This window comes from Streptosporangium sp. NPDC023825, assembly GCF_040639575.1.
Classification (GTDB): domain Bacteria; phylum Actinomycetota; class Actinomycetes; order Streptosporangiales; family Streptosporangiaceae; genus Streptosporangium.
In genome coordinates, this window is record NZ_JBFAAE010000056.1 from 1 (window position 1) to 55274 (window position 55274).

The 55274-nt window shown below is 69.2% G+C and carries 55 protein-coding genes and 6 pseudogenes (1 of these 61 running past the window's edge); 38 read left to right on the forward strand and 23 right to left on the reverse strand.

From position 1 onward, the window contains the following. Nucleotides 1-256, forward strand: a pseudogene (locus AB0G15_RS33685) (hypothetical protein); the annotation flags it as partial. Here the strand turns inward: AB0G15_RS33685 and AB0G15_RS33690 are convergent. The 4 genes from AB0G15_RS33690 to AB0G15_RS33705 all read right to left on the reverse strand — a co-directional run bounded on the left by AB0G15_RS33690 (nt 246) and on the right by AB0G15_RS33705 (nt 4719). Further along, on the reverse strand, nt 246-1193 hold the full coding sequence (locus tag AB0G15_RS33690; protein WP_362847709.1) for a sugar kinase: 948 nt from the start codon (nt 1191-1193) through the stop codon (nt 246-248). The pseudogene AB0G15_RS33685 and the gene AB0G15_RS33690 sit on opposite strands and share 11 nt — an antisense overlap. Next, nucleotides 1186-1845, reverse strand: a complete 660-nt coding sequence (locus AB0G15_RS33695; RefSeq protein ID WP_362847711.1) for a bifunctional 4-hydroxy-2-oxoglutarate aldolase/2-dehydro-3-deoxy-phosphogluconate aldolase — start codon at nt 1843-1845, stop codon at nt 1186-1188. The genes AB0G15_RS33690 and AB0G15_RS33695 overlap by 8 nt, the downstream gene beginning before the upstream one ends. 47 nt (nt 1846-1892) lie before the next feature. Beyond that, entirely contained in the window at nt 1893-2873 is a 981-nt protein-coding gene (locus tag AB0G15_RS33700; RefSeq protein WP_362847714.1) for an acetylxylan esterase, read from the reverse strand. A 154-nt stretch (nt 2874-3027) separates the two neighbouring features. After that, nucleotides 3028-4719 (reverse strand): family 16 glycosylhydrolase, encoded by a 1692-nt coding sequence (locus AB0G15_RS33705; protein ID WP_362847716.1) that lies wholly within the window; start codon nt 4717-4719, stop codon nt 3028-3030. Between the two features lie 166 nt (nt 4720-4885). Here AB0G15_RS33705 and AB0G15_RS33710 point away from each other — a divergent pair, with 166 nt between their 5' ends. After that, complete coding sequence (locus AB0G15_RS33710) at nt 4886-5695, forward strand: IclR family transcriptional regulator (RefSeq protein WP_362847719.1); 810 nt, start codon at nt 4886-4888, stop codon at nt 5693-5695. Between the two features lie 58 nt (nt 5696-5753). Here the strand turns inward: AB0G15_RS33710 and AB0G15_RS33715 are convergent, their stop codons facing one another. From AB0G15_RS33715 to AB0G15_RS33730, 4 genes are read right to left on the reverse strand one after another with little or no spacing between them, the layout of a single operon-like run. After that, nucleotides 5754-6359 carry a DUF624 domain-containing protein gene (locus AB0G15_RS33715; protein WP_362847722.1) on the reverse strand — a complete coding sequence of 202 codons (606 nt, stop codon included), beginning with the start codon at nt 6357-6359 and terminating at the stop codon, nt 5754-5756. Next, nucleotides 6352-7083, reverse strand: coding sequence for an SDR family oxidoreductase (locus AB0G15_RS33720; protein WP_362690534.1), 732 nt, complete (start codon nt 7081-7083; stop codon nt 6352-6354). Before AB0G15_RS33720 ends, AB0G15_RS33715 begins: the two co-directional genes overlap by 8 nt. Next, nucleotides 7080-8210, reverse strand: a complete 1131-nt coding sequence (locus AB0G15_RS33725; RefSeq protein WP_362847725.1) for a mandelate racemase/muconate lactonizing enzyme family protein — start codon at nt 8208-8210, stop codon at nt 7080-7082. The genes AB0G15_RS33720 and AB0G15_RS33725 overlap by 4 nt, the downstream gene beginning before the upstream one ends. 1 nt (nt 8211) lies before the next feature. Continuing rightward, nucleotides 8212-9114: a dihydrodipicolinate synthase family protein gene (locus AB0G15_RS33730; RefSeq protein ID WP_362690528.1), complete on the reverse strand. Its 903-nt coding sequence runs from the start codon at nt 9112-9114 to the stop codon at nt 8212-8214. Between the two features lie 210 nt (nt 9115-9324). On the opposite strand from AB0G15_RS33730, the gene AB0G15_RS33735 reads away from it, so the two are divergent. The 8 genes from AB0G15_RS33735 to AB0G15_RS33770 all read left to right on the forward strand — a co-directional run bounded on the left by AB0G15_RS33735 (nt 9325) and on the right by AB0G15_RS33770 (nt 17380). Next, on the forward strand, nt 9325-10128 hold the full coding sequence (locus tag AB0G15_RS33735) for an IclR family transcriptional regulator (protein ID WP_362847728.1): 804 nt from the start codon (nt 9325-9327) through the stop codon (nt 10126-10128). 49 nt (nt 10129-10177) lie between these two features. After that, nucleotides 10178-11623, forward strand: a complete 1446-nt coding sequence (locus tag AB0G15_RS33740; protein WP_362847731.1) for an extracellular solute-binding protein — start codon at nt 10178-10180, stop codon at nt 11621-11623. Nucleotides 11624-11774: 151 nt separating this feature from the next. Then, entirely contained in the window at nt 11775-12629 is an 855-nt protein-coding gene (locus AB0G15_RS33745) for a sugar ABC transporter permease (RefSeq protein ID WP_362847734.1), read from the forward strand. Continuing rightward, the gene (locus tag AB0G15_RS33750; RefSeq protein ID WP_362847736.1) at nt 12626-13465 is read left to right on the forward strand and encodes a carbohydrate ABC transporter permease; all 840 of its coding nucleotides are present in this window, start codon (nt 12626-12628) and stop codon (nt 13463-13465) included. The genes AB0G15_RS33745 and AB0G15_RS33750 overlap by 4 nt, the downstream gene beginning before the upstream one ends. Further along, complete coding sequence (locus AB0G15_RS33755) at nt 13449-14330, forward strand: SMP-30/gluconolactonase/LRE family protein (RefSeq protein WP_362847739.1); 882 nt, start codon at nt 13449-13451, stop codon at nt 14328-14330. The genes AB0G15_RS33750 and AB0G15_RS33755 overlap by 17 nt, the downstream gene beginning before the upstream one ends. Nucleotides 14331-14396: 66 nt before the next feature. Then, nucleotides 14397-15533, forward strand: coding sequence for a mandelate racemase/muconate lactonizing enzyme family protein (locus AB0G15_RS33760; protein WP_362847742.1), 1137 nt, complete (start codon nt 14397-14399; stop codon nt 15531-15533). Between the two features lie 7 nt (nt 15534-15540). Continuing rightward, a complete protein-coding gene (locus AB0G15_RS33765; protein ID WP_362847745.1) occupies nt 15541-16302 on the forward strand; it encodes an NAD(P)-dependent oxidoreductase in 762 nt (253 codons plus the stop codon). Between the two features lie 514 nt (nt 16303-16816). Beyond that, nucleotides 16817-17380, forward strand: a complete 564-nt coding sequence (locus AB0G15_RS33770; RefSeq protein ID WP_362847861.1) for a site-specific integrase — start codon at nt 16817-16819, stop codon at nt 17378-17380. A gap of 104 nt (nt 17381-17484) precedes the next feature. Here AB0G15_RS33770 and AB0G15_RS33775 read toward each other — a convergent pair whose 3' ends face one another. The 4 genes from AB0G15_RS33775 to AB0G15_RS33790 form a co-directional block, all read right to left on the reverse strand. Further along, entirely contained in the window at nt 17485-18021 is a 537-nt protein-coding gene (locus AB0G15_RS33775; protein WP_362847748.1) for a type II toxin-antitoxin system PemK/MazF family toxin, read from the reverse strand. Between the two features lie 81 nt (nt 18022-18102). Beyond that, a complete protein-coding gene (locus AB0G15_RS33780; protein WP_362847751.1) occupies nt 18103-19284 on the reverse strand; it encodes an FAD-dependent oxidoreductase in 1182 nt (393 codons plus the stop codon). 85 nt (nt 19285-19369) lie between these two features. After that, nucleotides 19370-20314 (reverse strand): RNA polymerase sigma factor SigJ, encoded by a 945-nt coding sequence (sigJ, locus tag AB0G15_RS33785; RefSeq protein WP_362847754.1) that lies wholly within the window; start codon nt 20312-20314, stop codon nt 19370-19372. A gap of 50 nt (nt 20315-20364) precedes the next feature. Beyond that, nucleotides 20365-20745, reverse strand: a complete 381-nt coding sequence (locus tag AB0G15_RS33790; RefSeq protein WP_362847757.1) for a nuclear transport factor 2 family protein — start codon at nt 20743-20745, stop codon at nt 20365-20367. Between the two features lie 49 nt (nt 20746-20794). Here AB0G15_RS33790 and AB0G15_RS33795 point away from each other — a divergent pair, with 49 nt between their 5' ends. Together AB0G15_RS33795 and AB0G15_RS33800 are read left to right on the forward strand one after the other, a co-directional pair. Next, the gene (locus AB0G15_RS33795; protein ID WP_362847760.1) at nt 20795-21481 is read left to right on the forward strand and encodes a winged helix-turn-helix transcriptional regulator; all 687 of its coding nucleotides are present in this window, start codon (nt 20795-20797) and stop codon (nt 21479-21481) included. Then, on the forward strand, nt 21474-21830 hold the full coding sequence (locus AB0G15_RS33800; RefSeq protein WP_362847762.1) for a hypothetical protein: 357 nt from the start codon (nt 21474-21476) through the stop codon (nt 21828-21830). The genes AB0G15_RS33795 and AB0G15_RS33800 overlap by 8 nt, the downstream gene beginning before the upstream one ends. An 80-nt stretch (nt 21831-21910) precedes the next feature. Here AB0G15_RS33800 and AB0G15_RS33805 read toward each other — a convergent pair whose 3' ends face one another. After that, nucleotides 21911-22636: a hypothetical protein gene (locus tag AB0G15_RS33805; protein WP_362847765.1), complete on the reverse strand. Its 726-nt coding sequence runs from the start codon at nt 22634-22636 to the stop codon at nt 21911-21913. 493 nt (nt 22637-23129) lie between these two features. Here AB0G15_RS33805 and AB0G15_RS33810 point away from each other — a divergent pair, with 493 nt between their 5' ends. The 3 genes and pseudogenes from AB0G15_RS33810 to AB0G15_RS33820 form a co-directional block, all read left to right on the forward strand. Further along, nucleotides 23130-23744: a hypothetical protein gene (locus AB0G15_RS33810; RefSeq protein ID WP_362847768.1), complete on the forward strand. Its 615-nt coding sequence runs from the start codon at nt 23130-23132 to the stop codon at nt 23742-23744. Between the two features lie 85 nt (nt 23745-23829). Beyond that, a pseudogene (locus tag AB0G15_RS33815) lies at nt 23830-24807 on the forward strand (ISL3 family transposase); the annotation flags it as partial. 405 nt (nt 24808-25212) lie between these two features. Further along, nucleotides 25213-26136: pseudogene (locus tag AB0G15_RS33820) on the forward strand (IS701 family transposase); the annotation flags it as partial. Nucleotides 26137-26361: 225 nt separating this feature from the next. Here AB0G15_RS33820 and AB0G15_RS33825 read toward each other — a convergent pair. After that, entirely contained in the window at nt 26362-30033 is a 3672-nt protein-coding gene (locus AB0G15_RS33825; RefSeq protein WP_362847770.1) for a hypothetical protein, read from the reverse strand. Nucleotides 30034-30399: 366 nt separating this feature from the next. Between AB0G15_RS33825 and AB0G15_RS33830 the strand changes: the two genes are divergently transcribed. From AB0G15_RS33830 to AB0G15_RS33840, 3 genes are all read left to right on the forward strand, one after another. Beyond that, complete coding sequence (locus tag AB0G15_RS33830; protein ID WP_362847773.1) at nt 30400-30636, forward strand: hypothetical protein; 237 nt, start codon at nt 30400-30402, stop codon at nt 30634-30636. Nucleotides 30637-30797: 161 nt separating this feature from the next. After that, nucleotides 30798-31088 (forward strand): hypothetical protein, encoded by a 291-nt coding sequence (locus tag AB0G15_RS33835; protein ID WP_362847776.1) that lies wholly within the window; start codon nt 30798-30800, stop codon nt 31086-31088. Between the two features lie 716 nt (nt 31089-31804). Beyond that, nucleotides 31805-33367 carry an endonuclease/exonuclease/phosphatase family protein gene (locus AB0G15_RS33840; RefSeq protein WP_362847779.1) on the forward strand — a complete coding sequence of 521 codons (1563 nt, stop codon included), beginning with the start codon at nt 31805-31807 and terminating at the stop codon, nt 33365-33367. An 894-nt stretch (nt 33368-34261) separates the two neighbouring features. On the opposite strand, the gene AB0G15_RS33845 is transcribed toward AB0G15_RS33840, so the two are convergent. Further along, on the reverse strand, nt 34262-35044 hold the full coding sequence (locus AB0G15_RS33845) for a hypothetical protein (RefSeq protein ID WP_362847782.1): 783 nt from the start codon (nt 35042-35044) through the stop codon (nt 34262-34264). A gap of 289 nt (nt 35045-35333) precedes the next feature. Here AB0G15_RS33845 and AB0G15_RS33850 point away from each other — a divergent pair. Beyond that, nucleotides 35334-35861: pseudogene (locus AB0G15_RS33850) on the forward strand (transposase); the annotation flags it as partial. An 89-nt stretch (nt 35862-35950) separates the two neighbouring features. On the opposite strand, the gene AB0G15_RS33855 reads toward AB0G15_RS33850, so the two are convergent. Beyond that, a complete protein-coding gene (locus AB0G15_RS33855; RefSeq protein ID WP_362847785.1) occupies nt 35951-36433 on the reverse strand; it encodes an ATP-binding cassette domain-containing protein in 483 nt (160 codons plus the stop codon). Between AB0G15_RS33855 and AB0G15_RS33860 the strand changes: the two genes are divergently transcribed. Both AB0G15_RS33860 and AB0G15_RS33865 read left to right on the forward strand, forming a co-directional pair. Further along, a complete protein-coding gene (locus AB0G15_RS33860; RefSeq protein ID WP_362847787.1) occupies nt 36411-36854 on the forward strand; it encodes a CBS domain-containing protein in 444 nt (147 codons plus the stop codon). The genes AB0G15_RS33855 and AB0G15_RS33860 overlap by 23 nt on opposite strands. 16 nt (nt 36855-36870) lie before the next feature. Then, nucleotides 36871-38142 (forward strand): annotated as a pseudogene (locus AB0G15_RS33865) (ArsB/NhaD family transporter); the annotation flags it as partial. Nucleotides 38143-38206: 64 nt separating this feature from the next. On the opposite strand, the gene nhaA reads toward AB0G15_RS33865, so the two are convergent. After that, on the reverse strand, nt 38207-39547 hold the full coding sequence (gene nhaA, locus AB0G15_RS33870) for a Na+/H+ antiporter NhaA (RefSeq protein WP_362847789.1): 1341 nt from the start codon (nt 39545-39547) through the stop codon (nt 38207-38209). Between the two features lie 306 nt (nt 39548-39853). Here nhaA and AB0G15_RS33875 point away from each other — a divergent pair, with 306 nt between their 5' ends. Continuing rightward, nucleotides 39854-40348, forward strand: coding sequence for a MarR family transcriptional regulator (locus AB0G15_RS33875; protein WP_362847792.1), 495 nt, complete (start codon nt 39854-39856; stop codon nt 40346-40348). A 10-nt stretch (nt 40349-40358) separates the two neighbouring features. On the opposite strand, the gene AB0G15_RS33880 is transcribed toward AB0G15_RS33875, so the two are convergent. Next, a complete protein-coding gene (locus tag AB0G15_RS33880) occupies nt 40359-40799 on the reverse strand; it encodes an STAS domain-containing protein (RefSeq protein ID WP_362847795.1) in 441 nt (146 codons plus the stop codon). Nucleotides 40800-40927: 128 nt separating this feature from the next. Here AB0G15_RS33880 and AB0G15_RS33885 point away from each other — a divergent pair, with 128 nt between their 5' ends. Both AB0G15_RS33885 and AB0G15_RS33890 read left to right on the forward strand, forming a co-directional pair. After that, nucleotides 40928-41461 carry a hypothetical protein gene (locus AB0G15_RS33885; RefSeq protein WP_362847797.1) on the forward strand — a complete coding sequence of 178 codons (534 nt, stop codon included), beginning with the start codon at nt 40928-40930 and terminating at the stop codon, nt 41459-41461. Nucleotides 41462-41465: 4 nt separating this feature from the next. Beyond that, entirely contained in the window at nt 41466-42500 is a 1035-nt protein-coding gene (locus AB0G15_RS33890) for a PP2C family protein-serine/threonine phosphatase (RefSeq protein ID WP_362847800.1), read from the forward strand. Between the two features lie 155 nt (nt 42501-42655). On the opposite strand, the gene AB0G15_RS33895 is transcribed toward AB0G15_RS33890, so the two are convergent. Continuing rightward, entirely contained in the window at nt 42656-43519 is an 864-nt protein-coding gene (locus AB0G15_RS33895) for an alpha/beta hydrolase (protein WP_362847803.1), read from the reverse strand. A gap of 219 nt (nt 43520-43738) precedes the next feature. Between AB0G15_RS33895 and AB0G15_RS33900 the strand changes: the two genes are divergently transcribed. After that, nucleotides 43739-43984, forward strand: a complete 246-nt coding sequence (locus AB0G15_RS33900; RefSeq protein WP_362847806.1) for a Tn3 family transposase — start codon at nt 43739-43741, stop codon at nt 43982-43984. Beyond that, nucleotides 43981-44196 carry a hypothetical protein gene (locus AB0G15_RS33905; protein ID WP_362847809.1) on the forward strand — a complete coding sequence of 72 codons (216 nt, stop codon included), beginning with the start codon at nt 43981-43983 and terminating at the stop codon, nt 44194-44196. The genes AB0G15_RS33900 and AB0G15_RS33905 overlap by 4 nt, the downstream gene beginning before the upstream one ends. Before the next feature lie 128 nt (nt 44197-44324). Here AB0G15_RS33905 and AB0G15_RS33910 read toward each other — a convergent pair whose 3' ends face one another. Beyond that, nucleotides 44325-44783, reverse strand: coding sequence for a helix-turn-helix domain-containing protein (locus AB0G15_RS33910; RefSeq protein WP_362847812.1), 459 nt, complete (start codon nt 44781-44783; stop codon nt 44325-44327). Nucleotides 44784-45045: 262 nt separating this feature from the next. Here AB0G15_RS33910 and AB0G15_RS33915 point away from each other — a divergent pair, with 262 nt between their 5' ends. From AB0G15_RS33915 to AB0G15_RS33955, 9 genes are all read left to right on the forward strand, one after another. Next, nucleotides 45046-45519 carry a CocE/NonD family hydrolase C-terminal non-catalytic domain-containing protein gene (locus AB0G15_RS33915; protein ID WP_362847815.1) on the forward strand — a complete coding sequence of 158 codons (474 nt, stop codon included), beginning with the start codon at nt 45046-45048 and terminating at the stop codon, nt 45517-45519. Next, on the forward strand, nt 45516-46520 hold the full coding sequence (locus AB0G15_RS33920) for an NAD-dependent epimerase/dehydratase family protein (protein WP_362847817.1): 1005 nt from the start codon (nt 45516-45518) through the stop codon (nt 46518-46520). The genes AB0G15_RS33915 and AB0G15_RS33920 overlap by 4 nt, the downstream gene beginning before the upstream one ends. Nucleotides 46521-46538: 18 nt before the next feature. Beyond that, nucleotides 46539-47684, forward strand: a complete 1146-nt coding sequence (locus AB0G15_RS33925; protein ID WP_362847819.1) for an FAD-dependent monooxygenase — start codon at nt 46539-46541, stop codon at nt 47682-47684. 149 nt (nt 47685-47833) lie between these two features. Next, the gene (locus AB0G15_RS33930) at nt 47834-48103 is read left to right on the forward strand and encodes a DUF998 domain-containing protein (RefSeq protein WP_362847822.1); all 270 of its coding nucleotides are present in this window, start codon (nt 47834-47836) and stop codon (nt 48101-48103) included. 3 nt (nt 48104-48106) lie between these two features. After that, nucleotides 48107-48541: a hypothetical protein gene (locus AB0G15_RS33935; protein ID WP_362847824.1), complete on the forward strand. Its 435-nt coding sequence runs from the start codon at nt 48107-48109 to the stop codon at nt 48539-48541. A gap of 5 nt (nt 48542-48546) precedes the next feature. After that, entirely contained in the window at nt 48547-49467 is a 921-nt protein-coding gene (locus AB0G15_RS33940; RefSeq protein WP_362847826.1) for an ABC transporter ATP-binding protein, read from the forward strand. Continuing rightward, nucleotides 49460-50239 carry an ABC transporter permease gene (locus tag AB0G15_RS33945; protein ID WP_362847829.1) on the forward strand — a complete coding sequence of 260 codons (780 nt, stop codon included), beginning with the start codon at nt 49460-49462 and terminating at the stop codon, nt 50237-50239. The genes AB0G15_RS33940 and AB0G15_RS33945 overlap by 8 nt, the downstream gene beginning before the upstream one ends. A gap of 218 nt (nt 50240-50457) precedes the next feature. Beyond that, on the forward strand, nt 50458-50709 hold the full coding sequence (locus AB0G15_RS33950; RefSeq protein WP_362847832.1) for a nucleotide disphospho-sugar-binding domain-containing protein: 252 nt from the start codon (nt 50458-50460) through the stop codon (nt 50707-50709). Continuing rightward, nucleotides 50682-51185, forward strand: coding sequence for a hypothetical protein (locus AB0G15_RS33955; protein ID WP_362847835.1), 504 nt, complete (start codon nt 50682-50684; stop codon nt 51183-51185). Before AB0G15_RS33950 ends, AB0G15_RS33955 begins: the two co-directional genes overlap by 28 nt. 368 nt (nt 51186-51553) lie before the next feature. Here the strand turns inward: AB0G15_RS33955 and AB0G15_RS33960 are convergent, their stop codons facing one another. From AB0G15_RS33960 to AB0G15_RS33970, 3 genes and pseudogenes are all read right to left on the reverse strand, one after another. Beyond that, nucleotides 51554-52306: a TnsA-like heteromeric transposase endonuclease subunit gene (locus AB0G15_RS33960; RefSeq protein WP_362847837.1), complete on the reverse strand. Its 753-nt coding sequence runs from the start codon at nt 52304-52306 to the stop codon at nt 51554-51556. Between the two features lie 193 nt (nt 52307-52499). Further along, nucleotides 52500-52982 carry a hypothetical protein gene (locus AB0G15_RS33965; RefSeq protein ID WP_362847864.1) on the reverse strand — a complete coding sequence of 161 codons (483 nt, stop codon included), beginning with the start codon at nt 52980-52982 and terminating at the stop codon, nt 52500-52502. 171 nt (nt 52983-53153) lie between these two features. Further along, a pseudogene (locus AB0G15_RS33970) lies at nt 53154-53609 on the reverse strand (TniQ family protein); the annotation flags it as partial. 167 nt (nt 53610-53776) lie between these two features. On the opposite strand from AB0G15_RS33970, the gene AB0G15_RS33975 reads away from it, so the two are divergent. The 3 genes in view from AB0G15_RS33975 to AB0G15_RS33985 are tightly spaced (each overlapping or abutting the next) and all read left to right on the forward strand, a layout consistent with a single transcriptional unit that may run on beyond the window. After that, entirely contained in the window at nt 53777-54421 is a 645-nt protein-coding gene (locus tag AB0G15_RS33975) for a TetR/AcrR family transcriptional regulator (protein WP_362847839.1), read from the forward strand. After that, on the forward strand, nt 54418-54633 hold the full coding sequence (locus tag AB0G15_RS33980; RefSeq protein WP_362682552.1) for a ferredoxin: 216 nt from the start codon (nt 54418-54420) through the stop codon (nt 54631-54633). The genes AB0G15_RS33975 and AB0G15_RS33980 overlap by 4 nt, the downstream gene beginning before the upstream one ends. Then, on the forward strand, nt 54620-55274 hold the 5' portion of the coding sequence (locus AB0G15_RS33985) for a cytochrome P450 (protein WP_362847841.1). Its footprint extends 620 nt past the window's final position; the window shows 655 of its 1275 coding nt (coding positions 1-655); it begins with the start codon at nt 54620-54622; the stop codon falls past the right edge of the window. Before AB0G15_RS33980 ends, AB0G15_RS33985 begins: the two co-directional genes overlap by 14 nt.

Below are 55274 nucleotides of genomic sequence, written 5' to 3' on the forward strand. Positions count from 1 at the left end.
CTTCCACATGCATTTCACCCCGACCGGCTCCTCCTGGATCAACCAGGTCGAGCGCTGGTTCGGCTTCCTGACCGACCAGATGATCCGGCGCGGAGCGCACAAAAGCGTGCAAGCCCTGGAGAGCGACATCCGCACCTGGATCAACGACTGGAACGACAACCCACGCCCGTTCGTCTGGAAAAGACCGCCGAGGAGATCCTCGAATCCCTCGCCCGATATTGCCGACGAATTTCTGACGCATGACACTAGCGGGTGACGTTGTCATCGGCGTCCAGCAGGGTCAGTTCCCGGCGTCTGGGCAGGCCTTCCCAGTCGCCGGTCACCGACACAGCGAACGCTCCGCACCGCACGCCGTGCTCCAGGCGGCCCCCTAAGCCCTCGCCATCGAGGAAGGCCGAAAGGTAGCCCGCGACGAAGGCGTCTCCCGCGCCGACGGGGTCGATCTCCGTGACCCGCGGTGCCGCCCTGCGCTCCACGGTCCGGCCGTCCGCCGCCAGGGCGCCGTCGGAGCCGAGCTTGATGACGGCCTGGCGTGCTCCCGTCTCCAGCAACCGCCCGGCCAGGTGTTCGGCGGTCGCGCTCGTACCGGTGACCAGTTCGGCCTCCCGTTGCCCGGCGAACACGATGTCGGCCATCGAGGCCAGGCGTGACAGCACCGGTCGTGCCCGATCGGCGGGCCAGAGCAGGCTGCGGTAGTTGACGTCGAAACTGACCGTCACCCCCGCCTCGCGGGCGAGGAGTACACCGCGCTCCACCGCGGCGGCCGCCTGATCTCCGAGCGCGGCCGTGATACCCGTGAGATGGATGAGCCGCGCGGACCTGATCACCTCCACCGGCAGGTCCGCGGGCGACAGCGACGCCCCGGCGAGCCCCTGCCGGTAGTAGGCCACGCTCACCCGGTCAGCGGTGCGGCGATGCCGCAGCATCAGGCCCGTGGGCCGTTCGGCGTCCCTGACCGCGTACCCGACGTCGACCCCCTCACCTCGCAGGGTCGCCGTGATCATGTCGCCGGCGTCGTCGTCACCGAGGCGGCCGATCCAGCACGTCCGATGCCCCAGGCGGCTCATGCCCACGGCGACCGTGGCCTCGGCGCCGGCGAAGGAGATCTCCGCCGGACTGCCCGGCCTGGGCAGCCCCACCGCGGTGGAACGGACCACCGCCATGGCCTCGCCGAGGGTGACCAGCTCATGCATTCCGTACCCCGCGCTTCCAGCCCCGCAGCCCACGCAGGAGTTCGTCCGCACGCGAGGCGAGACCTGTCATGTCCCCGCTCTCGCAGGCGTCGCCGATGAGCGGGCTGCCCATCGCCACCGCGTACGCGCCCGCTCGCAGGTATTCCGGAGCGTCGTGCACGCTCACCCCGCCCGTCGGTACCAGCAGCACGTCCGGTAGGGGAGCCCGGACGGCCGTGATGTAGTCCGGACCGCCGACCGCGGCGACGGGGAAGACCTTCACCATCGTGGCCCCCGCGGAACGCGCCTGCAGGATCTCCGTCGGCGTCAGCGCGCCCGGCAAAACCGGCACACCCAGCAGCCGAGCCTCGTCGATGACCTCGGGCAGCACCGCCGGAGTGACGAGATAGCGCGCCCCGGCCTCCACCGCCGCCCGCGCCGAGGGTGCGTCCAGGACGGTGCCCGCGCCCAGGACCAGCCCATCGAGCCCGGATGCCGCCGCGGCGCGTATCGCCTCCAGCGCACCGGGCGTCGTCAGCGTCAGCTCCACCGCGTGGATACCCCTGTCGACCAGCGTCCTCAGGACGGCCGGAACGTTTCCGGCATCGCGCGTCCGGATGATGGCGATCACCGGACACGCGTCGAGGGTCTGTTCCAGCAACTCGTCTGTCACGCTTCGCTCCAGGACAATGGGGTACGGAAAACCGAATTCTCAAGCTCCTAGCGGTCTGCCAGGAGTTTGTTCAGGTAGCGCAGCTGCTCCTCCACCTGGAAGGGGCCGCCGCCCTCGTGGTTGTTCCACGGCCAGACGGTGATCTCCTTCGGCCCCCGCCAGTGGTTGTAGGCGCCGAACACCGTGGACGGCGGGCAGATGTCGTCCATCAATGCCACCGAGTACAGCGCGGGGACCTGGCCGCGGGCCGCGAAGTTGAGGCCGTCGAAGTAGGCCAGCGTGCGAAACACCTGCTCGGGTGCGGCGCGCTGGGAGGACAGGAAGCGGACGATCTCCTGGTAGGGGTCGCGCCCGGTGATCTCCACGGCCCTGCGGAAGTGGGTGAGGAACGGCACGTCGATCAGGGCGGCCCGCACGTCGGGCCGGAGCGCGGCGACGGCCTGGGCGATGCCGCCGCCCTGGCTGATGCCCGTCACCACGATCGCCTCGGCGTCGACCGCGGGGTGGCCGGCCGCCACGTCGACGGCGCGGGCGGCGTCGGTGAACACCCGCCGGTAGTAGTAGGTGTCGGGGTCCAGGATGCCCCGGGTCATCATCCCCGGAGCGTGCGGCGCGCCACCGGTGTGCGGGTCGGCGGTGGCGCCCGGCTGGTTCACGTGCGCCGCGCCCTGTCCGCGGGTGTCGACCACCAGCGTGGCGTAGCCGGCCGACGGCCAGGTCAGGTGGTCGTGGGCGAAGCCCCGGCCGCCGCTGTAGCCGATGTACTTCACCACGCACGGCAGCGGGCCCTGCGCGCCCCGCGGAACCAGGAACCAGGCACTCACCCGGTCACCACCCCAGCCGGCGAAGGAGGTGTCGTAGACCTCGACGGCGGTGAGGGGGATGTCGTAGGGCGTGAATGTGGGGGCCAGGTCGTGCTCGGCGGCCTCGGCCAGGGTCCTGGACCAGAAGGCGTCGAAGTCGGCAGGCTCCTCACGCTCGGGCAGATAGTCGCGGAGCTTCTCCAGGGGAAGGTCGAACAGAGGCACAGCGCACTCCAAACGGTAGAGGGTCCCGACATTCCACATCACTGGTTGGTGAAGGCGTCATCCGGGGCCCGCGGATGCGGTCCTGCGGCTCGGGATGACGGACGCGGAACGGGCCGCCCGCGCCGGTGCTCGGGTCAGGCGGCCCGTTCTGCGTCTATCGTCCGTTCCCCGTGCGCACGAGCTTCACGGTGTCGGCACGGATGCATCCCGCGCCGTCCCGCGCGAGCCCGACGGTGAACTCGTCCCCGGCCGACGCGTCGACCTCGCCGAGCGAGACCCACTCGGCTCCAGCGGCGCTGAAGTCGACCCGCCGCATCATCAGCTGCGCTCCGCCGCGGCTCAGCGTCACACGCGCCTGGGTGTTGCCGCCCTCGGCTCCGGTGCGGTACACGAACGCCTCGTAGCGGCCACCCGCCTTCGCCGTCACCTTCCAGCTCGCGGCGGCCCCCGGATCGCAGGAGTACCGCGAGGTCAGCGCTCCGAAGCCGGGCAGGGACGACGCCGCCCAGCCGGGGCCGCTCTCGGCGTAGCCGGCGGCGGTCGGACCGTCGTTGTCGGCGTAGTAGTCCTTCTCGTAGTAGCGGAAGTAGTCGAAGGCGGCGGTCGCGGGCAGCGCGGCCGGGTCGGGGTAGTCGTTGTAGGCGACCGCCGTCAGCCACACCTTCATCGAGTCGTGCACGAACGGGCCCGCCGGATAGGCCAGGTAGGCGCGCTGCCTGCCGTCGACGAAGAACCGGACCCCGGCCTCGTCGTACTCGTAGCCGAAGACATGCCAACCCTGGGACAGGTCGGTACCCACGTCGTACCAGCCGCTGGTCACCTGCCGTCGTGGCGGGCGGTGGTCGAAGACGTTGTGGATCACCCGGTTCGGATGGATCGAGTCGATCTCGAAGCCGTCGATCTCGGCCAGCTGGCACTTGTGCACGCCGTTGGCGCCGCCGCACATGGACCAGAAGGCGGGGTGCCATCCGGGACCCTTGTTGATCCAGACGCGGGTCTCGTAGTACCCGTAGCGCATGAGGTCCTTGGAGACCAGACCGCCACCGGTGAAGGGCTTGCCCCGATCCGTCTCCGCCTTCAGGTCGATGACGGCGGCGCCGTCGCTGCCCGGCACGTCGGGGTCGAAGCGCACGTTCGCGGCGCGCTGCGAGCTGTTGCCCCGGACGTCGGTGCGCGGGTCCCACGGGCCGTTCGCCCAGTCGATGGGCTTGGTGAACTCGTCGGCGAAGGCGAGCCGGTAGTCGCCGAGGCCGGGGCCGTCCGGCGGCGGCGGGTTGGCGGGTCCGCCCCGCCGCAGCCGGACGGCGTAGGTGCGCGTGTACTCGTCGAGGGGATCGACGGGTGTGAGGTCCGGTCCCGCTGTGAGCGTCACCGTGACGTCCTGCCCCGCCCTCGCGACCACCGGCCCGAGCGGGCGCCAGTACCCGCCGCCCTCGCGCTGGTTGACGACGTGCGTGCGCCCGCCCGGCGTGACGGTGTATTCGGCGTTGCCGGCACTGGTGTGGAACGGCGGGTACCAGACGTCGACCTGGTAGGCACCGGCCTTGGGGGCGGTCAGCGTCCAGGATGCGGTGTCGCCGGGCTTGTTGGTGTAGCGGGCCTGGCCGCCGGCGAACCCGGACAGGGCGCCGGGCAGCCACCCACCGGACTCCCGGTACTCCGGGTCGAAGACGGTCTTGACCAGGGTCCAGGGCTTACCGGTGTGTGTGCGGGCTCCTTCCACGGTCGCGACACCAGCCGTTGTACGGACTTCATCCGCGGTCGCGACGCCGGTGGTGACGGATAGCGCGCTCGCGATCACCAGTCCGGCACAGAGCATGAGAGATGGTCGTCGGAGGGTGGGCATCAGGGCTCCTCGCCTCATCTTTTAGATTCTAAAACTGTATAACAGATGGATAATCCAAATGACAGTGCTATCACCCATTGCCCACGATGCCCGGTTCTTCACCGTGAAGGAGCGATGTCATCTACGATGTGGATGACACTTCTACAATCCGGGACAGGTGAAGATCATGGCGGCCCGTGTGTCGGCTCGTGAATCCGCAGGAGGTACGCAGAGCGTCGAGCGTGCGCTCTCCCTGCTGTCGGCCTTCAGCGAGGAACGCCCCGAGCGCCGTATCTCCGAGCTGGTAGCCGCCACAGGGCTCGGGCAGTCGACGGTGTCGCGCCTGGTCGGCGCACTCGTCACTCTGGGATACCTCTCGCACGACGAGCGCAGCGGCCTCTACTCCGTCGGACCACAGGTGATCACACTGGCGGGCATCGGGCTCAACCAGTCGCCGGTGCACCAGCAGTCGCGTCAGCAGGCCCAGAATCTCGCCGGCGCGCTGGGCCTGGGCGCCAACGTGGCCGAGCGCCACGGCGCGAGCATGTTCTACCTGTGCAACTTCGAGGGTCCCAGCGCTCCGCGTCCCTCCACGCTGATCGGCCGCGAAGGACCGCTGCACGCCACGGCCATGGGCAAGGCACTGATCAGCGAGCTGTCCCCGGCCGAGGTCGGCGAGTTGCTCGGCACCACATACGCCCGCTACACGCCGCACACGATCACCGAGCTGGGGGACCTGATGGCGGCACTGAAGGAGGTCCGCCAGCGCGGTTACGCCACCGAGGTCGAGGAGCTGGCCTTCGGACGCGCCTGCCTCGCCGCGCCGCTCCGTGACAGGACCGGCCGCATCGTCGCCGCGCTGTCGGTCTCCGGCCCGCTGTCCACCATGAACCTCGCCCGGCGCCAGAACGAGCTGGCGATGACGGTCATCGAGTACGCCGACCAGATCTCATCGAGCCTCGGTTACCACGCGACGGCGACGGCTCTGCCCGGCTGACCTGCGCGTTGATCCCCGCGGCCGTGACGACAGCAGAGCACGGCGGACGGCCGGCACGTCAGTTCTCCGCAAGCGGCGGCAGGCCGCGGCGGGCGGCGAGGGTGGCCAGCAGAACGGGCAGCGACGGGACGAGGAGCGGCAGCGCGGCAGGAGTCGTGAACCAGGCACCGACCACGAGAACGGCGACGAGCAGGGCCACTCCCAGCGTCGCGACCGGATGCCTCCATGCGACCTCCATCGTGGCTCGCCAGGCCTGGGTCGGGCTCAGGTCCATGTGTGCCAGAACGGCGGGCAGCTGCATCAACGTGGCGAGATAGAGGAACAGTACGACGGCGAGGCCGTACACCACCGGCGTGCCGCGAGCGGCCAGCAGGTAGAAGACGAGCACCCACACGGTCAGCAACGGCACGCCGAGCGCCGGTTGCGACGAGACCAGGTTCGCCCGCCACGCCGACCAGAAGTCGCGCCACATCCGCGGAGAGCGGCCGAGCAGGTAGTCACGCTCAAGGACGTAGAGAGCCTGCGTGCTGGGGCCGAGCCCGCCGACCACCAGGCCGGCCAGCACACCGAGGACCCACAGCAGGTTGAGCCCGACCAGCCGGGCCGGCCAGTCGAGCCACCCGTAGAGGCGCCCGAACCGCCCCCCGATCTCCACCTCAGGCATGGTCGTCCAGGCGGGCCCTGAGGTCGGCGCGGGCGAAGGTCGCCGGTGAGGTGATCGACAACCCGCCGTCGACCGGCAGCACCACTCCCGCGATCCCTGACGCCGCGGGTCCGGCGAGGAAGGCGACGGCCTCGGCCACCTCGGCCGGTGTGATGGTGCGGCCGATCGGATAACCGCCCGCGGCATCGGGCAGGTCGGCGCCGCCGACCATGCCCGGCGCGACGGCGTTCACGCGGACCCCCCTCCCGGCGACGTCCAGCGCGAGCTGACGGACCAGCGCGTCGACCCCGCCCTTGGCGGCCGCGTACGCCGCGACCCAGGGAGCGGCCAGGAACGAGTTCACCGATGATACGGCGACGATCGCGCCGCCCTCGCCTAGGTGGGGCAGGGCCGCCCGGGCGGTGAAGAAGAACGTGTCGAGGCACCCCGCGAACGCCGCCCGCCACTGATCGTCGGTGGTGCGATCGGCCCGGGCTATGGGCATGACGCCCGCCGCCGGCACCAGCACGTCGAGGCCGCCCATCACCTCGACCGCGGTGGCGACCGCCGCCGTCGCCGCCGCCGGGTCGGCGCAGTCGGCGGCCAGGTCGGCGGCCAGCACGTCGTGCTTGGACTCCTCCAGCGAGACGCCCACCACGCGCGCGCCGTCGGCGGCGAAGCGCTCGGCGATCGCCCGCCCGATCGGGGTGGACGCCCCGACCAGCAGCACCCTCCGTCCGCTCATGCGGCCACCAGCTTCTCGACCGCGGCCACGTCGACCTCGACTCCCAGACCCGTCCCCACCGGGACCGCCATACCGGTCGGCGTCGGCTCCAGCGGTGTGGACAGGATGCGGTTGGCCTCGGGGAACAGCGTCGGGTGATACTCGAACGCGAGCAGGTTGCCCGCGGCGGCGCTCACGTGCAGGCCCGCCGCCACCGCGATGCCGAGCCCGGCCGAGTGGTGCGGCGCCACCGAAAGGTGGTGCGTCTCGGCGTACTGGGCGATGGCCAGCCCCTCGGTGATGCCGGTGCGCCCGATGTCCGGCTGCAGCAGACCCACGGCGCGCGCGTCGACGAAGGGGCGGAACTCGAAGCGGTGCCGCATGCTCTCGCCCGTGGCCACCGGGATGTCCAGCCGGGTGGCGAGGTCTGCGTGCCCCGCGACGTCCTCGAAGGCCAGCGGCATCTCGAAGAACCAGGCGTCGAGCTCCACCAGGGCGCGGCCCAGCCGCATCGCGTCGGCCAGGCCGTACACGCCGTGGACGTCGACGGCCACGCGAAGGTCGTCGTGGACGGCACGCAGCGCCTCGACACTGGCGATGTCGGCCCGCACCCCGTAGCCGAGGCCGACCTTCACCTGCCGCACTCCCCGCGCCACCCAGTCGCGGGCCTGCGCCACGCGGTCGGCGTCGCTCTTGCCCGGCAGCCCGGAGACGTAGGTGGGCACGACGTCACGGTAGGCGCCTCCCAGCAGCTGCACGACCGGCTGCCCGATCAGCTTGCCCGCCAGGTCCCACAGTGCGATGTCGACCGCCGCGAGGGCGTCGGCCTGGTGCCCGCCGAGGTGCCCGCGCTCGCGCATGAGGTCGCGCAACCGGTCGACGATCGGACGTACGGCCAGCGGATCGGAGCCGACGAGGACCGGCGTGAACAGCTGCGACACGATCTGCGCGGGGACCTCGGGAGCGACGGGGGCCAGCGCCTCGCCCCAGCCGGTCGTCCCGTCGTCGGTGACGATGCGCACGAGCAGCGTCTCCCGGCGGCTGCCGTAGATGCTCGGCCACGGCGGACTGGTTCGGTACGTCCTCGCGCCGCCGTCCTGCGCGGGCAGGGACAGCGGGTAGACGTCCACTCGCTCGATGACGGTCATGTCAGATGTTCCTCACGGCGATCGGCAGGGGGGTCAGGGTCTCGTTCAGCAGAGCGATGCCCGCGGCGTCCAGCGGTTTGGCGGGTGAGCGCACGATGGCGTGGTCGATGATGCCACGCCGTACCAGCACCTCCTTGTGCACCGCCCAGGCGATGCCCTGCTGCAGCCCGTGGACGACGAGCGGCAGCAGCCGCGCGAACGCCTCGCGCGCGGCGGCGTGGCGGCCGGCGTTCCAGTCGGCGAGGATCGGCGCCAGCAGATCGGGGAACTCGCACGCCGGCATCGTCCCGACCGCTCCGCGCGCGTACTCGTCGAGCACGAACTGTCCGTTCATGCCGCCGAGCACGGCGAACCCCTCGTCGCCGAGTGCGGCGACCACCGCGCCGACCTTCGGCACGGTGGGCGGCGACTCGATCTTCACCGAGGTGACGCCGGGCAGCTTGCTCAGCTCCACGACGAGCGAGGGCGACATGGCGACGCCGGTGACGCCCGGCGCGTCCTGCACCATCACCTCGACCCCGACGCCACCTAGAGCGGCGTAGAAGTCGACGAGCTGGTCAGGGCCGGGCTTCACCATGAACGGCGGCAGCACCATGAGCGCGTCCGCGCCGCCGTCGGCCGCCTCGCGGGCCTGTTCGAGCGCCGTGACGGTCGATGTGCCGTTGACCCCGGCGACCAGCGGAACCTGCCCGCCCGTCACCTCGGCGACGTCGGCGAGGATGGTCCGCCGCTCGGCCGCGGTCAGCGCGAAGCCCTCGCTGGCCATGCCGAACACAGCCACGCCGTCGACGCGAGCGGTCAGCTGGAACTCAACGAGCCGGCGCAGGCTCCGGCGGTCGAGGGAGCCGTCAGGCAGGAACGGGGTGGCCAGGATGGGGACCAGCCCCTGAACGGTATGGGTCATGCGGTGCTGAGCTCCTCGGCGAGACGGCGGCGGGCGGGGCGAGATCACGACCGGGCACCCGCTGGATGGGCAGGTGCAGATCGAGCGTTCCGGCATCACGAATCAGCATCTGGCATCCAGAAAGGGATTGACTCGATGCAACATATGCGTAACCTTCCCACATAGTGCATGAAACGTTCAATTTTGATCAAGATTCGATTCGGAGACACGGTGGCATCGGAGCTCGGCACCAACCAGAGCGTGGAGAAGGCCGCAACGATCCTCTCCGCCTTCGTCGACGGACGCCTGCTCCGCGTCTCCGACGTCGCCAAGCACGCCGGGCTCGGCCAGTCCACGGCCTCCCGGCTGCTGGCCACACTGGAGTCCCTGGAGTACGTCGAGCGCGACCCGGTCAGCAGCCTGTACCGGCTCGGGCCCGCGCTCATCACACTGGCCGGCACCGCCGTCAACCAGAATCCGGCGCACCGGGAGGCCCGCCAACCCGCCCAGAACCTGGCCGCGTCGCTGGGCCTCGGCGTCAACGTCGCCGAGCGCCGCCAGGAGTCGCTGTTCTACCTCTGCAACTTCGAGGGACGGCTCGCACCGAGGTCGTTCGCGCTGATGGGGCAGCGCAACCCCCTCCACGCCACCGGCCTGGGCAAGTGCCTGCTGCTCGGCCTCGACCCCGCGCAGCGCCGTGCCCTCATGCCCCGGCTGCACCAGTACACGCCGTACACCATCACCACGCACGACGAACTCGACCGCGTGCTCGACGAAGCGGCCAGGCGCGGGTACGCCACCGAGACCGAGGAGCTCGCCCTGGGGCGCGCGTGCATCGCCACGCCGATCCTCGGCCACTCCGGATCGGTGGTGGCCGCCATCTCGATCTCCGGGCCGCTGTCCACGCTCGACCTCACGGGCCGGGAGGCCGAGCTGGCCAGCACCGTCATCGAGACCGCCGACTCGATCAGCGTCGGTCTAGGTTATCTCGGCCCGACGCACGCGCCGCCATCCATCACCGGCGTCCGCGGCTGACGCCCGAAGGCTCTTATCTCACCCCCCAACGTCCAAGGGAGCTCAACCCATGATCCATACAAGACGCGCTCTGTACTACGCGGCGGCCGCGGCGCTCACGCTGACCCTCAGCGCCTGCAGTCTCGTCGGCGCGGGTGGCGAGGAAGCCTCCTCCGGCTCAAAGATCACCGTCACCGTGGCTCTCGTCCCCGACCCCCCGGGAGCCAGCGAGTTCTACCGCCAGCAGTTCGACACGTTCCAGGCGGCCAACCCCGACATCAACGTCAAGGTCGTCGAGAACCCCTCCGACCAGCAGCTCAGCGCCATCGAGCTGATGTTCCAGCAGGGCAGCTCGCCCGACGTGTTCCGCGCCCAGGACAACGGCATGGACCGGATGCTGGAGCGCGGCTGGGTCGCACCGCTGGACCGGTACGTCACCCCGGAGTTCCTCGGTCGATTCCCCCAAGGCTCGATGGAGCCGGCGACCTCCGGCCTGCACCGCGACGGCAAGCTCATGAGCCTGCCCCTGGTCTGGGGCAACTGGTCGCCGCTGCGCGTCTTCATCTACAACAAGGCGATTCTCAAGGAGAACGGCTTCGACGGCCCGCCCAAGAACTGGTCGGAGATGGAGAAGATGGCCACGGCCATCACGAAGAAGGGTGACGGCAAGGTCTTCGGCTACGCCCCCACCGCGGCGAAGGCGCTCGCGGTCGAGATGCTGGCCAACACCGCCGTTCCCTACTCCGTCCCCGCGCAGGGCATCGACTTCCGCACCGGTGAGGCGGCGACCGCCGACCCGGGCATGGTCGAAGCGGTCGAGCTGCACCGCCGGATGCAGGCCGATAAGGTGATGATGCCCGGCTGGGAGAGCTGGGACGGCAACCGCGCCTTCACCGAGTTCGCCGCGGAGAAGCTGGCGATGTACCCCAGCGCGCCGTGGAACGTCGCCGAGATCCGCAAGCTCAACCCCGAGATCGAGATGGGCGTGTCGGCGATCCCCGTGCCCGACTCCGGTCGCGGCGCCTACACGGCACTCCCCCAGTCCTTCGGCCCGCTGTGGGGCATGTCGGCCCAGTCCAAGCACCCGAAGGAGTCCTGGAAGGTCATGGACTTCCTCTCCTCCCTGGAGTTCCACAAGGCCTACTACACCAAGTTCGGCACCTTCACCGCCCTGGAGAGCGCCTGGAAGGACGAGGCCGTCAAGAACCCCGACCAGAAGGCCATCCTCGACGTCGCCACCGAGACGCTGCGGCTCGCGCCCAACCCCAAGCTCGCCAGCGAGGGCGGGAAGATGATCCTGACGGCCCGCGAGGGCAAGCCCGAACTGCGGCACATCGACGCCGCCGCCGACTCCATCGTGAACAACAAGCCGTTCCTGCCCATGGCCAAGGACATCGACAAGAAGCTCGGGACGCTGATCGACGAGACCATCGCCGCGAGCGGCGGCAAGGCCTCACGCAAGGACATCACCTTCCCCGGCTGGAACCCGCTCGAGCCGTTCGAGCCGGAGCAGTGACTACACCATGACGACAACGCAGTCCAGGGGCGGCGCCGTGGCAGCGCCCGCGACACCGCCCCCGGCTCGCGGCGGATCAGCCGCCACACCCGGGCCGTCTCCGTTCCGCGGGCTCAGGAAGCACGGGTGGAGCTACGTCTTCCTCATCCCGATGGTTCTGCTCTTCGGCGCGTTCACCATCTGGCCGATGATCGCCAGCTGGTGGTACGCGTTCTTCGACTGGGACGGCGTGGGCACCCCCACCACGTGGGTCGGTCTTGACAACTTCGCCGAGGTTCTCGGCAACGGGATGTTCTGGCAGGCGTTCTGGAACTCGTTCCTGTTCTCGCTCGTCGCCATCTTCGTCGAGATGCCGCTCGCGCTGCTGTTCGCCATCCTGCTGAACAACTCCCGGCTGCGCGGTCGCAACCTCTACCGGCTCTCGCTCTTCCTGCCCGTCGTGGCCACGACGGCGGTCATCGGCATCGTCTTCGCCGTGCTGTTCGACCCGGCGGGCGGATTCGTCAACGACATCCTCATCAGCCTCGGGCTGGTCGACCAGCCGATCAACTTCCTCGGCTCGCCCTCGACGGCGCTGCCGACCCTCATGGGCATCGACGTGTGGAAGGGCTTCGGCATCACCCTCATCTACTGGCTCGCCGCCCTGCAGACGGTCCCCCAGAGCACCTACGAGGCCGCCCGCATCGACGGGGCCGGCAGCGGCCAGCTCCTGCGTTACGTGACGCTGCCCATGGTGACGCCGATCGCGATCGTCATCCTGCTGCTGGTCTTCCAGCGCAGCCTCAACACCTTCGACCTCGTCCAGGCCACCACCCAGGGCGGTCCCGTCTTCGCGACGGATGTCGTGCCCACCTACATCTACCGCTACGCCTTCGACCCGTTCATCCAGGCCCCGCGCTACGGTTTCGCCTGCGCGGCCGGCGTGGTGTTCGGTCTCTTGACCCTGGTCGTCACGCTGTTGCAGGCCCCGCTGCTGCGTAACAGGTACAAGGTGGGCGCAGTATGAACAAGAGCTTCTGGTATCGCCACCGGTTCAAGGCCTGGCACGTGTTCCTCATCCCGTTCTGCCTGATCTGGGTCTACCCGTTCATCTGGATGATCTCGGCGGCGTTCAAGTCGCAGCGCGAGATGCTGCTCGGCGGCCTGTCGGTCATCCCCGAGGAGTGGACCTGGGGGAACTTCCAGCGGGCCTGGACGACCGCGCGGTTCGGCGACTACACGATGAACACCATCACCTACTCGGTCACGGTCGTCGTGCTCGTCCTGCTCGTGTCCGCGCTGGCCGGGTACGCGCTGGCCCGCAAGGACCTGCCCGGCAAGAAGGTGATCGTCGGCATCCTCGTGGTGACGATGTTCATCCCGCACGGCTACACGATCATTCCGACGTTCCTGCTGGTGAACGGGATGGGCCTGAACAACGGCCTGCTCGGCGCCACCCTCGCCCAGGCCGGACCGGCGCTCGTGGTGCCGGTCCTGCTGTTCATGGGGTTCTTCGGCGGGATCCCGAAGGAGCTGGAGGAGGCGGCCAGGGTCGACGGCGCCGGCTACCCGAGGACGTTCTTCCGCATCATGCTGCCGCTGGCCAAGCCGGTGATCGGCACGGTGGCGCTGATGCAGTTCATCAGTGCCTGGAACGCGTTCTTCATCCCGCTGGTGTTCACACTCGGCCGCCCCGACCTGCGCACGCTCGGCGTGGGCATGTACAACTTCTTCGGTCAGAACTCCACCGACTGGACGGGCCTGGCGGCCGGCGCGTGCATCGCGGTCATCCCGATCATCGTGGTGTTCCTGTTCCTGCAGCGCACGTTCGTCGAGGGGATCGCCGGTGCGGTCAAGAGCTGACGCCGTCTCCGAACACGCCTACGAGCAGGGCGAGGGTCCCCGGGTCGACCCGCGCACCGGCGAGGTGCTGTGGGTGGACATCAAGGCGGGCACCGTGCACCGGGCGCTGTTCGAGGCAGGCGCCCTGCACGTGGTCACCGACTACGAGGTGGGCACGAGGGTCGGGGCGGTGGCGCCGTTACGCGAGCCGGGCGCCGGGTGGGTGCTGGCCGTACAGGACGGCTTCGCGCACCTGGCGGAGGACGGCCGCCTCACGCCGATCGCCTCCGGTCTGACCTCGGGACGCGACCAGATGAACGACGGCGTCTGCGATCCGGCCGGGCGGTTCTGGGCGGGCTCGCAGGCGATTCCGCGCGAACCGCGCGCGGCGCTGTTCCGGCTCGACGGCGACGGCTCGGTCACCCGGGCGCTGGAGTCGGTCACCGTCTCCAACGGCATCGGCTTCACCGCCGACGGCACGACGATGTACTACATCGACACGCTCCCCCACCGGCGGCTGGAGGCGTTCGACGTCGTCGATGGGGAGCTGTCCGGGCGGCGCGTCATCGCCGACGTGGCCGGCGGCAACCCCGACGGGCTGGCCGTCGACGACGAGGGCTGCGTCTGGGTGGCGGTCTGGGACGCCTCGGCCGTGCACCGCTACGCACCCGACGGACGGCTGCTGGCCGTCGTCGACCTGCCCGTTCCCCGGCCCACCGCGGTCTGCTTCGCGGGCAGCACGCTGCTGATCACCACCGCGTGGCTGGGCCTGGACCACCCGCCCGCCGGGAGCGGAAGGCTGTACGCGGTCGACGCCGGAGTCGGCGGCCCTCCGGCCTCCGCCTGGGCGGGGACACCGGCCACCACGTGGGCGGGAACGCCGTGAAGACCACCGAAACCGAGCAGGTGAGAACGCCGTGAAGACCACCGAAATCGAACGGGTGGGAGCGCCGTGAAGATCACTGAGATCGAACCGCTGCCCGTACGCACCCGGGAGGCGTCGTTTTTCCTCGTCGTCGTGCACGCCGACGAGGGGCTGTACGGACTGGGCGAGATCGGCATGCGCTCGCGTCCGGAGACGATCCACGGGGCGCTGCGCGACCTGGCCGCCCTGGCCGTCGGTCAGGACGCGACCCGGATCGAGCACCTGTGGCAGCTGCTGCACCGCGGCGGCTTCTTCCCCGGCGGCTCCGACGTCGGAGCCGCCGTCGCGGCCATCGACATGGCGCTGTGGGACCTGCGCGGCAAGGCCCTCGGGGTGCCGTTGTACGACCTGCTGGGCGGTCGCTCCCGCGAGCGCGTGCCCGCCTACGTTCACCTGCTCGGCCGCGAGCTTCCCGAGCTGGTGGACAACGCGCGCGGGCTGGTCGAGCGGGGCTGGACTCATCTGCGCATCGGCCTGGACGACCAGGTGGGCGACGTGTTCGAGCCGCGCCGCGCGGTCCGCCGCACGCTCGGCGTGGTGCGGGGGCTACGTGAGGCGCTCGGCGACGACGTGGAGCTCCTCATCGACGTGCACACCCGGCTCGACCCCGCGGAGGCGGTGCTGTTCTGCCGCGAGGTCGAGGCCGCGCGGCCCTACTTCGTGGAGGACCCGCTACGGGCGGAGGCGCTGGAGTCCTACCGGGCGCTGCGCGGGCGCACCGGTGTGCCGCTGGCCGCCGGCGAGCAGCTCACGAGCAAGTGGGAGTTCCGGCCGCTGATCGAGGAGGATCTCATCGACCACGCGCGCATCGACCTGTCCAACACCGGCGTCACCGAGGGCCGCAAGATCGCGGCGATGTGCGAGGCGCACCACATCCGGGTCTCGACCCACAACCCGCTGGGTCCCGTGTGCACGGCCGCGTCCGCGCACGTCAACCTGAGCCTGCCCAACGTCGGCCTGCAGGAGCAGGCACGGCCCTACGGGTGGGACGACACCGGCGTCATCGTCGCCGGCCCGCGCGTCGCCGACGGCGCGGTGGTGCCCGCCGACCTGCCCGGGCTCGGCGTGGAGATCGACCTGGCGGCTGCCCGGCGTGCGACGCCGGTGATAATGAACCCGCCCCCGCGCTTCCGGCGCGACGACGGCTCGTTCACGAACTGGTGAGGTTTCCTTGATCACCGCACTGATCACCGGCGCCGCCGGGAACGTCGCCGGGCAGCTCCGTCCCGGCCTGGAGGGGCTCGACCTGCGGGTGACCGACAGGCGTGACGTCCAGGGCTGGGACGGCGCCGAGGTCGTCGTCGGCGATCTGTCCGATCCCGCGTTCGCGGCCGAGGCCGTCGATGGCGTCGACGCCGTGGTCCACCTGGCCGCCTCTCCCAACCCCTCCGCCCCGTGGGCCGACCTGCGGAGCCCGAACGTCGACACGGTCGCCACCGTGCTCGACGCCGCCCTGGCCGCGGGCGTCGCGAAGGTCGTCCTGGCCACGTCGGTGCACGTCATGGGCGGCTACGCGCGGCCGGGCGAGGCGGTCGTCAATCCCTCCTGGCCGGCCCGTCCGTGCTGCCGATACGGCGCGACCAAGGCCTTCGCCGAGGCGTACGGTTCCGTGATCGCCGCGTCGGGCGACACCTCGGTCGTCTGCCTGCGGCTGGGCCTGTGCCTGCCGACGCCGACGACCACGGGCAACATCGCCGAGTGGCTCGCGCCCGCCGACCTGCGGCGGCTGGTCCGCGCGGCGCTGGCGGCCAAGGTGCGCTACGGCGTCTACTTCGGGATCTCGGCCAACACGCGCCGCCTCTTCGACCTCTCCAACGCCCGCGCCGACCTCGGCTACGAGCCCCGGCTCGACTCCGAGGTGTTCGCCGGTGATGTGCGGCCGGGCCCCGCAGGCCTGTGCGCGGTGACGCACACCGCGCACAGGCCCGCCTGACGCGGCAACCGGCGTGGATATGCGACGGGGTCAGGCGGACGGGTGCGTGTCATCGCGCACCCGTCCGCCTGACCCCGTGTCTCACGCTCGCCCTCGGCAGGCCACGTCTTCGGCCGGGATCACGACCTCGACGCGCTCTTGGTGACCTTTCCCTTGGCGTACGTCCGCCCGTGGTTCCCGCGGAAGAGGCGAAACTCCGCGATGAGGGTCTGACCCGAAAATCTCACCTTGGCCAGGCATGCGGCAGCGAACCCCTGGCTGGGGTCTGTCAATCAAACGGCTCTGGCTCACTTTCGGTGGTAACCGAGCGTGGTCACAGGCGATAAGGGCGCGCTGGGGACGAATCAGCCGGCCAAAAGGGGTCGTGACGCGATCCGGCGCGCAAGGGCGCGGGCAATCGCACGATCTTTCGGGCGTTTGATAAGGAACTCGCCCAGCTCCGCGACGTCAGCTTGATGCACACGTTCCGTTACCACCGAAAGTGAGCCAGAGCCGTTAACTGGACAGACCCGCACTGTGGGAGCGCCGGGATCTACCGCTACGCGACAAGACCCTGTTTCGGCTGGTCTATGAGTCAGCCGCCCGCGCCCACGAGGTCCTCGGCCTCAACGTCGGCGACCTGGTGACCGAGGCCAAACGCGGCCGGGTGCAGCGCAAGGGCGGCGCCACCGACTGGATCCAATGGCAGTCCGGCACCGCCCGGCTACTGCCCCGCCTGCTGGCCGGCCGCCGCCGGGGGCCGGTGTTCCTCACCGACCGGCGCCCCGGCCCGGCACGCACACCCGCCGCCGCCGACCTGTGTCCTGACACCGGGCGGGCCCGGCTGTCATATGAGCGCGCCGAGTACCTGTTCAAGCAGGCCACCAAGCCCCTCGACCCGGCCGGCGCGGGCTTCACCCTGCACCAGCTGCGCCATTCGCGGCTGACCCACCTGGGCGAGGACGGCTGGTCCTCGTCCATGCTGATGGCCCTGTCCGGCCACCAGAACCTGCGCACTCTCGGCATCTACGTCAATCCCAGCGCCGAAGCCGTCGCCGCAGCGCTCGCTGAACACGACCCTGGCCGCCGACGCCTCTGACCAGAAGAGGGGCTTCAATTAGCCCCTGAACGGCGTCAATTGATGGCTCTCACCTGCAGGAACGCCGTTGTTTGCGGCTCCTGACACGATTCTTAATGGCACCCCTACCTGAGTCCACCGAGACGGAGGGCGTCCCTCATCTCGCTGAGTTTCGCGGTCGTGGCTGGGGTCCACTCCTTCGCCTGCTCCCCGAGGCGGAGGGCATCCTCGATCTCGCTGAGTTTCGCGGAGGACAGGACGCCCGCTTGCTCGATCAGGTCGTCCCGGGACACCGTGGTCAGCCACGTGCAAGGAGTCATGCCTGGATGAGGGAACGCTATCCGCAGCACGCCTTCAAAGGGCAGTCCTTCTCCGGCTCCTACTGCCACTTCGACGCCCAGACCGCTGAGGTCGACGCCCGCCGGAGCGACGACCTGCATCGCCCGGAACCCGGATGCATCGTCTCCCGACAGCAGGACGACCGGCCGCCGCTCGTCGAACGCGACCCACCAGACTTCGCCACGTTGCACATGTCCTCCTGACACTGGGGGGCAGACCCGGACGGCGTGCAGGGATCCGGCGCGCCGCATGCCGTCGGCCTCGGTGTAGAGTCCTTCGGCGTCGGCGAACCGGCCCTCGATGAGGGCCAGGGTCGCCAGCACCACCTCCTGGCGGGCCGGCCGCAGGCTCTATCCCACCACCGCACGGGGCCGTATCGGGTAGGCCCGTGCGGTGGTGGGGTGTCACACGGTGATCTCAAGGGGCTCTTCGGCCTTGATGGTGTGGCGGCGGGTCGGGAGCATCGATGTCGGGTGGGAGATGCTCCAGGCCGCGGTCTTGCAGATCACCTCCTTGAGGCGTGCGGCCAGCTTGCCGGTGGTTGCGGACGGTTTGGGCTGGTCGTCCGGGGTCACCCACTGCACGATGGCGTCGCGGCGGCCGAGGCTCACGCACTGGCCCAGGTAGCCGATCTTGTTCTGGGGGATCGGGCGTCCGGTCAGGCGAGCGGCGATGGCATCGGCCGCCAGGTGGGCCGAGGGAACTCCCGAGGCGCAGGACATCCGCAGTGGAGTGCCGCTCGCGCCCGGTGCGAGCGCGGCATCGCCGACGGCGTAGACGTCGGGGTGCGAGACCGACCGCATCGTGTCGTCGACGACGATCTGCCCGGTCGCGGAGACCTGCAGGGTCGTGGCCGCGGCGATGGGGTGGACGGCGAAGCCGGCCGTCCAGACGGTCACCTGGGCCGGGATCGCGCGGCCGTCGGCGGTGACCGCGCCGGTCGGCTCGACGCCCGCGATGTCGGTGTGCTCGTGCAGGGTGATGCCGAGCCGGTCGAACGCCTTGCGCAGGTGGTTCTGGGCCTTCTCGCTCAGCCAGTCGCCGAGGCCGCCGCGGGCGGCGAGTGAGACCTCGAGGTCCGGCCGGGCTTCGGCGATCTCGGTGGCGGCTTCGATGCTGGTGAGGCCACCACCGACGACGAGCACGGTTCCACCAGCGCCGAGTTCGGCCAGACGCGCACGCAGCCGCAGCGCGGACTGCTTGCCGGCGATATCGTGGGCGTGCTCTGCGACGCCGGGCACGCCGTGGTCGGCGGCGGCGCTGCCGAGGGCGTAGACGAGCGTGTCGTAGGCGAGCTCGCCGGGACCGTCGGCGTCGACGACGTGGACGGTCTTGCGTTCGGCGTCGACGGCGGTGACCCGCGCCAGCCGCACCTGCACGCTCGTGCCTGCGAAGACGTCGGTCAGTGCGCGCGGCTTCAGGTCCTGGCCGGCCGCGAGTTGGTGCATGCGGACGCGCTCGACGAACTCGGGATCGGCGTTGACGAGGGTGATCTCGGTGTCGGCGGGGTGCAGGCGCTTGGCCAGGCGCCCGGCGGCGTTCGCTCCGGCGTATCCGGCCCCGAGAACGACGATCTGGTGCTTCATGGTGTCACCCACTCCTGTCTGGCTGGTGTTGCTTCCTGAACCGGACAGCGGCACGAACCCTGACAGGAGTGGACTGTGATCCAGGTCACCAGGTGTCGGTGAGCGGTTCCCCGTGTTCGTAGGTGGCCCACTGGCGCGTGGCGCGCTCGAGCTTGCTGGGGTTCGCCTGGGTGTGGACGGCCGCGATGCCGTCGGTGGTTACGTCCAGCGAGACGACGGTGGCGACCCGGTCTCCGACCATCAGCACCAGCGCGGGTACGCCGTTGGCGACCGCGGCGAACAGGACGGGCTGGCCGCCGATCATCTCCCACTTGGCCGCGGTGGGCTTGAACAGCCCGCGCAGGAACCTCGCCACCGCCAGTGCACCGGTGATCGGCCGAGGCAGCGAGAAGACCACGCCGCCACCGTCACCGACGTGGATCGCGTCGTCGGTCAGCATCCGCACCAGTGAGTCGGTCCTGCCGCTGAGTGCCGCGGCGAGGAACTCCTCGACGATCTTGCGGGCCGCGGCCGCGTCGACCTCCACCCGGCGCCGGTCGGCGGCCAGGTGCTGCTTGGCACGCCGGTAGATCTGCTGACAGTTCGACTCGGTGAGGTCGAGCACCTCGGCGATCTCGCCGTGCGAGTAACCGAACGCCTCGCGCAGCACGTACACGACGCGTTCCTTGGCCGAGAGCCGCTCCATCAGCGTGATCATCGCGATCGAGACCGACTCACGCTGCTCGACGGTGTCGGACGGACCGAGCATCTGGTCCCCGGCGAGGACCGGCTCGGGTAGCCACTGGCCCACATAGGTCTCCCGCCTGGCCCGCGCCGAGGTGAGCCGGTTGAGGCAGATGTTGGTGAGCACCTTCGTCAGCCATGCCTCGGGCGTCTCGATGAGCGCCCGGTCGGCGGACTGCCAGCGCAGGAACGTGTCCTGCACCACATCCTCGGCATCGTTGGCCGACCCCAACAGGCGGTACGCGATCGCCTCCAACCGCGCCCTGGATCCCTCGAACACCTCAACCTCGTGCGCACTGACCAGCATGGTTCGAATTTAACCATCCGCACCGGTCACCGTGATCCTTCTGAGCGTGCTCAGCCCCCTCCGCCGGCGATGTAGGCGGCGGGGTCGTAATGGAGGCGCAGCCGCTGGATCCTGCCGTCGGCGAAGGTGAAGAACTCGGTGAACCTGACGGTGCCCTTGGGCAAGTGGGCGTCGTAGAGAACGGCGCTGGCTTCGGGCCCGTTGACCTCCTGGATTCCCTCGATCTCGCCGACACTTGCGATGAACCCTTTGACGCCCTGCCGGAAGCGGGCCGCCCCGATGACGTGTCCGGCGAGGGGGCCCTCGAACTCGAGGTCGTCGGCCAGGAGGGGCGCAAGTTCCCGGCCCCCGTCGTAGTTCTCGATCCCGCCCGTGAGGACCCGGTAGTAGGCCCTGAGCAGGGAAGGTGCGTTGTCGCTGACGACGGTCATGCGGTCTCCCTGGATCACCGGTTGCTGGTTGAGAAAATAAACCACGAAGTTGAGAAAGACAACCATGGCCGGATACGGTGAGATCATGCGCTCGTACAACCAGTACTGTTCGATGGCCCGTGCGCTGGACCTGGTCGGCGACCGCTGGACGCTGCTCATCGTCCGCGAACTGCTCACCCAGGGGCCCTGCCGCTTCGCCGACCTGCGACGCGGACTGCCCGGCATCGCCAGCAACCTGCTCGCCGATCGCCTGCGCGAGATGGAGTCGGCCGGGCTGATCGCTCGGCACGACGAGCCGCCGCCGGTCGCCGCGACGCTGATCGGTCTCACCGGCCGTGGCCAGGACCTGGGCGGCGTCGTGCGCGAACTCACCCGCTGGGGCGCCCCCCTGATGCTCTCCCCGCCGGACGGCGACGCGTTCAGGATGCACTGGTTCACGCTGCCCCTGCGCCACCTGTGCCGGGACGGCTCACCCGGGGACCCGGCCGTCACCGTGCGCCTGGGCGACCTGTACGACGGCTGCGACATCATCGCCGACCACGGCCGCGTCGACGTGCGTCCCTGCTCGACCGGGCGCCGGCCCGACGCCACGATCACGGCGCCGCCGCAGGTGCTCGTCGCGCTCTTCACCGGACTGATGACCCCCGCGACAGCCATGACCGAGGGGCTGGTCGTCGAGGGCTCCGCGGCGGCACTGGACCGCCTTCTCCCGAAAAGGGAGGCCACCGATGGCTGACGGTCGGGACACGCCACACCGCGATCTGCTCCGGAAGGTCGCCGAAGACTTCGGCGACGACCCGGACGTCGCCATGGCGACGATGTTCCGCAGCCCGGGACTCCGCACCGGCGGCAAGATCTTCGCCTTCCTCGGTCGTCGCGGTGAGCTCATCGTGAAACTCCCACGGGATCAAGCTCGCCGGCTCCTCGACGCGGGAACCGCCGAACACGTGACGATGGGAACGCGGACCATGCGGGAATGGGTCGCGTTCCCGGCCCGGGACGGCGACACGGCCACACTCGCGCTGTGGCGGAACATGGCGCACGACGCCCACCGGTACGTGGACTCCCTGCGACGGTCAAGCTGATCGGCGGGTCCGCTCCGGCCTCCGCCGCGCTTCGCACCCCGAGGATCGCCACGAGATCACCCAGGGATGTGCCGGCACCCTCACGCCGCATCAAGGCGAGCCAGCAACGCGGCGGCGGCCGCCTTACTGGCCCCGCTCCCCTCACCGCGCACCGTCGTGCCGGTGGCGAGCAGGCGGGTGACGGCCGCCGCAGTGAAGGACGGCGCGTGCGACGGCCCGGTCGACTCCACCGCCCAGGCGACCGCCTCGATACGGCCCTGCTGGGTCAGCTCGTTCAACACGCTCACCGGATGACGCTCCCCCGAACCCGTCCCAGCCGACAACCCCGGCGAGCCCGCCGTCACCGGCGCGGCCGCGGCTGGGCTGATCTGGATGCCGGCTTCCTTCAGCCATGCCTTCAACGTGAAGGTCTCCACGTTCAAACTCTCGGCGGCCTGGCGGATCGTCAGCCCCCCTGAGAGCAGCGTCTGGGCGACCTCGACGACGCGGGCGCGTTCGCGGCGCCGGTCCTCCTCGGTGGGCAGGTCCATCCGGGCCGCGTGCTCGGCCGCCCCGGCCTCCAGCATCTCCCCGGCGCGCACCAGGCAGGCGACGCTGCAGTACAAGCCCAGGCGGATGTGGCGGCCCTTGCCGCCCGGCGCACGCTCCAGCAGATACCAGCCCGCCGGCACCCACACCCCACGCTCGGCGCGCTGGCAGATCCGGCAGAAGAACGACCGCTCGCTCTCCTGGTGGCCACCGCGGGTGGCGGCCAGGCCGCCGCGGCGACGCGAGGCCGGAACCAGATGCTGCTCGTCGGTACTCACGGCACTCCACCCTGCCAGAGCAGCCTCACCGTCGAGGACTGCAGAGCCAGCGAGTGGCACAGCGGAGGCGGCCCTTCCGACGCCGAACATGACACAAGCCCTGACAACAACCAACGATCAATCAGACAGCATCACAGCAGCACAACCCATAGACACCATATGAACCATTTGTGTCCGTTCCGCGCGAAGGTTGCAAACCCTCTTCGTCGTGAGCTGCGGGTTGCAACGTAGGTCCGGACGAAGGTCGCCGATCTTGTTCAGACTTACTTTGCATATTCGGTTGATCTTGTCGGGAGGGACCGCTCTCATGGCGACCTCGGAGATCCCCGAGAGGCGGGATTGCGGTGTGAGTACTACCCGGCCAACGGCGATCAGCGCAGAGGCCGGAACGACAATTCTGCTGGACCCCGCTGGATAACGATCATGCAAACACCTGCTTGGATGCAGGCCACGGGCGTCTAAATGGGGGATGACATACTCACGCCAAGAGATCATGGAGCAGCAGGCCGACATCATCGGCTTGCTGCTCCACCACATCCATGCCCCGCTCGTCGACGCCGAGCGCATCCGTGGCGTTCTGCCAGTCGCGGCCCCGGCTGAGGCGATCAGGGTGGTTGTCGGCGCCCGCCGGGCGGACCGGCTGACGGCCTACGAGATCCCCTTGCGCGAGGACGACGGCCTGCGCAGCGGTTACGACGTCATCGCCCTGTTGCGCGCCGTGCTCAGCACCCCACGCTCGCTCGACGCCGGTGTCGGCGCCGTGATGGGCATGCCCCTCGTCCGGGTGGACCCCGCCGTCGTCGAACCCGCCGAGGACACACCGGACGATCTGGCGCTGAGGGTGGTGCGCACCCTCGTCCGCCCCTTCACCGAAGATCGTCCCAAGCCGCTTCTGTTGGGCTTCCTGTTGCTGGGTTCGGACCGGCTGCGGCTCTACCTGGAAAGCCCGAAGGCCGGGCCCGGGACGACTGCCGTGGACCTAAGTCTGTCGGGTGCGCTCACCGCGCTGCTGACCGCGCTGCCCTCTCTTATCGACGAGCAGTATCGGACCAGGCCGACCGACGACGATCCGCACTGCGCACGCGTGGTCGACCTCGCCGACTGGTAGAGGTTCACACGAGCCGGGTCTGTCAATCAAACGGCTCTGTCGCAGATTCGGTGGTGACGGAACGTCTCCTGCGTCACGGTGAGTCATGGGTGACGTCGACGAGCTGGTGAGTGTCGTGTTCTCGGGCTTATTGCCGCTGGTCGTGGAGTCTGTGGAAGATGAGGGGGAACATATCCGGGTGCGGGCGCGGACCCCGGACCGATCAGTCGCGTGCCCGCGCTGTGGAGCCGAGACCGCCCGGGTGCATGGCTACCACGAGCGGAGCGTTGCAGATGTCCCGGTCGATGCACGCCACGTGCTCGTGGCGGTGCGGATCCGCCGCCTGGTATGCCCGACGCGCGGCTGCCATCAGACGTTTCGCGAACAGTTGCCCGGCGTGCTGGAACGCTACCAGCGGCGCACTCCCCGCCTTGTCGGCCAGATCGGCGCGGTGGTCCGTGAGTTGGCCGGACGTGCCGGCGCGCGTACCTTATCCGCCCTGGCCGTGCACGTGTCGCGGCATACCGCCTTGCGCATCTTGCTCCGCCTGCCTCTGCCACGGCTTCAGGTGCCCCGCGTCCTGGGGGTGGACGACTTCGCCCTGCGCCGACGTCACCGCTACGCCACCGTGCTGATCAACGCCGAGACCCGCCAGCGCATCGACGTCTTGCCCGAGCGCACCGCCGACACCCTCGAAGCCTGGCTGCGCACCCATCCCCAAGTGCAGGTCGTGTGCCGAGACGGCTCCGGCACCTACGCCGAGGCGATCCGCCGCGCCCTCCCGCAAGCGATCCAGGCCGGCGATCGGTGGCACCTGTGGCACGGCCTCGGCCAGGCCGTCATGAAAGAGGTCGCCGCGCACAGCGCCTGCTGGGCCAAAGCCGGCCCGCCCCCACAGGACGGCCCCCGGGCACAAAACACCCTGCAGCGCTGGCACCAGGTCCACGACCTGCTCGGCAAGGGCGTCGGCCTGCTGGAGTGCGCGCGCCGCTTGAACCTGTCCCTCAATACCGTCAAGCGCTACGCACGCGTGTCCGAACCCGGACGGCTGCGACGCGCCCCGCAGTACCGGCCCACCCTGGTGAGACTTTTCTCAATACTTGGCCCTTTTTCAGGGAAGATGGCCCGCGATCATGGCCGGGATCCAGCATCGCCGCGGCTCCCGGTCATGAATACTGTGCGTCCCGGCCGGGCGAGCAGTTCTTCAAACCGATCCGCCAACTGATCGAATCGGTCAACGACACCCTCAAAAGCCAGCTCGACCTCGAACTACACGGCGGGCGCAATCCAGCAGAGATGGCCGCCCGCATCGCTCAGCGGATCCTGGCGTTGACCACCGCGATCTAGCACAGCCCTGCCACCGCCAGCCCATCACCCGGTCACTGATCGCCTACGACCACCGACCGGACTTCGGGCTTACTCGTCTGGTAGTACTTCGTTAGGTTGCTTTGATCTAAGGGATTGGGTTCGGCCTGCTGCTCTCGCGGACTTGGGGGAGATCGAGCGGTTGCGGGGTGAGCTGGCCGCGTTCGTGGCCGAGGTGTTCGCGTCGGTACCGCGCCGAGATCAGCGGGCGAAGGGCGACTGCTGCCTGCGGGGGTTGATGCTGGACGGGCGACGCAAGTCGATCCAGCCGATGGCCGAGCGCCTGCCGGACGGTGACATGCAGGGGTGCAGCAGTTCGTCAGCCAGTCCACCTGGGATCATGCGCCCGTGCTGCGGGCGATCGCGACCAAGCTGCCCGCCGCCATCACCCCCAGGTGTGGGTGATCGACGATGTGTCCTTTCCCAAGGACGGGAACATGTCGGCGGGGGTGGCCCGCCAGTGGTGCGGGGCGCTGGGCAAGCAGGCCAACTCTCAGGTCGCGGTCAGCCTGCACGCCGCCTGTGATGCGGCGTCGGTGCCGATCTCCTGGCGGCTGTTCCTGCCCAAGGAGTGGGACCACGACGCCGGACGCCGCTCCAAAGCCCAGATACCCGATGAGGTCAGACACCGCGAGAAGTGGCGGCTGGCGCTGGATCTGATCGACGAGGCGATCGGCTGGAGGCTGACCCCGAAGGTGATCGTCGCCGATGTCGGCTACGGCCAGATCACCGCCTTTCGGCGCGGCCTGGCCGAGCGGGGTCTGGCCGAGCGGGGTCTGGCCGAGCGGGGTCTGGACTACGTCGTCGCGGTCCGCTCCGATGAGTCCGCCCACCCCCACGATGCGCTACCCCCCGTACCGGCGTGGAGTGGTAACGGCCGCAAACCTGCTGCCCGCTACCGCACCCCGCCATCCCCGCTGAAGGATTTGGCCACCGAGGTCGGCCGCAAGGCCTACCGGCACGTGACCTGGCGAACGGTTCCGAAGGTGCGATGCGCTCGCGGTTTCGGGTTCGGAGTGTGCGCCCGGCCGGGGTCACGACCCGCAGGCACACAATGGCCAGGGCAGGAGGAACGGCCGGCTGGGACGGTGTGCAGGAAGTCCAGCCAGAACTCGGCCGCGCCCTTGATCGCCGGATAGGCGGTGTCGAGATGCCAGCGCCTTCGCGTCGCCAACGCGACGGCACCGCTCGCCTGTCCGGGGTACGGAGGGAACCTCGGTGTCGGGATGGCCGCCACCCGCGGTGGCCATCAGGAGAATGAGCGGAGAGGGCGTCATCTGTCCACGAGCAGCCGGTCAACGCGCGCGAGCAGCCGCTCGATCGGCTCGCACGCCGTGCAGCGCCACAAGCGGACGGTCCCATCCCCGTGGGTGGTGGCTATCCGCCCGTCGTCGGGGGAGAATTCGACGCTCTCGACGCTCGTGGCGAATCCTCCGACGGTGACGGGCGGGGCGACCATGTCGGTGCGCCAGATCCGCACCGTGCCGTCGTGCCCCGTGCCGGCCACCCATCGTCCGTCCGGGCTGAAGGCGACCCACCAGACCACATTCTGATGGCCGCGAAGGACGAGCGCGCCGCCGCCTCCTGACGTGGGCCAGATCCTGACCGTGCCGTCGGTGCCCGCGCTGGCCAGCCGGCGCCCGTCCGGGCTGAAGGCCACTCCCCACACGAGGCCCTGATGGCCGCGGAGCACCAACGGCTCGGCGGCGCCCCCGCTCTCCCAGATTCGCACGGTGCCGTCCTTTCCGCCGGTCGCCACCTGGCGCCCGTCAGGGCTGAAGGCGGCGTACCGGATCTGCTCGGTGTCGGCCCGCCGTACAACGGGGGGCGCCGCACCGGTCAGGTCCCAGATTCGCAGGGTGCCGTCGAGGCCGGCACTGGCCACGCGGCGCCCGTCAGGGCTGAAGGACACGCTCCACACGATGCCCTTATGGCCACGGAGCGTCACCGGTTTCGAACCGTCCGTCAGGTTCCAGATCCGCAGGGTGCCGTCGGTACTCGCACTGGCCACGCGGCCGTCGGGGCCGGTCGCGACGTCGACGACCTCGTCCTTGTGACCTCGCAGTACCCTGGACGCTTCGCGCGCGGGGTCCCAGACTCTCACGACGCCGTCCACTCCGCCGCTGACCACCCGCCGGCCGTCGGGAGTGAACGCCGCCGACCATGCCGCCCCTTCGTGGCCACGCAGCACTGACGGGTCGCCCATCCCCCTGGGGTCCCAGATCCGGACCGTCCCATCGTCGCCGGCCGTCGCGAGCCTGCGGCCGTCCGCGCTGAACGACGCGCTCCACACCACCCGCTGATGGCCGCGCAGCACGAGCGGGTCACCGGTTTGCGTGGACGACCAGACACGCACGGTGGAGTCGTCGCTGGTCGTCGCCAGCCGATGGCCGTCGCGGCTGAACGCCAGGCCCTCGGCCGTCCCTTCGTGGCCATGCAGCACGCGGGGCTGTCCCTTCCCGCCGGTTCTCCACAGGCGAGCGGTGCCGTCGACGCTCACGCTGGCCAGAATCTTGCCGTCCGGGCTGAACGCGACCGTCTTGACCGCGTCCTCGTGTCCGCGCAGCACCCGCGGCCGGCCGCCACCGGACGCGCTCCACATACGTATAGATCCGTCGTCAGCGCCACTGGCCACGAAGCGCCCGTCCGGACTGAACGCCACGCCCTTGACCGCCCCCCCGTGCCCACGCAGGAATGTCGCCTCGCCGCCGCCGACGTCCCACAGGCCTGTCGTGCCGTCGTCTCCGGCACTGGCCAGACGGCGCCCGTCGGGACTGAAGGCCACCGCCCACACGGGGCCGTCGTGCCCGGTCAGAACGACGGGCTCAACGCGGCCGCTCAGCTCCCATACCCGGATCGTCCCGTCGAGCCCCGCCGCCGCGAGACGGCGCCCATCAGGGCTGAACTGAGGGCTCCACACCTCTCCGCGGTGCCCCCGCAGCACCAACGGCGCGTCCGCGGTCACTCCCTCTCCCGACCAGGACCACACGCGGACGAGACCGTCCGCGCTGGAGGCGGCCAATCGGCGCCCGTCCGGGCTGAACGCCACGCCCAGCGCCCGTCCGAGGCCGGGGATCGTGGCGACGAGGTGGTCGTCGGCGACGCCCTGCCGCAAGACCGCCACCGCCTCGGCGGTCGGCCACAGCGCGTACGCCCTCCTGGCCAGGCGCAGGCCCCGTTCGGGACTGAGCTGCAGCTCGGCGCGGGCCTCGGCGGCGAGCTGGCGCGAGAGCGCGACGTCCCGCTGATCCTGGGCCTCGCGGGCCTGCTTCACGGCTACGCCGGCGAGCACGCTCACCACGACGGTCACCGAGACGAGAGCGGCCAGCACTGTCCTGACGCGTCTGCGCCGGCCCTCTCGCTCTGCGACCTCCCGGTGTCGGCTCGCCTGCAGGAAGGTGTGTTCGAGGTCGTTGAGCCCGTCGCGCCGCTGGCCGTCCCATCTCCTCAGGCGTGCGCCGCGGTACAGGAACGCCTCGTCGCGGTCGTGCTCGTCCCACTCGGCCGCGGCGCCGGTCAGCCTCAGGTGCGCCCACAGCAGTTCCCGGTCCTCCTCCAGCCACGAACGCAGCCGGGGCCATCCGCGGATCAGCGCCTCGTGTGCGATCGTCACGCTGTCTTCCTCGGCGGTGATCAGTCGTGCGGCGATCAGCGTGTCGAGCACGTGGGCGGCCCGGTCGCTGTCGGGTCCTCCCGTCATCTCGGCGCGCGAGGCCCGCCGCCGGGAGTCCTCGGTGCCGTCGCCGGGAACGGTCAACCGCAGGAACAGCCTCCTGGCCACCTCGCGCTCGGCCTCGCCGAGTCCGCCGTACACGCGCTCGGCGGTCTGGGCGACAGCCCCGCGCACGCCGCCGGCCGCGCGGTAGGCGGCGACGGTCAGCGACGCGCCGCGCTGGCTGCGCCAGGTCTCCAGCAGCGCGTGCGAGACCAGCGACAGCGCCCCGGGCTCCTGGCGCGCCTCGTCCACGACGAGTTCCACCAGCTCGGGCTGCACCTTGAGGCCCATCTGCTGGGCGGGCCGGGTGACGGCGCAGCGCAGGTCGTCCTCCTCCATGGGGCCGACCAGGATCTGGTTGTCCTGCAGCGCCGCCACTAGCGCCGGGTAGAACGCGCAGTGCGCGTAGAAGTCGGCGCGCACGCTCAGCACGAGGCGCACGCGGGGCTCAGCGGAGGCGGCCAGCAGCGCCGCGACGAAGCGGTCGCGCTCGCCCCGGTCCCCGCAGAGGGTGAAGATCTCCTCGAACTGATCCACCACGATCACCAGATGCGCCGTGGCCGCCCCGCCCGCCAGTAGCTGTGCGCACATCGATTGCACGGCCTGCGGATCGTCGGCGAGTGCGGTCTGGACCGAGCAGGCCGCCACGCCCTGCGCGTTCGCCAACGTGATCGCCAGTTCCTGGACCGGCCGCTCACCTGGCGTCAGGCAGACGACCCGCCACCCCTGGCCGCCGCCGACGTCCCCCCGCTCGACGGCGGGCAGCACCCCCGCCTGGAGCAGCGACGACTTTCCCGTTCCCGAGGGGCCGAAAAGGGCCAGAAAAGGCGTGTGCAGCATTCTCTCGCACACCTGCCGCAGCAGGCGTTCACGGCCGAAGAACAACGACGCGTCCTGCGGCCCGAACGTCATCAGCCCCAGGTACGGAGACGTCTTTTCCTGATCGCGGGCGGGTTCGGCGGTGGTGGTCTCCTCACTGAGGGAGTGCCACCGCTTCCGCCATTCCTCGGGGTTGCCACCGCACGCCTCGACGTAGGCGAGCGTGACGGGCAGGCTCGGCATGACCGCGCCGCCGGCGGCCTCGGAAAGAGCGGTCACGGAGAAGTGCGTGCGCCTGGCCAGCTCCCGGTAACTGGGCTTTCCCGCGTCGATTCGCAGGTTCCGTAACTCCAGAGCGAACCGATGGAGAGGGATGTTCTCCGGGTCCAGCTCACGCTCACGCCGCCCCAATCGCACCTCCGGTCGCTCTCGCCCCTCAGTCTAGTCGGACAATCAGGGCATATCTGAGACCGAACGGGGCCCGGGAAGCGACGGCGGCCTCCGAGGCGTCAAAACCGGACAAATCCAATCGAACGGAAGTTGTCGCACTTCAGACCCGGCTTCGCCGTGCTCCACCGCCTGACGATTGTTTGTCCAGTGACGCCTCCAGCACTGGACATTCCCCCGGTGGGCTAGAACCGAGGGGCACAAGGCGATACCGCGGAAGTGCCACTCAGCGGGGGCCGAGCGGACTCACTCCCGCCTCGGCAGGAAACGAGCGGCGACTCCCGCCGCCGGAAACTCATCGTTAGGAAACGGGGGCAATGAACGAACGCGGTGACGCGTCGAGTCGCGGCGGTGGCGCTCGCGGCCGGGGTCGTGGCCGGTACGGGTGCCGTGAGCGCGCCGGCGGCCAGCGCCATGGGAACCGCGCACCAGGGCTTCGACACCTGTATCCAGTACAACTGCAGCGGCACCGGGACGCAGACCTGGCGGACGACCATCAGCGGGACGACGATCGGCGGGAGTTACAAGTTCAAGGAATCCAACCACCTGCGCGTCTACTGCGGCTGACCACGGAGGCCCAGGGCCGCGTGCATGCGGGCGCTCCGCGACCACTACCGGGGACAAGGATCCCGAAGCGATTTTCATGTGGTTCTCATGACCGCATGAATAAATGCCCCGTTCAGTGACAACTGAACCGATCGCCAGATTCAGAAAATCGGAGGAAAAAGATGAGAAAGAATGTTACCCGAGCCGCAGTGATCGTAGCTCTTTCCGGAGCCGCGCTCGTCGGCGTGGTATCGCCCGCGTCCGCCGGAACGAAGCCGGGGTGTGTGTCGGTCGAGGTGCATAGCTTTAACTCTGTCACGATGCACAACAACTGCTCGACGAGCCACCGCTTGAGGGTTATCTGGAAGAACGCCCGGGACTCCGGGTGCTTCACGGTCAACGCCGGCGCTTCGAAAGACGTGAACGCCTTCAACCAGCCGTTCGCCTCGTACGACAAGGTTGTTACCTGCTAAGAACCTTCGTGGCATCAAGCGCGACAACAACTCCGCCCCCCGTCGTCACCACCAAACATCCATCGATCTCCCGATCGTTGGATTTTCGCGACGGGAACCGGAGTTGTTGTCGCGCTGTTCGCAACCGGTTCACGTCTCGTGTCCCGGCCGAGTGCCTGTTGGATGTCGACGGCGAGGTGGCGGCGTGTCCGGCTCGCGCCGAGGACACGTTGAGGGTGCTCTGCGGGCCGACGGTGCCGTAAGCCCAACCGCGCGACCGCTGCCTGATCAAACGCCACGCCGCACAGCCCCGGGCTCGCCGACCAGATCATCGCCACCACCCGCCACCCGCTTGAAAGGCTGACTGGTGAGCGACCTGAGACGCAGCCCGATGCCTAGGTCCTGAACGAGCCGGGAGGCCGTCGTCGTCCCGCCTGCCCTCGTGTTGAGCGACCGTCACACCGGATCATCGATCGCCGGTGATGACAGCAGGAGTCGACGGGAAGCCTGGCCCGGCTGAATTCGCATGAGCACGCGCTGCTCTCAACCGATGGTCTGCTCAACAATGAAGAGGTAGGCACGTGTTACGCAGGGTTATCACAATGATCGCCTCGGCCCTCGTCTTGACGGGGTCACTGCTCAGCGCACCGCAGGTCCCAGCCGCTTCGGCACAGTCTCAGGACAGAGTCATCATCTCAGGAGACTGGAACGGCGACGGCGAGGACACATACGGCATCGTGGACACCTCCACGAACCCGATGACGTGGTATCTGACCGACGGATCCTACAACTACTGGATCGACAACCTCGAACCCCACACCGTCTTCACCTACGGTGCTCGTGGCACGCATCCGATCGTGGGCGACTGGAACAACGACGACCGCGACACCCCGGGGGTCTTCGTACGCACCGGCGGAACGCCATCGTGGCAGTTGCGCAACAGCAACTCGTCGGGATCGGCCAATGTGACCTTCGGCTACGGCGCGGCCTCGGACACCCAGCCCCTGGTCGGCGACTGGGACAAGGACGGCGACGACACCCCGGGCCTGTTCCGGCCCGGAAGTCCCAACTCCTACCTGTTGCGCAACAGCAACACCCAGGGAGCGGCCGACCTCACCTTCACCTACAGCAGCGGGGCGGGCAAGCCCATCGCGGGCGACTGGAACAACGACGGCCGCGACACCGTAGGGTTCATCAGCACCGGCACCAACCCTTTCACCTGGTACCTGCGTAACAGCAACACCCAGGGATCGGCCGACGTGACGTTCACCTACGGCAGCGGCAACGCGTCGTCGGTGTTCTTCGCCACCGGCGACTGGGACGGCAACGGCTCCGACAACCCCGCGGTCGTGCTGCCTCTCACCAACGGCCCCTTCCAGTGGCATCTGCGTGACAGCAACACCAGCGGCGTCGCCACCAGCAGCGTGCGCTACAACCCCGTCACGCCGCTGAAACTGATGCACTTCAACATGGCCGGCGGTGCGCTGAACGGAGGCGACTATCCGATCGTCCACCGGATCCTCACGGAGGTGCAGACGCGCCGACCCGACGTGATCTCCCTCAACGAGGTCTGCGAGCGCCAGTACGACCACCTGGTGGACCAGTTGGAGACGGCCGGCTACGCGATGGAGGGCTATTTCCAGGAGTCGCGCCTGGTCGTTCCTGACTGCGTCCACCTGGGGGATACCCGCACCAGGGCCGGCAACGCCATCCTCGTGCGCGCCGATGTGACCGAGGAGAAGGGATACATGTTCACCACCGATCACCGGCTGGAGGAGCGCGACCTGCCGACGTTGCTGGAGGAACGCAGCGTCGCGTGCGTCACCGCGGTCTTCCCGACCACCAGTCAGCCGGTGAAGGCCTGCTCGACCCATTTGTCCGACGGCGACGCGACCGGCGCGCAGGCCGAGACCCGCGAGCTGTTCCGGGTCTTCGCCCCGGAGGCGAACTCCAGGCCGTTCATCTTGATGGGCGACCTCAACCTCACCCCCGATGACACCGCAGTCGGCCGGCTCTACTACCCGAGCGGAAACGGGTACTTCTGGGAGACCGACTCCTACTGGGACAGCTGCATCGGCGAGGACGGGATGTGCGAACCCGTCCAGGGCGGTCGGCCTACCCGGGTCGGCGGCAATCGAAAGATCGACTACACCTTCGTCAGCCGTGACCACTTCGACATAACCACAACGCTCAGCGGCGTCGACATCGTCAACGCCGGTACCTGTGACGACCACCTCTGCTCCGACCATCTGATCATGCACAGCACCGTAGGCCTATATCTGCCGAGGAAGGCGCCCTGACTTACCCGAGTCGTCGTAGCAGGTGAGAGATGTCCTCACCGCGCGGAGTCCCGGGGGCGAGGACAGACGCCCCTCCCCATCGGGGACGCACCTCGCGCGGAACCTGATCCGGCGAGCCTCTCGTGAACCAGGTCCCCGCCGTTCAGGATCGCCAGGTTGGGGCCGGACCGGGAAACCCACCATGAGCAAGCACACCAGGGTGCCCAGGTCCGCCTCAACCCGGCACCTCCCATAGGGCGCGCACCGGGTCGTACCAAGGGAGGTGGTCCGGGTGAGGTCTTCGATCCGGATCATCGCGGCGCGAAGGCGGGATTCAGCGAGGTGACTTGCGGAGGTCTCGTCGTAGCGGGTGGAGATGCCTCGCCAAGTAATCATCCTGTTTTGATCATTCCGTACATGCTCCGGAGTGATGGAGGCACCTGACGCACCCTGGTTCCTCAATATGCTCATCGACTCGCATCCCATAAAAGGGCAGCCTGTGGGTGCCGATGATTCATTCGTGCAGGTCGCGACACTGATCGGCGAGCACGTATTTCAAACTCTCCAGGGACCAGACCGGAAGCGGCCCGTGTGCGACCGCCGACAGATAATCGAATGCGGAGCGGACGAGCCGAGCCACAGCGCTTGACGTCCGCCATGTCCGCTGCAGGTCACTCAAAGATGCTGTGAGTGATGAGCGTGATCCGCACGATGTAGTGCTCGCCCACTCGATGTGCGCCGGCGAGCAACTCACGCCGAATACGAACTTTTCTTCAAGCATCACCGATGCGCGGGCAAGGTCAGCCGCCCACAGGAAAAATTAAACAGTGATGAAACTTCTCTTTCATTCATCACTTAACTTCATACGCTGACCGAAATGCCGTCCCGACAAGAGGAGGACCATGCGTTCGGTGTTCAAACTACAGGCCGACGAGGCGTCCGAGACGTTGGCACAGTCCACTTCGTACGCAACGGACTACTCTTGATGATCTCAGGCGTCGGCGCTGCCGGAGGAAGTCTTGCCACCTCTTCTGTGCTGCCTTTAATCCTCGCGGCGGTGATCGCGATCGCGATTTCTCGCATCGAGGACATCGGGTACCTTTTCAGCTGAGAATGCACATGTCTCTGACGGCGCACTGCCAGCCGACAGCGCGTCCAAGGTGGCCTGCACCTGTGACCGCCAGCCTGTACGACGAGGTAGCGCCACCCGCAGCTCAGCGCTGCTTCCGTGGTGGCCGCGAACCTGAGACGATCCTCGGTGCCGATGAGGTCGACAGGCCGGACATCGAGCAGCCAGACACCGGCCTCGGTGACGACCAGAAAGTCCGGAATGTGCGCGATGGTGCGCTTCGTGCTCGTGGTGGACTTCAACGTCATGGGTTGAGCGAGCAGATCGCGGACTTCTCCGAGAAAGTCCAGCGCGAGCAACAGCTTCCGCTCGTTGAGACTCTCGAACCCATGCAACCTACGAGTGCTGACCATCGCCGCCAGACCGGGGCGGTGCCGTTGAGGAATACGCCAGGAGAACGAGCGAACAGGCCCACACACCGCCGCGGGAACCTCCGCCATGTCCCGGACGGGACAGACGATCTCGGAGCTGCCCGCCTTCCATCTCGTGATCCAGCGGCGTGTCCAGCCCTCGGCCAGGTTCAAGTCCTGACGATCCCGATCCTGACCGACATACAACGCGGCCAGCAAGTCAGTGAGCCCACAGGAGTCTGAGGGCACCCTCCTGCCCTCATCGCCCGCCGATGAGGCAGAGCCCTGGCGGGCGCCGAAGGAGGTCGAAGCGCTCACCGCGCGAGCCTCCCACAAGGCACGTCACGGATGACCCGATGCGCCCTGAGCGAGGCGGAATTAATCACAAATGTGCGCCTATCGACGCCTCTACAACCCCCCGGGCCAACTTGGGTGAAAAATCGGTGCCAAGTTGCCTGAAAACCTGAGCGGCTCGGACCAGGTCAGCTGCCGAAGCGGTGCCAGGCATCGAGAAAAGTCGCACCTGGTCGACCCTTACCGTGACCACCTGCGGCGCCGCCGCGCCGACGACCCCGCCGTCCCCGTCCTGCACCTGTTCAACGAAATCAAGACCCTCGGCTACCCGGGCAGCTTCAACCTCCTGTATCGCTGCATCACCCAGGGCCGCGCCGAAGGCGACCGCCCGCCCATCTCACCGCGCCACTTGGCTCGGCTCCTGCTCACCCGGCCCGGTAACCTCACCGCCAAGCAGCAGAGGTTGCGTGACGAGCTCACCGCCGCCTGCCCCGAGATGATCGACCTGGCCGGGCTCGTGCGCGCCCTCGCCGACCTGCTCCGGCCGCACGAGGGCAACGCCGACCGTCTCGACACGTGGATCACCGCCGCCCGCGCCGCCGACCTCCCCCACCTGCACGCCTTCACCCGCGGCCTCGACCAGGACCGCGATGCCGTCCGCGCGGCCGTCACCTTGCCCCACCACAACGGCGGCACCGAAGGCGTGAACACCAAGACCAAGCGCATCATGCGCCAGATGCACGTGTCTGGGGCCATTGAACTTGACAGTGGGGTGCCGCTCCCACCTGCGCACTGTCAATTAGATGGCTGTCCATCCAGGGCGACCGAACGTCATTCAAGGTGGCAGTACGCGTCGAACTCGGTTCGGTCGCCTCTTCGACTGTTTCTCCGGCACCTGTACCGCGAGAGGGGAATCGCGGTTGGTGTGTGCCGGGCGTAGCGGAACGTTTTCGGTAGCGGAGAACCAGAGAAACGCCCTTCGTCATACGCGCGCCCAGGAGCGGTGGGTGTTGTGGGTGTTGAGGTGGGGGTGATCATGCCGAGCAGCATGCGGATCAGGGTCGTCCTGCCCGCGCCGTTGAGGCCCAGCAGGGCGTAGATCTCTGCCGGCTCGACCCGCACCAGACCTCGTCGACCGCGAGCACCCGGCCGTAGCGTTTGGTCAGGCCGGCCGCCTCGATGGTGGACACCGGCCCACCCTCTCTCGAATCGGCGATCATTGATAGGGTCCATCGAAGGTGAGCCGGGAAGTCTGGTCGGCAGGTCTGCCGTCGATCCCGAAGAGGCCCTCATGCGTGCTCGTGACCTGCTCATCGATTTTCCCACCGTCACCCTCGACACTTCCGTCCTGGATGCCGCCCGGCTGCTGGCCGACCAGGACCTGCCGGGCCTGATCGTGGTGGACTCCGGCGGGCTGCCGCTGAGCATCCTAGCTGGCACCCAGGTGCTGGCCCTGGCGGTGCCCGGCTACTGCCAGGACGATCCGGCGCTGGCCCGGGTGATCGACGAGGCCCACGCCGACGCCTTCCTGCGTAACGTGGCCGGTCAGACCGTACGTCAGGCGCTGCCACCCACACCGCGTGAGCTACCGGTCACCGACCCTGACGCCACCGTGCTGGAGATCGCCGCGCTGATGGCCCGTACCCACAGCCCGCTGGTCGCCGTGGTGGGCGAGGGTCGCCTGCGCGGCGCGGTGACGCTGCAGGCGCTCATGGACCGGATGCTCGCCTCATGACGGCGCTGGCCTGGCTATCGGTGGCGATCTTCCTGGGCGCTTACGCGCTGATCGCGACCGAGCGGATCCACCGGGTCGCCTCCGCCCTCGGCGGAGCCGGACTCATGCTGGCCCTGCACGCCAGCGACGCAGAGGCGGCGTTCTTCTCCTCCGAGACCGGCGTCGACTGGAACGTCATCTTCCTGCTGCTGGGCATGATGGTCATCGTCGGGGTGCTCAAGCAGACCGGTGTGTTCGAGTACCTGGCGATCTGGGCGGCCAAACAGGCCCGAGGACGTCCGTTTCGGCTGATGGTGTTGCTGGTGGTCATCACCGCGCTGGCCTCGGCGCTGCTGGACAACGTCACCACGGTGCTGCTGATCGCACCGGTGACCTTCCTGGTGTGCGAGCGCCTCGCCCTGCCCGTGGTGCCGTTCCTCATCAGTGAGGCGATGGCCTCCAACATCGGCGGGGCCGCCACCTTGGTCGGCGACCCGCCCAACATCATCATCGCCAGCCGGGCGGGCTGAGCTTCAACGACTTCCTCGCGCACATGGCCCCGATGATCGTCATCGTGACGGTGGTGTTCATCGGCCTGTGCCGGATCATGTTCCGTAAGGCGTTCGTCTACGACCCCGAACGCGCCGCGGGCATCATGGCCCTGGACGAGCGCGAGGCCATCGCCGACCGCACCCTGCTGTGGCAGAGCCTGGTCGTGCTCGCCGTGGTGATGGCCGCCTTCGTGCTGCATCCGGTGCTGCACTACGAGCCCTCGGTGGTGGCGATCCTGGGCGCCGGGATCCTGGTGGCGGCCACCAAGGTCACCACCGAGCAGGCCATCGCCGAGGTCGAATGGCCCACCCTGGTGTTCTTCATGGGGCTGTTCGTCATGGTCGGTGCCCTGGTCGAGACCGGCGTCATCGGCCAGATCTCCCAGGCCGCCGTCGGCGCCACCGAAGGCCGGTTGGGGCTGACCGCGATCGGCCTGCTGTGGGTCTCGGCCGGCATCTCGGCGATCGTGGACAACATTCCCTACGTGGCGACGATGAGCCCGATCGTCGCCGACCTGGTGCAGGCGAACGGCGGCAACGCCCACGCGCAGGTGCTGTGGTGGGCGCTGGCCTTCGGCGCCGATCTGGGCGGCAACGCCACCGCCGTCGGTGCCGCCGCCAACGTTGTCATCATCGGCATCGCCGCTCGCAACCGCACCCCGATCAGTTTTTGGGAGTTCACCCGGTATGGCCTCATCGTGGCCTTCGTCACCGTGGCGCTGGTGACGCCCTACCTGTGGTTGCGCTACCTGATGTGACCCCCTGCCCGGCCCCCATCGACGAACGTGGCAGATGCTTTGGCCGCTGCCGTCGCCTTCACACTCAGCCTTCGACCTTGCCAGATGAGTCGCTTTCGTAGATGTCGGGGACGCCGTCGTGGTCGAGGTCAGCCGTCTCGAGCTCGTGGACGCGCCGGTAGGTGCGGTTGCGCAGCCGCAGGATGAGCGCCGCGATCAGCGTCGCGGCCAGGGAGCCGGCCAGTACCGCCACCTTGACGTGCTCATCGCCTCCGGCGCCGAAGGCCAGTTCACCGATCAGCAGCGAGACGGTGAACCCGATTCCCGCCAGTACCGACACCCCCGCCACGTCGACCCAGGCCAGGTTCTCGTCCAGGTCGGCTCGGGTGAAGCGGGCCGTCAGCCAGGTCGCGGCCATGATCCCGATCGGTTTGCCCGCCACCAGGCCTGCCACGATCCCCAGCACGATCGGGTCGCCGAAAGCACCCGTCAGGCCGTCCAGTCCGCCCAGGGCCACTCCGGCGGAGAAGAACGCGAACACCGGCACGGCCACCCCGGCCGAGATGGGGCGGAAACGGTGCTCGAAGTGCTCGGCCAGGCCGGGCCCGGCGTCCGTGCCGCCGGCTCGCTCGCTGCGGATGACCGGCACCGTGAAGGCCAGCAGCACCCCGGCGACGGTGGCGTGCACGCCCGAGGCGTGCACAAGCGCCCAGATCGCGACGGCCAGCGGCAGCAGCAGCCACCAGGCGCGCACCCGGCGCTGCACCAGCGCGGCGAAGAGCGCCAGCAACGCCAGCGCCGCGGCCAGCGGCAGCGGCGCCAGGTGGTCGGTGTAGAACAGCGCGATGATGACGATGGCCACCAGGTCGTCGACCACGGCCAGGGTGAGCAGGAAGGTGCGCAGCGCGGTCGGCAGGAACCGGCCGATGACCGCGAGGACGGCGAGTGCGAACGCGATGTCGGTGGCCGTCGGGATCGCCCACCCCTTGCCCGCGCCGGCCACGTTCCAGGTGATGAGCAGATACAGGGCCGCGGGGACGATCACCCCGCCGAGCGCGGCCGCGATCGGGACCGCGGCCCGCCGCGCGTCGCGCAGGTCCCCGGCGACGAACTCGCGTTTGAGCTCCAGCCCGGCCACGAAGAAGAAGATCGCCAGCAGGCCGTCGCCGGCCCAGCCGGCCAAGGAGAGGTTCAGATGCAGCGCCTCGGGGCCGACGCGCAGATCGCGCAGCGCCTCGTAGGCGCCGGCCCACGGGGAGTTGGCCCAGATCATCGCGGCCACCGCGGCGGCCAGCAGCAGCGCCCCGCCGACGGTCTCCTTGCGCACGATGTCGGCGATGCGGCGGGCCTCGCCCCATGATCCCCGGCCCAGCAGGACGGGGCGGCGCGGCGCGACAGGTTGGCGCGGCGGGACGGGGTGCGTCATGGAGTCTCCGGGTTTCGGGTACGGGTCCGACGTTGCCGACCAGACTTCCCGGCGCACCATTGGCCACCCTATCCATCGATCGGTCACCATGCGCCCGCCGAGCGGGTACACGGCAACCGTCTGGGACTCTCCTCACGACGGGGTCAGCCGAAGGGCGCTCGGTGAGGGCCAGAGCGGTGCACGGCCTCGTTGGCGTCAACTCAAGTGCTCGCGCACAGCGTCGGCCGCCGGGGACACAGAAGGCGGGCAGGCGGTCGTCATGCGTGAGGTGACGTCGCGGCCCGGCAAAGTTGTAAAACTACTGGCATGGCAGAGCAGCAACAGGATGTCGGCGGAGAGGACCTCGCGGCGGTCGTCTCCGCGGTGCTGACGGGATCGCGACTGCTGGTCGCCGTCGCCGCCCGTTCGCTGAGCTCGGTCGGCGAGAGCGTCACGCTTCCGCAGTTTCGGATGCTCGTCGTGCTTGCCGGACGGGGCGAGGCCAAGCTCGTGACCTTGGCCGAAGCGCTGGGGGTGAACCCGTCCACCGCCATGCGCATGGCCGACCGGCTGGGAAACGCGAACCTCATCGTCCGCGCCGTCAACCCCGACAACCGGCGCGAGAGCCTGATTCGCCTCACCGGCGAGGGACGGCGCGTCGTCGACGAGGTGACCGCGCGCCGGGCCGCCGAGATCGAGCAGATCGTGTCACGGCTGTCGCCGCAGCAGCGCCGGGCCCTGGTGGCCGCCATGGCGGCGTTCAACGAGGCGGGCGGGGAGCCTGCCGCCGACGCTCACCCGCTGGGCTGGCCCGGGTACTGAGCCCGACCGCTCAGGCCGGATCCCCCATCTTCAATTCGACGACGGCTTGCCCGACGGAGTCCCTGAACACGAACATGCCGGCCAGGCCTTGCCGCCGCATCTCCCGCCGGACGGGGTCGTTGACTCCCGCGAGTATCATCCTGCCGCCCGTCTCCCGGACGTACTTGTCAGCACCGATCAGGGCCGCCAGGCCGTGATCGTCACACGAGCGCAATTCGGTCAGGTCGATCACGAGGTGGGGCGGTTGTTGCAGGGCCAGCGCATGGATCAGGCCACGCTGCACGGTGGCGCAGTTGGCGGCTGTGATGTCGCCCTCCACACGAAGAACCACCGCGTATCCGATGATCACGAACTCGGAGACGGTCACATCGAGGCGGTCGGACATCGAAAGGCTCCAGGGCGGTCGCTGAACAGACTCGCCGACCAGACTTCCCGGCACACCAGTGGTCACGATAACAGATTGACGCCTTATGCAATGTTTGCGCGGTCAATCATTCCTGGCACCTGTTACCTTTGAAGCGGTGCGCCGGGAAGTCTGGTCGGCAACGTCTCAGTCGTCGACTGGTGGAGGCCGCACCCATGGGATCTGTCATTCCCTCCTTCGCGGTGCTCCCGCTACCGGCCGTTTTGGTCTCCAGCCTCGTCAACCGGACGATCCTGTCGATCGCGCCCTGTTCCCGCCTGGTCCCGCCGGCGGGTTTGCCGGTGGGTGACGGCGCCTTTGGCCTGGTGCGTCGGCGACCAGACGATGAGATCGTCATCACGCTCCGTGAACCGGCCCTGTGGGCCGTGCCGTTCACCGCCGGCATGTGCGTGGGCCGGTGTGAACCGCGGGCGACGGGGCGGCTTTGCGCCCGGGTCCTCGACCGCGGCCTGCCGCTGACGCCGGCCGTCACCGCGTCGGCCGGGTACGGCCCGCTCGTCCTGAGCTCTGAGATCGCGGCGGCCCAGAAGGTCTCCCACCTCGGCGCGGTCACCATCGTGCTGTCGATCCTGGTGCACTCCCGCACCGACATCGTGGTCGCCCGCTGGTCCGGCGAACGCGACGTACCCGCCCGGCCCGCCGGATCCGGGGCGAGCGCTCCGTCCGGCCGTGAACGAAAGCAGGGATGAAGACATGCCGAAGTCACAGACGATCATGGGTGTGCTGCCGTTCGGCGTGATGCTGGTGGTCGCCGTGATCGATGTCCTGGCCGGTCCCAGCCTGGGATTCCTGCCGCTGCTGACCTTGGGCCCGACCTTCGGCGCGACGGTCGGAACCGTTCGGCGCACGGCGTTGACCGGCCTGGTCGCCCTCGCGATCTGCGTGCCCCTGGCCGCCTACAACGACCTGCTGTTCACCCGGCAAAACAACCTGACGATCGCCACCATCGCCGGGGTGAGCGGCGCGAGCATGCTGGTCAGCCGACTGCGGATCAACCGGGAGCGGGAGCTGGCGAACGTGCGGCTCGTGGCGGAGGTCGCTCAGCGGGTCCTGCTGCGCCCGGTGCCGCGACGGGCGGGCGACCTGCGCATCGCCCTGTCCTACACCTCCGCGGCCGCCGAGGCCCAGATCGGCGGCGACCTGTACGAAGTGGTCACCACTCCTCACGGCGTCCGGGTTCTGATCGGCGACGTCCAGGGCAAGGGGCTGGAGTCGGTGGAGACCGCCGCCTGGGTCCTGGGCGCCTTCCGTGAGGCCGCCTACGAGGAGGACGACCTCACCCGGCTGTGCGAACGCGTCGAGGCGAGCCTGGCCAGGCACCTGAACGGCGAGAGCTTCGTCACCGCCATCATGGTCGAGGCGCACGACGGTGAGGTCTCCGTCCTGAACTGCGGGCACCCCCCGCCTTTGATCATCCGCTCCGACGGACGCAGCGAAACGGTGGAACCCCCCGAAGACTGTCTCCCGTTGGGACTCGGCGACCTCGGGCTCCCCGGTCCGAAGGCGCTGAGAGTGCCCTTCTGCGACGGCGACCTGATGCTCCTGTACACCGACGGCGTGATCGAGGCCAGGGATCGCGACGGCGTGTTCTTCCCCCTCGGCGACAAGCTCGGACTGCTGCGGCGAGATGACCCTCAGCTCGCGTTGGACGACCTGCGATCGGAGCTGCTGGCCCACGTCGGTGGCCCCCTTCCGGACGACGCCGCCATGCTGCTGGTCCGGCGCTGAGGCGTCGGCGAGCGGCGCGGCCGAAGCAGGCAGACGACACGGCGAGGTGATCGCCGTGGACGCCGTGTCCCTCACCACGCGGCCGGGTGAGATTCAAGCGCTACTGGGGCTCAGCTGCTGGGGCTCAACGGCGCCGGGAGGAGCAGGTGTTCTTCTCAACAGTCCCTACGCGTGAGGAAGTCCTTGATCTTCTCGGTGATCGCGGGGTAGTCGGGGGCGAACCAGATCATGTGGCCGTCGGCCCGGCTTTCGGCCAGCTCGGCCCCCGGGATGGCGGCGGCGAGGGATTCGGCGTGGCTGTAGGGGACCGAGCGGTCGGTGCGGCTGGCGATGACCAGGGTCGGCTGGGTGACCTGCGCGGCGCAGTCGGGGACGGCCAGCATGTCGTTGACGAAACCCGCACCTGAGCGCATCAGGGTGAACAGCGCGATCAGCTCAGCCTGGTCGCGCTCGCTCAAGCCCGCCATGACCTGACCGGCGGGCCGGGTCGACAGGTCGCGCAGCAACAACCACAACCCCGCCCGCGGCGCCGTGTGCATCAGCAGCCGCACCGCCGCCCAGGTCGCGGCCTCGACGCGGGCGTTGAACACCAGGCGGCCGCCCAGGCGGGTGCGCCGATCCGGCCAGGGCAGGAAGGCGACCGCGCTTTGCAGGATCACCCGCTCCACCAGGTGCGGGTGGCGGGCAGCCATGGCCAGGGCGGTGCGTCCGCCCGCCGAGATGCCCACCGCCGCGGCGATGCGCTCGATGCCCAGGCCGCGGCACAGATCTGCGGTGACGTCGGCAAAAGCGGCCGCCGTGGGGGCGATGGCCAAGGGCGTGCGGCCGTATCCCGGGCGCGAGGGGACGAGCACCCGGTGGCCGGAGGTGGTGAAGACCTCCTCGCCCAGGGCCAGCCCGGCCCGCAGGTGACCGCCGTGGAAGATCACGACCGTCCGCGGGCCGTCGCCCTCCAGCCGGTACTCCACCGCACCCGCCGCCAGGCGGGCGGTGCTCGTCTCGCGCTCCAGGACCGTCATGGACCGAAATGCTCGCATGCGCCCGACGGCCGCGTAACTGCCCGTTGACGCATTCTTGAGGGGGTCAGCCCACATAAGCCCAAAGCCCACATTAGGATGATCTTGAAGGGCTGAGCGGCGGGATTAATGAAGCTGTGATCTTCTTTGGCTGTTATGTACGTATTCGTCTCGCTACGGCGCGTTCCGTCCGTTGGCGCGGTGAGCCAGGAGGCGTGTGCGGTGACGTCGGTGGAGCGGACCGCCTACCGGGTGTTCCCCCCGCTTGGTGATGACGCGTGCGCTGTACCTCTTCCACTCCCCACCGCGGTCACCAACAAGGTCGAAGGGTTCAACGGCTTCTCCGGCTGGCTGCGCTTCGGCAACAACGGCGTCATCGCCGACAACGGCCCGGCCGAGCAGGAGAAGATGATCAAATTCACCTCCCTACTGGCCAGCTGCGTGATCCTCCAACCGCCCTCGACATGATCGACGTGCTGCGCCAACCGCTGGCCGAGGGCTGGCAGCCTGAACAGGGCCAGGACATCACCGCCGCCGACATCACGCAGCTGTCGCCCTACCTGACCGCCCACATCAGCCGGTTCGGCCTATATGCCACCGACGTGCTGCGCCTGCGCCCCGACGACGTCGATCCCGACCTACCCGCGATCGACTTCACCGCCTTGGCCGAGGCGGCGTAAAGGGCAAGTAGGCAACTGACGAGCACGGGGAATCGTGGTGAGGCGTTTCGGGCGGCAGGCCGAGTCCTGAACAAGGGCACGGCGTGCTCGCCGATCTTGACGCTCGTTGCTCGAGTCTCGGGCTGGGCTCAGCCGGTTTGCTGATGCCAGCGGTGCAGCAAGGCGGGGAGCTCGCCGAGCAGGAATTCGTAGAAGGCGTGCATCTGAGCCAGGCGTCGGTGGGCGGGGTCGCCGTTTTCGGTGGCGGCGATCCCGGCGGCCGCGGCGTGGAGCATGGCCTGGATGACGGTGTTCTGGCTGGTGAACAGGGTGGCCCAGGCGTCGTCGCGGAGCCGGTAGTGCTCGCGGCGGCTGCCGGGGGCGGGCAGGCGCTCGATCAGGCCGACCGTCAGCAGGGATTTGATGGCGCCGGAGACCGAGCCGGCGCTGGCCTCCAGCCGGTCGGCGATCTCGCCGGCGGTGACGCTTTCCTGGTCGGTGAACAGGAAGACCGCCAGGGTGCGCGCGGCCATGCGCTGCATGCCGCCCTCGATCAGAGTCAGGGCCAGCCGTTCGGCCGCCTGCCACTGCTCATACCGGTCGTTCACGTGCTCGCCTCCTTGCGGGAGAAACAGAATACCAAAAATTCCGACTCTTCAGAAATTTCTGAAAAGTCGGTATAGTCCTCCTATCAGCCTCTTCCGAGAGGTTCGACGGTGTGCCGGGAAGCCTGGTCGGCGATGTGATCTCTCATCAGCCTCGACAGGAATGGACCGGCCATGACCCTGCTCAGCCGCATATACGGCGTGCGCCCCGCCCTGCGTCACCGGATGCGCGTGCGGCGCAACGTGGAGATCCTGTCCGCCGACGGTGTGCGGCTGCCGACCACGCACTCCTACCCGGCAGGCCAACCCCGCCCGCCTCTGGTGCTGCTGCGCAGCCCCTACGGCCGCGGCAACGCCTGGACCGGCTCCCGCGGCGCTGCTGGCCGAGCGCGGCTGCCAGGTGCTGTACCAGAGCCTGCGCGGCACGGCCGGATCCGGCGGCTGCTTCGACGGGTTCGTCGTCGACCCCGCCGACAGCGACGGCACGCTGAGCTGGCTGCACGCCCAGCCGTGGTTCGGCGGCGAGCTCACCCTGTGGCCGATGACCCACCGCTTCGGGCCGGGGCATCGCGTCCGGTTGCGGGTCTCCAGCGGCGCCCACCCACGCTTCGGCCGTGATCCCGACACCAGCCAACCGCTCGCGACCGGGCGCGGCCTGCGCCCCTCGCAGCACGAGATCTTCCACGACCACAGCCACCCGTCAGCCCTCCGGCTGCCCCTCACCCCAGGAGCATCGTGAAACTGCTTGTTCTCGGCGGCACCCACCACGTGGGCCGCGCCGTCGTGGAAGCCGCGCTGGAGCGCGGTGATGAGGTGAGCACGCTCAACCGCGGCCTCAGCCGCGACCCCGCCCCGGGGGTACGGGCGCTGGTCGCCGATCGCACCGACTTCGAGTCCGTCCGGCGGGCGCTGGGCGACGGGCAGTGGGACGCGGTCGTCGACACCTGGGCCTGGGCCCCGCGGGTGGTGCGAGACAGCGCCCGCCTGCTGTCCGGCCGGGCCAGCCACTACGGATACGTCTCCAGCCGCGCCGTACACCGCTGGCCCTGGCCCGCAGGCGCCGACGAGCAGGCGCCCCTGGTCGACGGCGACCCCGCCGGCGAGGAAACCGCCGACTACGCCGCCGCCAAGCGCGGCGGCGAACTCGCCGTCCTGGAGTCTTTCGCCGGACGGGCGTTGCTGGCCAGGGCCGGGATGATCCTCGGCCCGTATGAGGACGTCGGCCGCATCCCCTGGTGGCTTCGCCGTCTGGAGAAGGGCGGCCGGGTCCTGGCGCCCGCCCCGGCCCAGAGGCCTGTGCAATACCTCGACGTCCGGGATCTGGCCGTCTGGATGCTCCGGTCGGCCGAACGCGGCCTTGCCGGCGCCTTCACCGTGACCGGACCACCCGGCGCGATCACCCTCGGCGACCTGCTCACCGCGGCGCTGGAGGTCACCGGCTTCGACACCGAACTGGTGTGGGCGCCACCGGAGCTGCTCTCACGGTACGGCCTGCCGCTCGGCCTGGAGTTCGGGCTGTGGCTGCCCGACGGCAGCGCGCCGAGCGGCATGCACGACGCCGACGTCAGCGCCGCCCTGGCCGAAGGCCTCACCACGCGTCCGCTGCGCGAGACCCTCGCCGACACCTGGGCCTGGCTCCAGGCCGAAGGCGACCCCACGCCCCGCGCGGACGCCCCTTCCCCTGACACCTGGCTGGATGCCGCCGCCGAACAGCGGCTACTCGACCAGCTCTCCCACTAACGAAGGCAGCACCCGCTTATGCGCGCCATCATCATCGGAGCCGGCATCGCCGGCCTGGCCACCGCCCTGCGCCTGCACCAGATCGGCTGGGACACCCTCATCGTCGAACGCGCCCCGCAGCGGCGCGGCGGCGGCTACGCGGTCACCTTCGGCGGCATCGGCTACGACGCCGCCGAACACATGGGCATCCTGCCCGACCTGCTCACAAAGGGCTTCACCACCAACGAACTCGTCTACCACAAGCCGAACGGCGAACGCCGCTTCTCCCTCGACCGCGCCACCATCGCCGCCACCACCGGACCCCGCTCCATCACCATCCTGCGCGGCGATCTGGAAGCAGTCCTGTACGAGAAGGTCGAGGGCCACACCGAGATCCGCTTCGGCGCCACCCTCACCGCCGTCGACCAGGACAGCCGCGCCGTACGCGTGACCTTGACCGGCGGCACCGTCGAGGAGGCCGACCTGCTGATCGGCGCCGACGGCCTGCACTCGGCCACCCGCGCCCTGCTGTTCGGCCCGCAGGAGGATTTCCTGCTCGACCTGGAGCACAAGGTGGCCGTCTACATGCTCGACCGGCGCCCTGCCACCATCGCCCCCGGCGCCACCGGCACCCTGTCCTGCGGTGGCCGCACGGTCGCGGTCATCAGCATCGGCGACGGGCGCAACGTCGCCTTCTTCGGCTACCGCGCCAGCCACGCCCGGCCAGGCGAGGACGTGGCCACCGAACTGCGGCGCGTCTACGGCGGCCTCGGCTGGGTCATCCCCGAAGTCCTGGCCGGGCTGGCGCGGGCCGATTCGGTCTACTTCGACACCATCAGCCAGGTCGTCGCATCGTCGTGGAGCAAAGGCCGGGTGGTGCTGCTCGGCGACGCCGCCTGGTGCGTCACCCTGTTCGCCGGGTATGGCTCCGCCCTGGCCGTCGGCGGCGCCGACCGCCTCGGCACCGAATTGAATGCTCACCCTGGCGACATCCCTGCGGCGCTGGCAGCTTGGGAGGCGGCTATCCGGCCCGAGGCCGAACGCAAGCAGAAACTCGGCCGCCGCGTCAAAGGCGTCTACGCCCCCGCCAACCCGGTGTTGCTGTGGCTGAGCCAGTTGCCCCTGCGGCTGGCCGCCCTGCCCCCTGTCCGCCGGTACATGATCCGCCGCTTCATCAAGGGCTAAAGGTTGGGGGCACCTGGCCGGGCGGGCGGCCAGGTGTTACGTTCCAGGCAACAAAGATCGCGCCCTTCCTGTGGGGCGCGGGTGTCGGAGAGCCGGGAAGTCTGGTCGGCCCGCGATCAATGATCGCGGAGCTAGGAGGCCACTGCCCGATGCGCCCGACCACCATCCTGCTCACCTGCGGCATCGCCGTCGGCGTGCTCGTCCCAGCCCTGATCCTTACCGTCGGTGCCACCCGGCCCGGCTACAGCCTGCTGCGCCACGGCGCCAGCCAACTCGGCACCGGTGAGCGCGGTTGGCTGCAGACGGTCACCTTCGTGATCGGCGGGCTGCTCGAACACGCCGCCCTGCTGGTCGGCTTCGCCTGGATCATCGCCGCCGGTGCCCGCCTGCGCAGCCCGAACACCGTCGTGGAGGCGTGAGCGATGGAGATCACGCTGAAGATCTTGCTCGGCCTGTACATCCTGCAGGCGCTGATCAAGTTCGTCACCCTGCTCGCCGTGCCGTACGCCACCCGCATCAAGCGCATCGCCGCCGTGCACGACGGCGGCGGCTTCCTGCGCTGGTTCGACGACATCCTGCTGCTACTCATGATCACCCTGGTCGCACTGCTGGCCGCCGTCGGGCTGGAGCACCTCAGCTTCATCACCGGCCTGCTGGTCGGCCTCACCCTGACCCAGGTGCTCTTCCACCGCTTCACCCGGCCGCTCGCGCCGGACCGAGCGCCCCCGCAGCCCATCACGCCGATCAAGACCATGTCCTACGCCATCCAGGCCGAACCCCGGCTGGCCTGGCGCGACATCATCCTGCAGGGCGCGCTGCTCATCTGGGCGCTGTTCATGCTCATCACCCAGCAATGACGCCGATGAACAGCGCAGGGGCCCCGGTCATCGAGGTGTCCGGCCTGACCAAGCGCTATCCCGGCGTCCTGGCGGTCGACGACGTCGACCTGAGCGTGCACGCGGGCCAGATCTACGCACTACTGGGACTCAACGGGGCCGGCAAGACCACACTGATCCGCATTCTGCTCGGCATGATCGCCCCCACCGGCGGATCGGCGAGGGTGCTCGGGGCGGCCGTCTCGGCCGGGCAGCGTTCGGCCTGGGCCCGCACCGGCTACCTGGTCGAAGCCCCGGCCGCCTACCCGGAGCTGACCGTGCGCGAGAATCTGCACCTGTACGCCCGCCTGCGCCGCCTCCAACACCCCGGCCGACACGTGGAGGACATCATCGAACGGCTGGCCCTGACCGCCTACGCCGCTCGGCGCGCACGCACCCTGTCGATGGGCAACCTGCAGCGCCTGGCCCTGGCCAAAGCCCTCATCCACAGCCCCGACCTGCTCATCCTCGACGAACCCGTCAACGGTCTTGATCCCGCAGGCGTGGTGGAGATCCGTACCCTGCTGACCGGCCTGGCCCGCGAGCACGGCACCACCGTGCTGATCTCCAGCCACCTGCTGGCCGAAGTCGCCCGCCTCAACGGCCGCATCGCCATCCTGCACCAGGGCCGGCTGCTGGCCGAACACGACGCCACCAGCCTGGACCAACACCGGCACCGCCACCTACACGTTTCCACCCGCGACGACGCCACAGCCGGCCGGGTGCTGCGCGATCACGGCTACCACCCCGAACCCGGCCTGCTGCTGGCCGACGCGCGTGCCCTGGCCCGGCCCGAGGAGGTGGCCACCATCCTGATCGAAGCAGGCGTGCCCCTCACCGAACTCCGGCCGGTGGAAGAGGACCTGGAAGCCTACTTCTTGCGCATCGTCGGAGCCGGCCATGCGTGAGGCGCTGTGGAGCGAACTCCTCAAAGCGCGACGCAGCCGCCTGCCCGCTCTCACCGCGCTCGCCTTCACCCTCGTCACCCTCGTGTGCGGGCTGTTCATGTTCATCCTGGCCGACCCCGCCCGCGCCCGCGCGCTGGGACTGCTCGGCGACAAGGCCCAGCTGTCCGGCGCCAGCGCCGACTGGCCCGGCTACCTGGCCCTGCTCGCCCAAGCGGTCGCCGTGGGCGGCCTGCTCGTCTACAGCATGATCGCCATCTGGGTGTTCGGCCGCGAGTTCAGCGACCACACCGCCAAGGACCTGCTCGCCCTGCCCACCTCCCGTACCACCATCGTGGCCGCCAAGTTCACCCTCACCGCCGCCTGGGCCCTGCTGCTCGCCGCGGGCACGACCGCCGGCGGCCTGCTGCTCGGCGCGCTGCTGGCCCTGCCCGACTGGTCGACGCAGGCCATCGCGTCCGGTATCGCGAAGATCCTCATCGCCGCCGCACTGTCGGCGGTGCTGACCACACCGCTGGCGCTGGCCGCCAGCATCGGCCGCGGCTACCTGGCGGCGGTCGGCGTGCTGTTCGTGCTGGCCTTCGCCGCCCAGATCATCGCCGCGCTCGGCTTCGGCGCCTGGTTCCCCTACTCGGTACCCGGCCTGTACGCGGGCATCACCGGGCCCGGCCACGACCCACCTGGACCGATCAGCGTCCTGCTCGTCCTGGCCACCGGCGCAGCCGGCATGGCAGCAACCCTCGCGTGGTGGCGCAACGCCGACCACGACCGCTGACCCGAACTGATGCTGTCAGTCATCTGATCCCAAGGCCCGGGGCAGCCTGCGCCTCACTTGAGACAACCACCTCGCCACCTGTGAAGATGACCCCCGTCTGCGGGGGGCCGGCCAAGCCTGTCAGGCGTTTGAGGAACTGCTCGATCGGCAAGCCCTGGCCCCGTTCCTGAGAGGTGTTCGTGCTGGACCAGACCCCGCACGACTGACTGTTCCCGCGCATGGCCGCGATCGTCCACCACGGCGGCAGCGGCACCACCGGCGCGGCGCTGGCCGCAGGACGACCGCAGGTCATCTGCCCCTTCGTCGCCGACCAGCCCTTCTGGGCCGCCCGCGCCCACGCCGCGGGCGTCGCCCCCGCACCCCTGCCGCAAGGACTCACGGTCATCCGCCAGGCCAGCAGCGTCCGGGTCGCGACGTCGATCGCCAGCACGACGTGCACCTTATGGGTGACGTCGCCGATCGGGTCGTAGGCGATCACATCCAGCGGGGTGGCGTCGATCATCACCACCTGGCCCGGCCGCACCGCCGGGTCTGGCCGGTAGGAACGCTGCGGACGCGCCGCCGCGCTGCGCCGCGAGGGAGCGCGGCCGAAGGTGTACTGGCCCGGCAGCAGCACCTCAACGTGGCGGGCGACGGTCTTGGCAGAAGGAATCCGCACCGTCCCCGGCCCGTACTCGTGATCCAGCCGATCCTGCAGCCGCCGGCAGAACCGGTCCAAGCCACCGGTGGAGTCCTCTCGTTCACCGACCCGGTGCTGAGCGAGGATCGCATCCAGCACTCGCTGATCGGCGCGGGCCAGCGGATCGCGTACCTCAGCGCCGCGTCCGTCGATCAACCCAGGACGTTCCTCCGTACGGAAACGGCGCAGCTTGCGCCAGATCGTCCGCTCGCTGATACCGAGTTCAGCGGCCTTGGCCCGGACCCGATCACCGCGCCGCGGATGTAACGCCAGATCGTAGGCAGGGCGTGGCTCACCTGGTGCGGCCTGCTCCGGATCGCCACTGCGGTAGCCGGTTTTGATCTCGTTCAAGTGCGCCTCGAGGTCACGCACTGCTGCCGCCTTGTCCTCCGGCAAGCCGTCCAACAGCGCCCCGGCGTCGACGGCAGAGGAAGCCGACTCGGCAGAGATCTCGCTGACCAGCCGAAACCCGGGCGCCGCCATCAGGGCCGCGATGTAGATGGCCGTCCACTCCCCACCGGCCGATCGCAGGTGAACCTCGCTGCCGCTCTGACCGACCACCTGGTGGCGTGCGTCGTTGAACCACACCCACTCACCCGTCGCCAGCCGCCGACCGGTCGCCTCTCCGTCTCCGCTCACCGCCGCGCCCCAGCGCCGCTGCTCGCCGCAGTGGCCTGAACCAAGCTGGTGTCCTCCAGCGGCCGAGTCAGGTCCACTGTCAGTTCCCCGGTCCAGCACAGGTGCAACACGACCGCGCGAGCCACCAGCGGTTCGGCGGTAAAGCTGACCAGCTGCACCGGCTCGCCGGCCAGGGACAACAACTGCGCACGGTAGTGGCTCACCCCCACCATCTCGCGGCGATAACCCGCCAACGCCAGCACGTTGATCGTGCGTTGCCGCCCAGGCGGTTCGCCGACCAGTTCGTAGCCCCAGCCCGCCACCGCGCAGCAGGCCGCCACCCGCTCGGCGGTCGCCTTCACCTTCGCATCGGCCAGCCGAGCGGGATTCTTCACTTCCATGATCGTCGCCGAGCCGTCCAGCCGGCGGACGAACAAGTCAGGCGTGGCCTTCCAGGAGCCGCGATCGTCCACGCCGAACAGTTGCATCGGCTGGCCGGAGAAGCCGCTCACCTCGGGGTTGAAGTCCAGCAGCGTCATCCAGACACTCTCCAGATACGACTCGCATTCGATCATCCGGTTCGTCGTGGAAGACCAGTGAGTGCTCGGCGTGTGCGCCTGATCGGCGCGGTGCGGGATTCGCCGGACCGCACCGCAGTTCTCGAAAGCCACCTCGGCGGCATCTTCGAGCGAGCAGCGCTCTTCCTGCCCATCCGGGTGCAGGTAGCGAACTTGGACGCTGCGTAGCTGCAGGTCGGCAGCCAACTTCATCGCGCCTCCACAGGCTGTCAGGCCGCCTTTTCTTGGTCATCCAGACCTCGGCAACACCCGGTAGACTACTGTGACCTACATCACAATAGCGCCCTGTGATCGGATCTGTCCTCGCTTTCCCTGCCATGGCCCCTCAACTGGCCCGTTGCCCACAGACCAATTAATTCACCACCATTCCACTCCTCAGCCTCGCTCAGGACCGGCGACCGCGCCGAGGCAAGACATCGAGAGCCGCTGCGAACACGGATGGCAAATCCAATTCCACGAGCGGATCCGGATGCCGACCGTTCCACCTGATTCGAGCGGCTGCGACCAGTGGCTTCAACCGGACCGCCAATTCCCCTTCCCCCTCCGCGGCGACCACGTGCGAGGCCACTGCCAGCAATCCCGCTGCCACCAACGCGGTCTGGGGAACCATCCCGAAGCGGCCCGCTGATCCTGCCCGGTTCCACCGGCGCACCACCGCTTCTGTGGCCATTGCCAGCCGGGCATCGGAAGACATCGCATCCAGTAAAGGCAGAACCTCCGGCATCCCCAGGCGGACCAGCATCGCAATCGCTTTCAACGCCGCGAACCACTGGCCGGCGCCCACCACCTGGGCCGCGATCAGCGCGGGCCGGCGGCGCGTCGCCACCTCGAGCATCAGCCGTTGCGCGTCGACGAGTTCGTTGCTCACCGTACTCGTCCTGATCTGCGAGATCGGTTGATCGCAAACACTCCCGCTAACGATCGCGCCGCATTGCAACGGGGCAGGTACGCGTGTGCGAGACAGACCGCGCGGCTGACCAACAGGCCCCCTTCGTATGCGTACGCGACATGATGGGCAGTGATCCACCAGACCCACCCGATGGATCGGACAGACCCCGGCCCAACCCAGCTTCCACCACATCTGCCACGCTCCCCCCGAAGCCGCCAAGCACTCTGGGCAAGCCCGACCGCCGAAGAATTGCGCCCACTCACGAGCCTCCGCCCGGCGGACCGACTCCTTGCCCCCCACACGGACGCCCGCCAAGTTCACGGCGGAGCCGTCGAACATCTCCAGGTGCATTCCCTGGGCGATCTTGGCATCCACTCCCGTGGCGGACCTGATCGCCTTGTACGTCTCCGGATTCGCGACGACGCCGTACGCCAGCGATCGGACATCGCCGGCCTTCGCACGCACGTCCAGTCCCAAAGACTCAACGAGCGTCCACGGCGGGCATCCGTTCCGCACCGCCATCCGATCAACCCAAGAGGCGAACGACTCACCCGGCTGCGGCTCGACCACCAACGTCAAACGCCTAGGTGTACGGCCAGATGTCACAGGCCGAACCTCCTGTCGTACACGCCTCTACTGCCATCCCCGATGGCCCACTGCCAAGTCCACTGACAACTCGCGTGCCGTACTGACATCTGCAAAGGCTCCCGACAACAATCCCAAATGTTTCTGACATCGTTGACATATCAAATGAACGTTCTTTTAATTGGCGCATGGGGCGTATCGCCGGCGTCACCGCCACCGAAACCCGGGAGCGACTGCTGCGCGCGGCGGCCGAGTCCTTCGCCCAGCGCGGTTATGACGGCACGCGCGTGGCCGACATCGCCGTGGCCGCGGGGGTGAGCAACGGCGCCCTGTACGCCCACTTCGGCTCGAAGGCCGAGCTGCTGGTGGCAGCGCTGCGCGCGCACGGGCCGCAGCTGCTGGCCAAGTTGTTCGCCGCCGACCCGGACCGGCCGATCACGGAGTTGCTGGCCGTCGTCGGCCGCGGGCTCCCGCGCCGGCGCGACGCCCACGGCTACCTCATCGTCGAGGCGCTCGTGGCGGCGCGGCGCGACGAGGACGTCGCCCGGCCGATGCGCGGCTACGTCGGCGAACGCACCGACTGGCTCGCCGGGCTCATCCGTGCCGCCCAGAACGACGGCGAGCTGGACGGCGAGCTGTCGCCGGACGCGCTGGCGCACTTCTGCCTGCTGCTCGCGATGGGCAGCGCGCTCGTCACACCCGATCTGCACCCGGTCGACGACGGGGAGTGGGCCGCGTTGCTCGCCCGTGTCGTCTCCGCCCTGGCCCCTGCCGGCACCGCGGCACAGGCCTCGGCCCCCGGCACCACAGCACACAGGGGAGCGTCACAGTGAAAGTAAGGATCGACCCCGAGCGATGCCAGGGACACGGTCGCTGCTACGACCTCGCTCCCGGCCTGTTCGGCGAGGACGACGAGGGCTACGGGCTGGTCGTCGGCGACGGCGTCGTACCCCCGGGCGAGGAGCAGACTGCGCGCCTGGCCATGGCGAACTGCCCGGAAAGAACGATCGAGATCCTTCAGGAGGCGCGACATGACCGTCGATGACCGCTTCGGCCAGCGGGAATTCGAGGAGAGGCTGCGGGAGCGCCCTGACGGCGTGCGCAACGAGGTCATCACCGGGCCGGTCTCCGACTGGGCGACAGACTTCTCCCACACCGAGCCGGAGTGGGCGGCCGACCCGTACCCGATCCAGGACGACCTGCGGCAGCGCTGCCCGATCGCGCACACCGACCGGTTCGGCGGCGCGTGGCTGCCGACCCGCTACGAGGACGTCGCGGCCATCGCCTACGACACCGAGCGCTTCTCCTCCCGGTCGGTCGTCATGAGCAACTTCCGGCCGCCGCGCGAGGTGGCGCCGGTGGGCGGCACGCCGCCGATCTCCTCCGACCCGCCCTTCCACCACGACGCGCGCAAGCTGCTGCTGCCGATGTTCACCAGGACGGTGGTCTCCAGGCAGGAGCCGGCGACGCGGGCGTTCTGCCACTCGCTCATCGACGGGCTGGAGGGGCAGGACGTCATCGACGCCGCCCGCGACTACGCCCAGCACATCCCGACGCGCGTCATCGCCGACATGCTGGGCTTCCCGCCCGAGGACGGGCCGCAGTTCCGTGAGTTCGTCGAGAACGCGCTGGAGGGCATCAACCTGCCGCCGGAGGAGCGCATCCCCCGGATGGAGAAGCTGTTCA

Bases quoted from the DNA above. Each gene is read 5' to 3' on its own strand.
- AB0G15_RS33790 (WP_362847757.1), bottom strand. From the start codon at position 20,745: ATGACCGTCGTCAGCGACAACGCACCTTCCCTGCTCAGGGCCTACTAC.
- AB0G15_RS33975 (WP_362847839.1), top strand. From the start codon at position 53,777: ATGGGGCGTATCGCCGGCGTCACCGCCACCGAAACCCGGGAGCGACTG.
- AB0G15_RS33895 (WP_362847803.1), bottom strand. From the start codon at position 43,519: ATGACGGTCCTGGAGCGCGAGACGAGCACCGCCCGCCTGGCGGCGGGT.
- AB0G15_RS33690 (WP_362847709.1), bottom strand. From the start codon at position 1,193: ATGCATGAGCTGGTCACCCTCGGCGAGGCCATGGCGGTGGTCCGTTCC.
- AB0G15_RS33950 (WP_362847832.1), top strand. From the start codon at position 50,458: ATGGCCGCGATCGTCCACCACGGCGGCAGCGGCACCACCGGCGCGGCG.
- AB0G15_RS33750 (WP_362847736.1), top strand. From the start codon at position 12,626: ATGAACAAGAGCTTCTGGTATCGCCACCGGTTCAAGGCCTGGCACGTG.
- AB0G15_RS33875 (WP_362847792.1), top strand. From the start codon at position 39,854: ATGGCAGAGCAGCAACAGGATGTCGGCGGAGAGGACCTCGCGGCGGTC.
- AB0G15_RS33715 (WP_362847722.1), bottom strand. From the start codon at position 6,359: ATGCCTGAGGTGGAGATCGGGGGGCGGTTCGGGCGCCTCTACGGGTGG.
- AB0G15_RS33925 (WP_362847819.1), top strand. From the start codon at position 46,539: ATGCGCGCCATCATCATCGGAGCCGGCATCGCCGGCCTGGCCACCGCC.
- AB0G15_RS33930 (WP_362847822.1), top strand. From the start codon at position 47,834: ATGCGCCCGACCACCATCCTGCTCACCTGCGGCATCGCCGTCGGCGTG.
- AB0G15_RS33800 (WP_362847762.1), top strand. From the start codon at position 21,474: ATGGCTGACGGTCGGGACACGCCACACCGCGATCTGCTCCGGAAGGTC.
- AB0G15_RS33885 (WP_362847797.1), top strand. From the start codon at position 40,928: ATGGGATCTGTCATTCCCTCCTTCGCGGTGCTCCCGCTACCGGCCGTT.
- AB0G15_RS33720 (WP_362690534.1), bottom strand. From the start codon at position 7,083: ATGAGCGGACGGAGGGTGCTGCTGGTCGGGGCGTCCACCCCGATCGGG.
- AB0G15_RS33905 (WP_362847809.1), top strand. From the start codon at position 43,981: ATGATCGACGTGCTGCGCCAACCGCTGGCCGAGGGCTGGCAGCCTGAA.
- AB0G15_RS33945 (WP_362847829.1), top strand. From the start codon at position 49,460: ATGCGTGAGGCGCTGTGGAGCGAACTCCTCAAAGCGCGACGCAGCCGC.
- AB0G15_RS33725 (WP_362847725.1), bottom strand. From the start codon at position 8,210: ATGACCGTCATCGAGCGAGTGGACGTCTACCCGCTGTCCCTGCCCGCG.
- AB0G15_RS33710 (WP_362847719.1), top strand. From the start codon at position 4,886: ATGGCGGCCCGTGTGTCGGCTCGTGAATCCGCAGGAGGTACGCAGAGC.
- AB0G15_RS33745 (WP_362847734.1), top strand. From the start codon at position 11,775: ATGGTTCTGCTCTTCGGCGCGTTCACCATCTGGCCGATGATCGCCAGC.
- AB0G15_RS33860 (WP_362847787.1), top strand. From the start codon at position 36,411: ATGCGTGCTCGTGACCTGCTCATCGATTTTCCCACCGTCACCCTCGAC.
- AB0G15_RS33890 (WP_362847800.1), top strand. From the start codon at position 41,466: ATGCCGAAGTCACAGACGATCATGGGTGTGCTGCCGTTCGGCGTGATG.
- AB0G15_RS33810 (WP_362847768.1), top strand. From the start codon at position 23,130: ATGGAGCAGCAGGCCGACATCATCGGCTTGCTGCTCCACCACATCCAT.
- AB0G15_RS33705 (WP_362847716.1), bottom strand. From the start codon at position 4,719: ATGCCCACCCTCCGACGACCATCTCTCATGCTCTGTGCCGGACTGGTG.
- AB0G15_RS33935 (WP_362847824.1), top strand. From the start codon at position 48,107: ATGGAGATCACGCTGAAGATCTTGCTCGGCCTGTACATCCTGCAGGCG.
- AB0G15_RS33730 (WP_362690528.1), bottom strand. From the start codon at position 9,114: ATGACCCATACCGTTCAGGGGCTGGTCCCCATCCTGGCCACCCCGTTC.
- sigJ (WP_362847754.1), bottom strand. From the start codon at position 20,314: ATGCTGGTCAGTGCGCACGAGGTTGAGGTGTTCGAGGGATCCAGGGCG.
- nhaA (WP_362847789.1), bottom strand. From the start codon at position 39,547: ATGACGCACCCCGTCCCGCCGCGCCAACCTGTCGCGCCGCGCCGCCCC.
- AB0G15_RS33960 (WP_362847837.1), bottom strand. From the start codon at position 52,306: ATGAAGTTGGCTGCCGACCTGCAGCTACGCAGCGTCCAAGTTCGCTAC.
- AB0G15_RS33940 (WP_362847826.1), top strand. From the start codon at position 48,547: ATGAACAGCGCAGGGGCCCCGGTCATCGAGGTGTCCGGCCTGACCAAG.
- AB0G15_RS33955 (WP_362847835.1), top strand. From the start codon at position 50,682: ATGGGTGACGTCGCCGATCGGGTCGTAGGCGATCACATCCAGCGGGGT.
- AB0G15_RS33855 (WP_362847785.1), bottom strand. From the start codon at position 36,433: ATGAGCAGGTCACGAGCACGCATGAGGGCCTCTTCGGGATCGACGGCA.
- AB0G15_RS33740 (WP_362847731.1), top strand. From the start codon at position 10,178: ATGATCCATACAAGACGCGCTCTGTACTACGCGGCGGCCGCGGCGCTC.
- AB0G15_RS33780 (WP_362847751.1), bottom strand. From the start codon at position 19,284: ATGAAGCACCAGATCGTCGTTCTCGGGGCCGGATACGCCGGAGCGAAC.
- AB0G15_RS33835 (WP_362847776.1), top strand. From the start codon at position 30,798: ATGAGAAAGAATGTTACCCGAGCCGCAGTGATCGTAGCTCTTTCCGGA.